The 56,262-nt window shown below is 70.9% G+C and carries 46 protein-coding genes and 3 pseudogenes (1 of these 49 only partly in view); 27 read left to right on the top strand and 22 right to left on the bottom strand.

Features of this window, described 5'->3' with window-relative positions; translation table 11 throughout:
* From BLR05_RS21510 to BLR05_RS21525, 4 genes and pseudogenes are all read left to right on the top strand, one after another.
* Nucleotides 1-334, top strand: a 334-nt coding sequence (locus BLR05_RS21510) for a transposase (RefSeq protein WP_143015873.1), incomplete at its 5' end; no start/stop codon positions are given.
* A pseudogene (locus BLR05_RS27775) lies at nt 250-549 on the top strand (transposase); the annotation flags it as partial. The gene BLR05_RS21510 and the pseudogene BLR05_RS27775, both read left to right, overlap by 85 nt.
* 131 nt (nt 550-680) lie before the next feature.
* Nucleotides 681-971, top strand: a pseudogene (locus BLR05_RS21520) (putative inorganic carbon transporter subunit DabA); the annotation flags it as partial.
* Between the two features lie 67 nt (nt 972-1,038).
* A complete protein-coding gene (locus BLR05_RS21525) occupies nt 1,039-1,467 on the top strand; it encodes a DUF2721 domain-containing protein (protein WP_013596305.1) in 429 nt (142 codons plus the stop codon).
* A gap of 127 nt (nt 1,468-1,594) precedes the next feature.
* On the opposite strand, the gene BLR05_RS21530 is transcribed toward BLR05_RS21525, so the two are convergent.
* A complete protein-coding gene (locus BLR05_RS21530; RefSeq protein ID WP_092838701.1) occupies nt 1,595-2,470 on the bottom strand; it encodes an alpha/beta fold hydrolase in 876 nt (291 codons plus the stop codon).
* Between the two features lie 10 nt (nt 2,471-2,480).
* On the bottom strand, nt 2,481-4,022 hold the full coding sequence (locus BLR05_RS21535; protein ID WP_092838704.1) for a CYTH and CHAD domain-containing protein: 1,542 nt from the start codon (nt 4,020-4,022) through the stop codon (nt 2,481-2,483).
* Between the two features lie 244 nt (nt 4,023-4,266).
* Here BLR05_RS21535 and BLR05_RS21540 point away from each other — a divergent pair, with 244 nt between their 5' ends.
* The 4 genes from BLR05_RS21540 to BLR05_RS21555 all read left to right on the top strand — a co-directional run bounded on the left by BLR05_RS21540 (nt 4,267) and on the right by BLR05_RS21555 (nt 7,608).
* A complete protein-coding gene (locus BLR05_RS21540) occupies nt 4,267-5,178 on the top strand; it encodes a YihY/virulence factor BrkB family protein (RefSeq protein WP_092838707.1) in 912 nt (303 codons plus the stop codon).
* A 50-nt stretch (nt 5,179-5,228) separates the two neighbouring features.
* Nucleotides 5,229-5,651 (top strand): CopG family transcriptional regulator, encoded by a 423-nt coding sequence (locus BLR05_RS21545; RefSeq protein WP_092838710.1) that lies wholly within the window; start codon nt 5,229-5,231, stop codon nt 5,649-5,651.
* A 19-nt stretch (nt 5,652-5,670) separates the two neighbouring features.
* Nucleotides 5,671-6,834 carry an extracellular catalytic domain type 1 short-chain-length polyhydroxyalkanoate depolymerase gene (locus tag BLR05_RS21550; protein ID WP_092838713.1) on the top strand — a complete coding sequence of 388 codons (1,164 nt, stop codon included), beginning with the start codon at nt 5,671-5,673 and terminating at the stop codon, nt 6,832-6,834.
* Nucleotides 6,835-7,197: 363 nt separating this feature from the next.
* Nucleotides 7,198-7,608, top strand: a complete 411-nt coding sequence (locus BLR05_RS21555; protein WP_092838716.1) for a GreA/GreB family elongation factor — start codon at nt 7,198-7,200, stop codon at nt 7,606-7,608.
* Nucleotides 7,609-8,082: 474 nt separating this feature from the next.
* Here the strand turns inward: BLR05_RS21555 and BLR05_RS21560 are convergent, their stop codons facing one another.
* Nucleotides 8,083-10,035, bottom strand: coding sequence for a bifunctional metallophosphatase/5'-nucleotidase (locus tag BLR05_RS21560; RefSeq protein WP_225978980.1), 1,953 nt, complete (start codon nt 10,033-10,035; stop codon nt 8,083-8,085).
* A gap of 136 nt (nt 10,036-10,171) precedes the next feature.
* Here BLR05_RS21560 and BLR05_RS21565 point away from each other — a divergent pair, with 136 nt between their 5' ends.
* The 3 genes from BLR05_RS21565 to BLR05_RS21575 all read left to right on the top strand — a co-directional run bounded on the left by BLR05_RS21565 (nt 10,172) and on the right by BLR05_RS21575 (nt 12,149).
* A complete protein-coding gene (locus BLR05_RS21565; protein WP_092838719.1) occupies nt 10,172-10,888 on the top strand; it encodes an NUDIX hydrolase in 717 nt (238 codons plus the stop codon).
* A 64-nt stretch (nt 10,889-10,952) separates the two neighbouring features.
* Nucleotides 10,953-11,384 (top strand): hypothetical protein, encoded by a 432-nt coding sequence (locus tag BLR05_RS21570; protein ID WP_092838722.1) that lies wholly within the window; start codon nt 10,953-10,955, stop codon nt 11,382-11,384.
* Between the two features lie 129 nt (nt 11,385-11,513).
* Nucleotides 11,514-12,149 carry an NAD(P)H-dependent oxidoreductase gene (locus BLR05_RS21575; RefSeq protein WP_092838725.1) on the top strand — a complete coding sequence of 212 codons (636 nt, stop codon included), beginning with the start codon at nt 11,514-11,516 and terminating at the stop codon, nt 12,147-12,149.
* Nucleotides 12,150-12,164: 15 nt separating this feature from the next.
* Here BLR05_RS21575 and BLR05_RS21580 read toward each other — a convergent pair whose 3' ends face one another.
* The 3 genes and pseudogenes from BLR05_RS21580 to BLR05_RS21590 all read right to left on the bottom strand — a co-directional run bounded on the left by BLR05_RS21580 (nt 12,165) and on the right by BLR05_RS21590 (nt 13,806).
* Complete coding sequence (locus BLR05_RS21580; RefSeq protein ID WP_225978979.1) at nt 12,165-12,410, bottom strand: hypothetical protein; 246 nt, start codon at nt 12,408-12,410, stop codon at nt 12,165-12,167.
* Between the two features lies 1 nt (nt 12,411).
* Nucleotides 12,412-12,876, bottom strand: a pseudogene (locus BLR05_RS27780) (MDR/zinc-dependent alcohol dehydrogenase-like family protein); the annotation flags it as partial.
* A 255-nt stretch (nt 12,877-13,131) separates the two neighbouring features.
* On the bottom strand, nt 13,132-13,806 hold the full coding sequence (locus BLR05_RS21590) for a nucleotidyltransferase family protein (RefSeq protein WP_092838728.1): 675 nt from the start codon (nt 13,804-13,806) through the stop codon (nt 13,132-13,134).
* A 203-nt stretch (nt 13,807-14,009) separates the two neighbouring features.
* On the opposite strand from BLR05_RS21590, the gene BLR05_RS21595 reads away from it, so the two are divergent.
* From BLR05_RS21595 to BLR05_RS21615, 5 genes are all read left to right on the top strand, one after another.
* Nucleotides 14,010-14,669: a (2Fe-2S)-binding protein gene (locus tag BLR05_RS21595; RefSeq protein ID WP_092838731.1), complete on the top strand. Its 660-nt coding sequence runs from the start codon at nt 14,010-14,012 to the stop codon at nt 14,667-14,669.
* The gene (locus BLR05_RS21600; protein ID WP_092838734.1) at nt 14,666-15,748 is read left to right on the top strand and encodes an FAD binding domain-containing protein; all 1,083 of its coding nucleotides are present in this window, start codon (nt 14,666-14,668) and stop codon (nt 15,746-15,748) included. Before BLR05_RS21595 ends, BLR05_RS21600 begins: the two co-directional genes overlap by 4 nt.
* Nucleotides 15,745-18,132, top strand: a complete 2,388-nt coding sequence (locus tag BLR05_RS21605; RefSeq protein ID WP_092838737.1) for a xanthine dehydrogenase family protein molybdopterin-binding subunit — start codon at nt 15,745-15,747, stop codon at nt 18,130-18,132. The genes BLR05_RS21600 and BLR05_RS21605 overlap by 4 nt, the downstream gene beginning before the upstream one ends.
* Complete coding sequence (locus tag BLR05_RS21610) at nt 18,129-19,211, top strand: XdhC family protein (protein WP_092838740.1); 1,083 nt, start codon at nt 18,129-18,131, stop codon at nt 19,209-19,211. The genes BLR05_RS21605 and BLR05_RS21610 overlap by 4 nt, the downstream gene beginning before the upstream one ends.
* Before the next feature lie 124 nt (nt 19,212-19,335).
* A complete protein-coding gene (locus tag BLR05_RS21615) occupies nt 19,336-20,811 on the top strand; it encodes an iron-containing redox enzyme family protein (protein WP_225978978.1) in 1,476 nt (491 codons plus the stop codon).
* Nucleotides 20,812-20,905: 94 nt separating this feature from the next.
* Here the strand turns inward: BLR05_RS21615 and BLR05_RS21620 are convergent, their stop codons facing one another.
* The 8 genes from BLR05_RS21620 to BLR05_RS21655 form a co-directional block, all read right to left on the bottom strand.
* Entirely contained in the window at nt 20,906-22,810 is a 1,905-nt protein-coding gene (locus tag BLR05_RS21620) for a RecQ family ATP-dependent DNA helicase (RefSeq protein WP_092838746.1), read from the bottom strand.
* Nucleotides 22,811-22,926: 116 nt separating this feature from the next.
* Nucleotides 22,927-24,369 (bottom strand): ABC transporter ATP-binding protein, encoded by a 1,443-nt coding sequence (locus BLR05_RS21625; RefSeq protein ID WP_092838749.1) that lies wholly within the window; start codon nt 24,367-24,369, stop codon nt 22,927-22,929.
* Entirely contained in the window at nt 24,366-25,232 is an 867-nt protein-coding gene (locus BLR05_RS21630) for an ABC transporter permease (protein ID WP_092838752.1), read from the bottom strand. The genes BLR05_RS21625 and BLR05_RS21630 overlap by 4 nt, the downstream gene beginning before the upstream one ends.
* Nucleotides 25,229-26,233, bottom strand: a complete 1,005-nt coding sequence (locus BLR05_RS21635; protein ID WP_092838831.1) for an ABC transporter permease — start codon at nt 26,231-26,233, stop codon at nt 25,229-25,231. The genes BLR05_RS21630 and BLR05_RS21635 overlap by 4 nt, the downstream gene beginning before the upstream one ends.
* Nucleotides 26,230-27,822 carry an ABC transporter substrate-binding protein gene (locus BLR05_RS21640; protein ID WP_167361319.1) on the bottom strand — a complete coding sequence of 531 codons (1,593 nt, stop codon included), beginning with the start codon at nt 27,820-27,822 and terminating at the stop codon, nt 26,230-26,232. The genes BLR05_RS21635 and BLR05_RS21640 overlap by 4 nt, the downstream gene beginning before the upstream one ends.
* 14 nt (nt 27,823-27,836) lie before the next feature.
* Entirely contained in the window at nt 27,837-30,005 is a 2,169-nt protein-coding gene (locus BLR05_RS21645) for a TonB-dependent siderophore receptor (RefSeq protein ID WP_092838837.1), read from the bottom strand.
* Between the two features lie 145 nt (nt 30,006-30,150).
* Entirely contained in the window at nt 30,151-30,552 is a 402-nt protein-coding gene (locus tag BLR05_RS21650) for a hypothetical protein (protein WP_092838755.1), read from the bottom strand.
* Nucleotides 30,553-30,643: 91 nt separating this feature from the next.
* Complete coding sequence (locus tag BLR05_RS21655; protein ID WP_092838758.1) at nt 30,644-32,338, bottom strand: sensor domain-containing diguanylate cyclase; 1,695 nt, start codon at nt 32,336-32,338, stop codon at nt 30,644-30,646.
* A 112-nt stretch (nt 32,339-32,450) separates the two neighbouring features.
* Here BLR05_RS21655 and BLR05_RS21660 point away from each other — a divergent pair, with 112 nt between their 5' ends.
* The 5 genes from BLR05_RS21660 to BLR05_RS21680 all read left to right on the top strand — a co-directional run bounded on the left by BLR05_RS21660 (nt 32,451) and on the right by BLR05_RS21680 (nt 39,549).
* On the top strand, nt 32,451-33,326 hold the full coding sequence (locus BLR05_RS21660) for a plasmid replication/partition related protein (protein WP_092838760.1): 876 nt from the start codon (nt 32,451-32,453) through the stop codon (nt 33,324-33,326).
* Between the two features lie 100 nt (nt 33,327-33,426).
* On the top strand, nt 33,427-36,918 hold the full coding sequence (locus tag BLR05_RS21665) for a response regulator (RefSeq protein WP_208606051.1): 3,492 nt from the start codon (nt 33,427-33,429) through the stop codon (nt 36,916-36,918).
* A complete protein-coding gene (locus tag BLR05_RS21670; RefSeq protein WP_377777272.1) occupies nt 36,903-37,772 on the top strand; it encodes a CheR family methyltransferase in 870 nt (289 codons plus the stop codon). The genes BLR05_RS21665 and BLR05_RS21670 overlap by 16 nt, the downstream gene beginning before the upstream one ends.
* Nucleotides 37,769-38,380: a chemotaxis protein CheB gene (locus tag BLR05_RS21675; RefSeq protein ID WP_092838769.1), complete on the top strand. Its 612-nt coding sequence runs from the start codon at nt 37,769-37,771 to the stop codon at nt 38,378-38,380. Before BLR05_RS21670 ends, BLR05_RS21675 begins: the two co-directional genes overlap by 4 nt.
* Nucleotides 38,377-39,549 carry a hybrid sensor histidine kinase/response regulator gene (locus tag BLR05_RS21680; RefSeq protein WP_092838771.1) on the top strand — a complete coding sequence of 391 codons (1,173 nt, stop codon included), beginning with the start codon at nt 38,377-38,379 and terminating at the stop codon, nt 39,547-39,549. Before BLR05_RS21675 ends, BLR05_RS21680 begins: the two co-directional genes overlap by 4 nt.
* An 85-nt stretch (nt 39,550-39,634) precedes the next feature.
* Here the strand turns inward: BLR05_RS21680 and BLR05_RS21685 are convergent, their stop codons facing one another.
* Both BLR05_RS21685 and BLR05_RS21690 read right to left on the bottom strand, forming a co-directional pair.
* Entirely contained in the window at nt 39,635-40,003 is a 369-nt protein-coding gene (locus tag BLR05_RS21685; RefSeq protein WP_167361321.1) for a response regulator, read from the bottom strand.
* Between the two features lie 89 nt (nt 40,004-40,092).
* Nucleotides 40,093-42,234 (bottom strand): catalase, encoded by a 2,142-nt coding sequence (locus tag BLR05_RS21690; protein WP_092838777.1) that lies wholly within the window; start codon nt 42,232-42,234, stop codon nt 40,093-40,095.
* Nucleotides 42,235-42,490: 256 nt separating this feature from the next.
* Between BLR05_RS21690 and BLR05_RS21695 the strand changes: the two genes are divergently transcribed.
* Complete coding sequence (locus tag BLR05_RS21695) at nt 42,491-43,456, top strand: transglutaminase-like domain-containing protein (protein ID WP_092838780.1); 966 nt, start codon at nt 42,491-42,493, stop codon at nt 43,454-43,456.
* A gap of 580 nt (nt 43,457-44,036) precedes the next feature.
* Nucleotides 44,037-44,636, top strand: a complete 600-nt coding sequence (locus BLR05_RS21700; protein WP_092838783.1) for a hypothetical protein — start codon at nt 44,037-44,039, stop codon at nt 44,634-44,636.
* A gap of 3 nt (nt 44,637-44,639) precedes the next feature.
* Here the strand turns inward: BLR05_RS21700 and alkB are convergent, their stop codons facing one another.
* Nucleotides 44,640-45,308, bottom strand: coding sequence for a DNA oxidative demethylase AlkB (alkB, locus tag BLR05_RS21705; RefSeq protein WP_092838786.1), 669 nt, complete (start codon nt 45,306-45,308; stop codon nt 44,640-44,642).
* A gap of 96 nt (nt 45,309-45,404) precedes the next feature.
* Here alkB and BLR05_RS21710 point away from each other — a divergent pair, with 96 nt between their 5' ends.
* Nucleotides 45,405-46,088: a DsbA family oxidoreductase gene (locus BLR05_RS21710; RefSeq protein WP_092838789.1), complete on the top strand. Its 684-nt coding sequence runs from the start codon at nt 45,405-45,407 to the stop codon at nt 46,086-46,088.
* A gap of 196 nt (nt 46,089-46,284) precedes the next feature.
* Here BLR05_RS21710 and BLR05_RS21715 read toward each other — a convergent pair whose 3' ends face one another.
* The 3 genes from BLR05_RS21715 to BLR05_RS21725 are packed head-to-tail and all read right to left on the bottom strand — an operon-like array spanning nt 46,285 to nt 51,569.
* A complete protein-coding gene (locus tag BLR05_RS21715) occupies nt 46,285-46,791 on the bottom strand; it encodes a CreA family protein (protein ID WP_092838792.1) in 507 nt (168 codons plus the stop codon).
* Nucleotides 46,788-49,373 (bottom strand): cyanophycin synthetase, encoded by a 2,586-nt coding sequence (gene cphA, locus BLR05_RS21720; RefSeq protein WP_092838795.1) that lies wholly within the window; start codon nt 49,371-49,373, stop codon nt 46,788-46,790. The genes BLR05_RS21715 and cphA overlap by 4 nt, the downstream gene beginning before the upstream one ends.
* A gap of 24 nt (nt 49,374-49,397) precedes the next feature.
* The gene (locus tag BLR05_RS21725) at nt 49,398-51,569 is read right to left on the bottom strand and encodes a cyanophycin synthetase (RefSeq protein WP_092838798.1); all 2,172 of its coding nucleotides are present in this window, start codon (nt 51,567-51,569) and stop codon (nt 49,398-49,400) included.
* 221 nt (nt 51,570-51,790) lie between these two features.
* Here BLR05_RS21725 and BLR05_RS21730 point away from each other — a divergent pair, with 221 nt between their 5' ends.
* The 3 genes from BLR05_RS21730 to BLR05_RS21740 all read left to right on the top strand — a co-directional run bounded on the left by BLR05_RS21730 (nt 51,791) and on the right by BLR05_RS21740 (nt 55,238).
* Nucleotides 51,791-54,112 carry a cyanophycin metabolism-associated ABC transporter gene (locus BLR05_RS21730; protein WP_092838801.1) on the top strand — a complete coding sequence of 774 codons (2,322 nt, stop codon included), beginning with the start codon at nt 51,791-51,793 and terminating at the stop codon, nt 54,110-54,112.
* Nucleotides 54,113-54,153: 41 nt separating this feature from the next.
* On the top strand, nt 54,154-54,639 hold the full coding sequence (locus BLR05_RS21735; protein WP_092838840.1) for a cyanophycin metabolism-associated DUF1854 family protein: 486 nt from the start codon (nt 54,154-54,156) through the stop codon (nt 54,637-54,639).
* A gap of 161 nt (nt 54,640-54,800) precedes the next feature.
* Entirely contained in the window at nt 54,801-55,238 is a 438-nt protein-coding gene (locus BLR05_RS21740; RefSeq protein ID WP_092838804.1) for a hypothetical protein, read from the top strand.
* Nucleotides 55,239-55,264: 26 nt separating this feature from the next.
* Here BLR05_RS21740 and BLR05_RS21745 read toward each other — a convergent pair whose 3' ends face one another.
* Both BLR05_RS21745 and BLR05_RS21750 read right to left on the bottom strand, forming a co-directional pair.
* Nucleotides 55,265-55,720 carry an EF-hand domain-containing protein gene (locus BLR05_RS21745; protein WP_092838807.1) on the bottom strand — a complete coding sequence of 152 codons (456 nt, stop codon included), beginning with the start codon at nt 55,718-55,720 and terminating at the stop codon, nt 55,265-55,267.
* Nucleotides 55,717-56,262, bottom strand: the 3' portion of a protein-coding gene (locus tag BLR05_RS21750) for a 5'-nucleotidase (protein ID WP_092838810.1). The gene runs 396 nt beyond the window's last position; 546 of the gene's 942 nt are visible here — the last part of the coding sequence; its start codon lies off the right edge, out of view; it ends in the stop codon at nt 55,717-55,719. The genes BLR05_RS21745 and BLR05_RS21750 overlap by 4 nt, the downstream gene beginning before the upstream one ends.

Raw genomic sequence — 56,262 nt, forward strand, 5'->3', positions numbered from 1 at the left:
AGAAGTGACGGACCGCAAAGGAGCCTTGCAGGCGCTGCAGCGCTGCCAACCTGCGCTGGGCAGGGTGCGAAGCCTGCTGTGCGACAGCGGCTACGTGGGCAAGCCGTTCGCCCTGGGCGTGCAAGAGATCCTGGGCGAGCACGTCACCGTTCAGATCGCCAAGCGAAGCGAGTTGCACGCGTTCAAGGTGATGCCTCAGCGCTGGGTGGTGGAGCGCAGCTTTGCCTGGTTGGACAAGAACAGGCGTTTATGGAAGAACTGCGAGAGGTTGCTCAACACCAGCTTGCAGTTCGTCCACTTGGCATTCTTGGCTTTGCTGTGTCGAAGATCGTAAACAGGCTCTTAGGCGTAAGTCGACGTGGTGTCGTCGCGCCAGACCTCAAACGCCGGCTGGTGGTGGGGCGCAAGAGCGACGGACGCAGCGTGTACGACGAAGCGGCGAAGTCGGAACTGGTGGCACTGTGTCGACGGCCGGGCGCCTCGGTGTCGCGCTTGGCGCGTGAGTGCGGCGTCAACGCCAACCAGGTCAGCCGCTGGCTGCGCGAGCATGGCGACAGTGGGCGTGCGCGCAGGGCCGTTGCAAACGTAGCTGCCGCACCTTCGGCATTCGTGGCGGTCTCTATGCCTGCAACGGCGCCGGTTGCGGCCGCAAGCAGCGACAGCATCGCCGCTGTCATGGACATGCATGCAAGACTGGGCACATCGGCGTGTTCGAGGGCAACGGCGGCGACCTGCGCATCGGCCTGTCGCGCCAGTCGCTGCACGACGGCCGGCGCTGGGTGCACGAGCCGCTGCGGCTGACGGTGGTGATCGATGCGCCCGCGGCGGCCATCGAGTCGGTCATCGCCCGGCATGCGGTGCTGCAGCAGTTGCCGGGCAACGGGTGGCTGCACCTGTGGCGCTTCGGGGAGGCGGGGCTGGAGCGGCGCGAGGGCGGACGCTGGTTGCCCGTGGACGCGGGCGGGGCCTGAGTACCCCGGCGATCAGCCAATGGATGACGGGCGCGGCGGCCGGGCTGGTGGACAATCACGTCCACCCATGCTCACCATCCACGCCGACACTTCGCACGTCATCCAGCTCGCGGTGGGGCCTGCCTTTATGCTGGCCGCCATCGGCAGCACGCTGACCGTGCTCACCAACCGCCTGGCCCGCATCAATGACCGCACCATCAAGCGCCGGGACGACCAGGAGCATGCGCCCACCGAGGCCAGCCCGGCGCTGCAGCAGGAGCTGCAGGCGCTCAACCGCCGCGCCAAGGTGGTGAATGCCGCCATCACGGTGGCTGCGGCCTGTGCGATCCTGGTGTGTTTCCTGATCGTCTCGCTCTTCGTGGGCAACGAGCTGGGCATCGCGTTCGACCGGCCGGTGGCCGGCCTTTTCGTGCTGGCCATGCTGGGGCTGGTGGCCACCTACACGCTCATGCTGGTGGAGATCTACCTGGCGCAGCACAGCATCAACCCGACCTGAGTATGCAGGTCCCTCTTTCCCGGGAGTCCTGATGTCCAGGCTGATGACTTTCCTCTCCATGGCCGGCGTGCTGGCCGCGCTGTACTTCGCCTACCGGTATGGCGCCTTCTGACCGGCAGGCAGTGCGTCAGGCCGCGTGCGCGCGCAGCCAGGCCACGGTATCGGCGGTCACCTCGTCGCGGTTGGTTTCGTTCAGGATTTCATGGCGGCCGGCCGGGTAGAGCTTCACGGTCACGTCGGCGATGCCCGCGTCGTGGTAGCGCTGGCCCAGGATCTGCAGCCGCTTGCCGCCGCCGGCAAGCGGATCCGCGTCGCCGGACGCGATCAGAATGGGCAGGTCGCTGCGGATGCCGGCGAGCCGGGCCGGATCAGCGAGGCGTGAGGCGGGCGCCATCAAGGCCGGGAACACGTCGGGGGGAACGTCCCATCCACACCAGGGATTGGCGACGTAGGCATCCACCTCGGCGGCGTCGCGCGAAAGCCATTCGTAGCCCGTGCGGTGCGCGAAGCCCGCGTTGAGCGCTGCCAGACCTGCGGGGGCGCCCGGCGGCGGATTCGCCAGGTCGGCGGCGAACAGGTCCAGCGCGGTCGATCCGGACAGGACCACGCCGGACCACGTGGCCGAGTGGTCGAGGAGGGCCGCCTGCGCGGCGAAGGAGCCCATCGAGTGCGCGAAGAGGAAGAGTGGAAGCTTCCCGTGCCGGGCCCGCAGCAGGGCGCCGAACTGGGCCACGTCGGCGATCAGGCCACCAAAGCCGGCCGCGCCGAAGTCGCCCATGCGCCCGCCTGCGGTGCGCCCGTGGCCGCGGTGGTCCACCGCGTGGACCAGGAACCCGGCAGCGTTCAGCGACCTGGCGAAGCGGTCGTAGCGCTCGCCGTGCTCGGCGAGCCCGTGGGCGATCTGCACTACGCCCGTGGGGTCGCCGGACACGTCGTCCCAGGTGTAGGTCGCCACGGAGATGCCGTCCGCATCGGAAGGGAAGGATGAGGTGGTCGTGCTCATCGTTTCATTCTCACATGGCGGTGGCCTGGCGGAAGCCGCCCTTGCGCACCTCCGGCCCCTCCCCCAGCCGCCGCAGCGCGCGCTCGCACTCCGCCAGAAGGGGCTCGCGCCGCGCTGCCAGCCAGCCGACGGCGAACCAGGCCTTCGGATGCTTCGCCGCGAGCTGGCGGTATTGCGCTTGCGCCACCTGTTCGTCGTTGAGGCGGCCCAGGGCGTCCTGCGCGGGCTCCAGGTGGCGCAGGAAATCCTTGCCGCCGCCCTTGAGCGCCGGCGCGAGGAATTCTGCCAGGTAGCGCAGGCGCTTGATGCGCTTGCGCACGCCGTGGCGGCGTTCTGCCGGCAGGCTGGCGAACGAGGCCGCATCTTCGGAGATGCCGCGGTGCAGCTTGTGCAGGGCCTTGCGCAGCGCGCGCCGGGTGGCGTCCGCGTCCAGCCCGCGTTCCTCGCCGCCGCGCGCCTGCGGCGGCCGGCCTGGCGTGGCAGCGAAGCCCATCAGCGCGATCAGGGTGGACTGGAACGCGGCATCGGCCACGATGTGCTGCGGGGATTCGGTGGGCGTGCCGCTGGTGTCCACGGCGGGCGCCCCGGCCTGGCGGAGCGCTTCGCCGATCTGCTCCAGCACGTGCCCGCCGTCGCGCAGGGCGCCCAGGCGGCGGAAGGCGGAGCGCAGGGGCTCCTGCCACGCAGGATCGAAGCGGCCGGGTGCCAGGCGGTCGAGTTCGCGCAGGGCGGTGCGCAGGCGCCGCAGGCCCACGCGCAGCTGGTGGATGTGCTTCTCGCCGCCGTGGCCGTGCATGATCTCGCTCGCGTTGGCCAGGATATGCTCCAGGCAGTGGGCGATGACGGTCCGCTGCAGGTCCTGTCCTGCGGGGAGGTGCCCCTTCTGCGCGCGCAACGCGGCGGCCTTGGCCGCGGGCCCGGCGGCCCGACCGGCCCGCAGGCGCTCGCCCCGCTCGGCCTTGGAGAGGGTGCTCAGTACCAGCCCGTGCGTGCGGGCCCACTGGATCGCGGCCGCCGCGAGGGCGGGCACGGAACCCTGCTTCAGCTCGAGTTCCAGTTCGCACAGGGGTTCGGACACCTCGCCCGCACCGCCGCTGCGGGCCACCACGCGGCCGACATCCAGCGCCACTTCCATCGCGCCGCCGCCGGGCAGGGGGATGTCGCGCGCCACGCGCTCGAATTCCGTGCCGTAGGTGGCAACAGGCGCGGCCTGGGCGCCCGCCAGCGCCTTGGCGAGCTGCCGCCCGGCGGTGGAGCCGGCGTGCAGGGCCGGGTCGGGACGGGGAATGCCGGCCGGGACGGCGGGCCGCGGCAAGGGCGCGTTGTGCTCCCCGCGCGCCAGCGGCCCATCCCCCAGGGTCTTCACGGTCTGCACCCAGGTCCCGCCTTCGTTGCGCACACGCCATGCGATGCCGTGGCGGGCGAGGTCGCCCTCGGGCGTGTCGAAGTAATGCGCTTCCATGCGGCGTGCAGTGAAGGGGCCCTGCTGCAACGCGGCCTCCACGCCTTCCAGGCGGTGCGCGGGGATCAGGAACTTGAATTCGATTTCCATGGGAGTCTCCTGAAAACGTGCGGATGTTCGCCGGGGGCGGGACGCAGGATTGTCGGACCTGCGCCCGGGCCTCGCCGATCCTGTTTCGGTCAGGCCGGGACCGTGCCCTGACGCGGCGGAGGCATCGCCGATGTTCGCATTGTCCCGGTAGGCCGCGCCGTAGCTGTTGACGCTGTCATGGCTGCATGTGCATCGTTCCCTGGTCCTACAGGGGCTCATGCGCGCGAGGGCTAATTTCTCGCCCATGCCGGAAAAAAATCTCAAGAGTTCATGGGCCCTTGCCAAACAGGCGGCCTCGTCGTGGGTGGATGACTACGCGCCCAGCATGGGCGCAGCGCTGTCGTACTACAGCGTGTTCTCGCTTGCGCCCTTGCTGGTGATCGTCATTTCCATCGCGGGCCTGGTGTTCGGCGAAGAGGCCGCGCGCGGCGAGGTGTTCGCCCAGCTCAGCGGCCTGATGGGGGCGGACGCCGCCGCGGCAGTGGAGGAACTGCTCAACGCCGCCGCCAGGCCGACGACGGGCATCACCTCTGCCGTGATCGGGCTGGGGGTGCTGCTGATCGGCGCCACCACCGTGTTCGGGGAACTGCAGGACGCGCTGGACCGCATCTGGCGGGCACCGGTGCGTGAGGGGGCCACGGGGCTGTGGGGGCTGCTGCGCGCGCGGTTTCTGTCGTTCGGGATGATCCTCGGCATCGCGTTCCTGCTGATGGTTTCGCTCGTCATGAGCGCGGCGGTGTCGGCGCTGGGCAAGTGGTGGGCGCCAGCGTTCGGCGGCTGGGAGGTGCTGGCGCAGGCGATCAACGCGGGAGTGGGCTTTGCGCTTACCACCGTGGTGTTCGCGATGATCTACAAGATCATGCCGCGCGTGAGCGTGCGCTGGCACGACGTCTGGCTGGGCGCCGCGATCACCGCGGTGCTGTTCACAGTGGGCCGGATGCTCATCGGGCTCTACATCGGCAAGACCGCGCTGGCTTCCGGCTTCGGTGCGGCGGGGTCGCTGGCTGTCATTTTCGTGTGGGTGTACTACTCGGCGCAGATCTTCCTGATGGGGGCTGAATTCACATGGGTGTATGCGCGCACCTTCGGATCGATGCGGGAGCGGCGCGGGGGTGGTCCCGAATTGCCCGGAGCGAATACCCACCTGCCAGGATGACTGTAAAAAACATCCATTGACCATCCAGATGGATGGTAATAGGATGGCGCATGACTTCGCTCCAGAATGCCCAGCGCCTGCCCAAGGTAGGTGATTCCGAAAAGATCACCATCAACCTCGGATACGTTGACCTCGGCCACATCGACCTGCTGGTTGCCGAGAGCTTCTATGGCAACCGCACGGACTTCATCCGCACGGCGATCCGCAACCAGCTCGCGGTGCACGCCGAAGCGCTGCGGCAGGTGGTGGCGCGCAAGATGCTGGTGCTGGGCCTGCAGCGTTTCTCGGCAGCCGATCTGGAGGCCGCGCGCGCTGCGGGCGAGCGGCTGCAGATCCGCGTGCTCGGCCTTGCCACGATCGACCCGGACGTCACGCCGGAGCTGGCGCTGGCCACCATCGATTCCCTCACCGTGCTCGGTGCGCTGCAGGCCAGCAGCGCCGTGAAGACCGCGCTGGCCGGGCGCATCCATTGACCCCCCACGAAAGCACCCTGTGAACCCACTATTCCAGCAATTGATGGCCGATGCCACGCGTTCCACGCGCGGCGGCCGGCTCGGCGAAGCCACCGAGGCCATCCAGCGTGCGTTGCGCGGGGTGGGTGCACACGCGCAGGCGGCGGCGGGGTCGCCTCCGGCGTTCCGCGGTGCTCCGGGCCCGTCGGCGGACCCCGTGGTGCTGGATGGACTGGTCCGCGAGGTGCCGGAGCCGAATGCGGCGGATGAGGTCCACGAGGCGCCCCGGCCCATGGGCGCGGCGCCTCGCGAGGCCCGCGGCGAGCGCTGGCAGTCCGGCAGTTTCAGCCACCAGAACCGCACGCTCGCCTACCGGCTCTACCTTCCGCCAGAAGCACCGGGCGACGGAGCACCGCGGCCGATGGTGGTCATGCTGCACGGCTGCACCCAGCATGCCGAGGATTTCGCGGTGGGCACGCGCATGAATGCGCTGGCGCGGGAGCTCGGCGTGGTGGTGCTCTACCCGGAGCAGACGCAGCACGCCAATGCCCAGAAATGCTGGAACTGGTTCAAGCCGCAGCATCAGCGGCGAGGGCGCGGGGAGCCGGCGGTGATCGCCGCGTTGGCCCGTTCGGTCGCCACCACGCACCGCGTGGACCCGGCGAGGGTGTATGTCGCGGGCCTGTCCGCGGGCGGCGCGATGGCGGACGTGGCCGGGCATTGCTACCCGGACGTATTCGCAGCCGTGGGTGTGCATTCCGGCCTGCCGTACGGCTGCGCGGCGGATGTTTCCTCAGCGCTGTCGGCCATGCGCAGCGGCCCGGGTCAGGGACCGGCTGCCGCCGCAGGATCGCGCGGCGTGGCGCTGCCGACCATCGTGTTCCACGGCGATGCGGACAGCACCGTCCACGTCCGCAACGCGGAGGCGCTCGTGGAGGCGCTGCGCCACGGCTCGGGGCAGGGCGCGGGCGCAGCGGCCGCCCCGCGCGTTACCCGGGGCCGGTCCAGCCAGGGCGCGCGGCACACGCGCACCGTCTATACGGATGCGGCCGGCCGCGATTCGCTCGAATACTGGCAACTGCACGGCGCCGGCCATGCCTGGTCGGGCGGCAGCGCCAGCGGCAGCTACACGGACCCGTCGGGCGTGGACGCGAGCGCGGAGATGCTGCGCTTTTTCCTCGCGCATCCGCGCTCTGCGCGCTGACCCGGCGGGTGCTGCCTGCGAAGCCGGCAGATCCCCGGGATACTGGCACGGCCCATGGGGGCTTGGGCGCCGGCGGACCGGAATCGTGCCTACACTGGCAATCATGATCTCCCTGGTTTGCGCCTTCGCCACCCTGGCCGCACTGCTGCACGCAGCGGCCGGCGCGCGAGCGGCCGCCAAGCGGATGCGCCGCCCGCTCCTGCCCGTACCTTCCTGAGCCCGGCGGCCCGCTCCCTCCCCCTCTTCACCGTTCTTCTTGCGCAAACCTCCGCCGCCGGGCTCCTGCCTTGCGCGAACGAACGCGGCCGTCCTCCTGCGCCCGACCGCAGCGACCTGCCGCATCCAACGATGGAGTGCCTTCCCATGCATGCAGTGGTTCAGATTCAGAGCGAGCGCGTGCTCACCGATCTCGATTTCGCGCGCCTGTCGCGCCTCGCGGGCCAGCAGCCCGCGCCCCCGTCCCTGGCGGATCTGCTGGAGAACGCGGACGTCACCAGCTCCCGCGCCGTGGAGCCGGACGTGGTCACGATGTACTCGCGGGTGGAAATCGTGGACACCGCGACCGGTGCCCGCCAGGTGCTGACGATCTGCTATCCGCGGGATGCCGACCTCGCGGCGGGCTTCGTCTCGGTGCTGTCGCCCGTGGGCAGCAGTCTGCTGGGCCTGCGCGTCGGGCAGATTGCCCGGTGGTGCACGCCGCGCGGCGAGGCCTGCGAGGCCACCGTGGCGGTCATACAGCACCAGCCCGAGGCCGAGGGCGATTACCTGCGCTAGGAGCGCCTCGCTCGATCCTTCTGCCGTCGTTTGCGCGGAGTGTCTGCGATGCGACGCCTTGCCGGCCCCGCGCCCCGCGCCCCGCGCCATCGACCATGCCGGCGGGAGGCCTCGTTCGCGGCCGCGGCGGTCCGGCTGCCGATCACGTCCAGAGACGTGAGCGCCACGAATGCCATCCTCCTGCGGGTGGCCGCCAGCATGACTATCGGCGAACACATCCTGCCGCCCTTGCTGGCCCGCTGGAAGGTGTCGCACCCCCAGGGCGCGGTGCAGCTGCAGATCGCGAACACTCCCGGTGCGCTTGCTGCCGGCTGCTGGCACGGATGGGCTGCGCTACCCCGCGACCGCGCGCTGGCGGTGGTGATGCCCCGGAAGCGGTCGCTGGGGCAGGGGGGCGAGGCGTTTTTGCGGATGGCTTCGAAGGAGGCGCTTCAAAAAACGGTGATTCGTAGCTTCCCGGCTCCGGTGCTTCTCTTACCTTGCTCCAAGTCCCTGAAACGTCTTCGTGCTGTACAACTCCCTAGGCAACCGCTTGAGCATCGGCAACCCGGTCGCCCCATCCTTCCCCTGCTTCTCGATGTAGCTGAAAAACACATCCGCATCCAGCACCCCGATATCCAGCCGCCGCGCGGCAGGCACCGCAGCCAGCGTCTTGTACCCATCCCCACCCGTGGCGTTGAAGCTCAGCACGAACAGCTTGTATGTCTTCGTGGCATTCAGCGGCTCCCACGCGCCCGAGGCAGCATTGCGCACTTCGATGCCGGAGACGCGCTGGCCGGCCGCTGCAGCGGCGTTCACGTCGAAGCGCAGGCCGCCGGTGTAGGGGTATGGGCCGGTGGAGCCGCCGGTGCCGAAGACGGCTTCCATGCCGTCTTCCAGCATGGCCTTCACTTCCGTGCCGGTCACGTCCAGGCGGAAGAGCATGTTGCCGAAGGGCAGGACCTGGATGACCTGGGCGGCCGAGACGGTGCCCTGCAGGGGGATGCGCACGCCGCCGCCGCTTTGCAGCGAGATGTCGGCGCCGCCGTAGCGGGCGTTGGCCACGTCGAGGTAGGCCTGGGCGACCAGTTGCTGGATGTCGCCGCCGCGCGCGCTCACGCTGCCTTCGGCGTTGCAGGCGGCGCTGGAGCGGCTGTAGTCGGTGGAGCCGGCGCCGCCGGGCACGCGGCGGGAACACAGTTCCTCGGGCGCCACGGCGACCTGGGTGCGGTTGAACACGGCCACGCGGTCCTTGAAGGGCTGCAGGGTGGCGGTGGCCGCGGTGGAGGGCGGGGTCACGCGCAGGAAGCCGGTGGCGGCCACGCTGGCCTGCAGGGCCTTCGCTTCGGCCTCCGTCGGGGCCTTGCCGCCGATGGTGAAGTTGTCGCCGATGAGCACGTGTGGGGTGCCGGCGCACTGGGTGACGTTGCCGTCGGCGTCGAAGTTCACCTTCAGTTCCCCCACCACCTGGGCGTATTCCCAGGCCTGCACGATGCAGACGGGGCGGCCGTCCTTGTCGGTGGTGCGCGTCGGGTAGGCGCCGCCGGGCGTGCCCACTCCGGTGGTCTTGAGCGCGTCCGGGCCGAGCAGGGTGTGCGAGTCAGCGCCCACCACCACGTCCACGCCCGAGAGTTTGGGCACGATCTGGCGGTCGGCGTCGTAGCCGATGTGGCTCATGAGCACGATCTTGTTGATGCCCTGGCCGCGCAGGCGGTCGATCTCGCGCTGGGCGGCGGTGGCTTCGTCCTCGAAGGTGGTGTCCGGGTCGGGGCTGGAGGAGGCCTTGGTCTTGCCGGCGATGGTGAGGCCGATGATGCCGATCTTCTGGCCACCGCGCTCGACGACGGTGGAGGCCTGGACGGCATCCGGGGCCTTGGCCGCATTGAGTGCGGAGCCGGCGCCGAAGCGCACGTTGGCGCTCAGGGCCGGCGTCTTGCAACTGCCTTTGCGCAGCAGGTCCAGGAAGTTCTTCAGGCCCGTGTCGCCCTTGTCGAATTCGTGGTTGCCGAGGGTGAAGGCGTCGAAGCAGACGGTGTTCATCAGCGCCGCGTCGGCCTCGCCGTCGGCACCCGCGCGGTTGAAGTACAGGGTGCCGGTCAGGGCGTCGCCCGCGTGCAGCTTGAGCACGTTGGTCGAGCGCTTCGAGAGTTCGTCCATGGCGGCGGTGACGCGCGGGAAGCCGCCTGCATCCACGGCCACGGTGGCGGGCGTGGAGCCGCCCGTGGAGAGCTGCAGGGTCCGGGACTTGGACTCCAGCGTGGAGTGGTGGTCGTTGATATGCAGGATGGTGAGCTCCATCGGCTCGCCCTGGAGTACGCCACCCGATCCCCCTCCGCCGCAGGCCGCCACCAGGGCTGCCGCGGCCACCGCTGCGCTCCGCTTCAGAATACGGTGTCCCAGGACGCGGCGCAGTGCGCTTTCCTTGTGTTTCCCCAAGTTGGCCATCATGGCGTTCTCCTTACTGCTCGTGACAAAAGCCCGCATGCTTGCGGCGCGGCGTGACAGAACGATGAATGGGGGAGGGTGGAGCAAGTGATTGGGGGCACACTCCGGGTTTGTTGCGATCCCTTCCTTCTATCCATCCATGGCCGCGCCTGCTTCCGCTTCTTCTTCCGCCGTTACGGATCCCGGTTTTCCCGCCATCCTCTGCACGGTGGACGTGGTGCTGCTGACACTGAAGGGCGGGGTGCTGCACGCCGTGCTGCTGCGGCGGGCCGACGGGCCGCACGCGGGCGGCTGGGCGCTGCCGGGCGGCTTCATCCATGCGCAGGAGGACGCCACGGCGTGGGATGCGGCGGCCCGCGTGCTACGCGAGAAGACGGGCATCGCCAGCCCCTACCTGGAGCAGCTGGCGACCTATTCCGGGGCGCGGCGCGATCCGCGCGGCTGGTCCGTCTCCATCGTCTATTGCGCGCTGGTGCCGGCGGAGCTGCTGCCGGAAGACAGCGAGCGGCTGCAGGTGGCGCCCGTGGGCGCGCTGCCGGCGCTGGCCTTCGACCATGCGGACATGGTGGCGCTGGCGGTGTCGCGGGTGCGGTCCAAGAGCCAGTATTCGTCGCTGCCGGTGTATTTCTGCGGGGAGCGCATGACGCTGCCGCAGTTGCAGGCGGTGTACGAGGCGGTGCTGGGCGAGCCGGTGAACAAGGTGAGCTTCCGCCGCAAGATCGACGAGCTGGGCATGCTGGAGCCGGTGGACGGGCTGATGGAGTCCGGCGCGCCGCACCGGCCGGCGCAGGTGTACCGGCTGCGGGAGGCCTTCCGCCGGTCCCTGTCCGTGGTGCCGCGGGGCCTGAATAGTTGAAACCTGTTCAAGGTTGTCCCGCGGTGGTGCGGGGGCGCGCCGGCCTTCCTAGAATGCGGGCACGATGTCCGCCGGCATGTCCCCGTCCCCTTCCTCCGCGATGCCCTTCCCCGTGCCGGTGCGCACGGAGTGCCCGCCCGGCGCCTGCAATTGCGACCTGCAGGCGATGCTCGCGGCGCCGGACGCGGACCGCCGGGTGCTGCGGCTCACGCGCGACGAAGAGAAGCGCCTGGTGCAGCGCCTGGAGGCCATCGAGAGCCTGGCGGACCTGCGGCGCATCGAGGGCCGGCTGGAGGAGCAACTGGGCATCCGGCTGAGCATCTCGCAGGGGGCGAGCGAGGTGCGCACGCTGCGCGGCATCGCGATCCTGGTGCACGAGCAGCGCGGGCTGTGCCGCAAGACGCGGCAGGCGATCGCCGCGGCCATCCGCCGGGGCATGGAGCGTCGGCCGGAGATCGCCTTCGCGCTGCTGGACGAGGGCGGCCTGTTCGGCTGATGCCGGGTGGCGTGGCCAGGGGCGGCCTTGTACCACGGCATGCAATTCCCCGTGCGAGCACGGCCTCGCGGCGGCTCCTACACTCGGCCGTTCCTGACATTCCCAACCCAACTACCAGGACCCGACACCATGGAATTGCTCGACGTGCTGCAGTGGCGCTATGCCACGAAAAAGATGGACCCCGCCCGCGCCGTGCCGCAGGACAAGGTGGACCGCATCGTGGAGGCGGCCCGGCTGGCGCCCACCTCCAGCGGCCTGCAACCCTTCGAGGTCATCGTGGTGACGAACCCCGACGTGCGCGCCCGCATCCGCGAAGTGGCGTGGAACCAGGCCCAGGTGACGGACGGCTCGCACCTGCTGGTGTTCGCGGCCTGGAACGACTACACGACAGAGCGCATCAACGCGATGTTCGACTACACGAACGAGGTGCGGGGCTTCCGCAACGAAGGCTGGGAGAACTACCGCAACATGCTGCTGGGCTCATACCCGCAGCGCGGCGCGGAGGTGAATTTCCAGCACGCCGCACGGCAGGCCTACATCGGCTTCGGCGCGGCACTGATCGCCGCCGCCGCGGAGCAGGTGGACAGCACGCCCATGGAGGGCTTCCAGCCCGAGGCGGTGGACGAGATCCTGGGCCTGCACGCGCGCGGGCTGCGCAGCGTCACCCTCCTGCCGCTGGGTTATCGCCAGCCCGACGGCGACTGGCTGGTGAACCTGCAGAAGGTGCGCCGTCCGCGCGACCAGTTCGTGACGGAAGTGCGCTGACCGGCTGCCGCGCCGTCAGAACAGGCGGCGCAGCAACGCGATCAGCGCCAGCCCGGCATGTGCTGCCACGGCGCGCAGCGCACGCTCGCGGTGTTCGCGCCAGTGCGCGTTCAGCCCCATCTCGTGCGGGACCTGCGGCACGCGGCCGTGCGACAGGTCCTCCAGCAGGCCTTCGAGCACGTTGATCCGGTCGGCCAGCAGAAGCAGCAGCCAGTGGCGCACGTCGCTCTCGCTGGCGCGGAAGGCCAGCCGGCGCAGCATGCTTGCTGGAGAAGGTGTGGTACGCCTCGGCAACGTTTTCCAGCGCGAAGCGGTGGGTGATGATTTCGTGGAGCTTGAGGCGCCCGGCCTGGATGTGCTCGATGAGCCGGGGCCGGTGGCGCTTCACGCTGGCCTGGCTCATGCGCAGGGTCAGGTCCTTGTTCACGGCATTGCCGATGGGCACGCCATTGAAGGCGGGGCCGTACACGCCGACGATCGACATGGTGCCGCCCTTGCGCACGGAGTTGATGCACCAGTGCAGCACCGTGGCCGCGCCGCCCTGCAGCTTGAGTCGAACGCCCGCGAGGGACTGCGCGAACGAGCCCGCGGCCTCGCAGCCCACGGCATCGATGCACACGTCGGGCCCCAGGCCGTCGGTCATGTGCTTGAGGTGCACGGCCATGCCGGGCACGCTCTTGAAGCCCTCGGTTTCGCAGGGCGCGTACTGGCGCACGAAATCGAAGCGGCACGCGCACGTGCTCGGCCTGGCGCACGAGCGCGTGACGCGCACGATGGCATCGCTGGGATGTTCGATGTCGGGCTCGGCGTTGCGTGTCGCGCGTACGCGGCAGGGGCCGTGGCAGTTCATTGCCAGCATGGAGGGGCTGCCTTTCGCGTGGTCGGTGGCGTGGTCGGCGGTGCGAACGGCAAGCATCCGCGCTCCGGTGCATCTTCCGGAGCGCGTGCGCGGCGGTAATGCAGGACGGGCGTACGCTTGCAGTCACCGGGACGGGGGCGTGTCCTCCGCATCGCCTGACAGATCGGCCGGCGTATCCACGTCGCGCAGGATGCCCGGGTCATCCACCGTCACGGTGCGTGCGGCATCCCAATCGATCCGGTGCGCGGCCGCCTGCGCGCCGCCGGCCTGTGCCAGGGAGGCGAAGTACCGGCGTGGAATGCCGCGCGGATTGCCGGGGCGGCCCTGCCAGACCGGCAGTGCGGGCGCACCAGGATGTCGCACCAGCGCGTCGCGCAGTGCCGCCAGCGTGTCGTCGTGCACCCACGGCATGTCCGCCAGGCCCACCACCACGGCCTGCAGTGCGGGCTGTGCCAGGGCCCAGTGCATGGCGGCCGCGAGGGAGGTGCCCTGGCCTTCGCTGCAGCGCTCGTTCGGCACGGCGTCGAGCCCGAGGCGTGCGCAGAGTTCGATGCCGAAGTCGTCATGAGGGGGCACGACCACGGCGGTCCGCGCGAAGACGCGCGCGAAAGACCCGGCCGCGGCGGCGAGCAGCGGCGTGCCGTCCGGCAGCAGGGCGCGGCGCTTGTCGCTGCCGAAACGCGACGATGCGCCGGCCGCCAGGATGATGCCGGCGACCGCGGATGGGGCCTCTGTACCCGGATGCTCGGCAGAAACGGCGGAGGAAGGTCGCAGACCGGATGGGGGCACGGAAGGCATGGCCGCAGCATACGGCGCGGCATGGCCTTGCGCCGCCAGAGGGGCTGCTGAGGCCCGGCGAAGCGGTACCGGCGAGGCGCTGCATCGCAGGCCGCATGGGTCGTATGGCCGCGCCAGGCCGACCATGGGCGCGCGATCTTCCTACAGGGGCTGCCGGACCTGCCGACGACACTGTTTCGTCCACCGGCCGTGAAGGAAGCGAGATGTCATCCAGCCACCCCACGTCGGTCGCCCGCGCCAGCGGTCCGGCCGACTCCGCCGTGTCGATCCACGCCGTACGCCTGCATGTGAACGGAACGCCACAGCACCTCGATATTCCCTGCTGGGTCACGCTGCTCGACACGCTGCGCGACCTGCTCCAGCTCACCGGCACCAAGAAGGGTTGCGACCACGGGCAGTGCGGTGCCTGCACGGTGCTGGTGGACGGGCAGCGCATTAACAGCTGCCTCACCCTCGCCGTGATGCACGACGGCGCACACATCACCACCGTGGAGGGCCTTGCCGGCCTGCGGAACGGTACAAGGGCTGATGCCGAGGCCGATGCGGGCCCTGCCTTTGCGGATGCGCGGCAGGACAACCATCCACTGCACCCGCTGCAGCAGGCTTTCATCGACCACGACGCATTCCAGTGCGGCTACTGCACGCCGGGGCAGCTGTGCTCCGCCGCAGGCCTGCTGAGCGAAGGTGGCGTGCGCACGGCCGACGACATTCGCGAGCGCATGAGCGGCAACCTGTGCCGTTGTGGCGCGTATCCGCAGATCGTGCAGGCCGTCGCCGAAGTGGCGGGTGTGCCGTTGCGTGGGCCCATGCGGTCGTCCTGGCTGCAGGCCCAGCCGGCGCAGGCTGGGGAGGGTGCGGCATGAGGGGCTTCGACTACGTGGTGGCGTTGGATGACGAGATGGCGCTCGCCACCATGCCGCAGGGCATGCACCACGCGAGCGAACGGGCGCCGCCCGCGAAGTTCATCGCCGGAGGCACCAACCTCATCGACCTGATGAAGGAAAGCGTGATGCGGCCGAGCCGCCTCGTGGACGTGGGCCGCCTGCCCTTCGCTGGCATCGAGGAGGCCGAGGACGGCGGCGTGCGCCTGGGGGCACTGGCCCGCAACGCCGCCACCGCACACCATCCACTCGTGCGCGAGCGCTATCCGATGCTCGCGGCCGCCATCCTCGCCGGGGCCTCGCCGCAGATCCGCAACATGGCCACCAACGGCGGCAACCTGCTGCAGCGCACGCGCTGCCACTACTTCTACGACGTGGCCGTGCCGTGCAACAAGCGCGAGCCGGGCACGGGCTGCCCCGCGCGCAACGGGCTGGCGCGGCAGCTGGCCATCCTGGGCACGAGCGACCATTGCATCGCCACGCACCCGTCCGACATGTGCGTGGCCCTGGCGGCGCTGGAGACCCTGGTGCATGTGCGCTCCCCGCGCGGCGAGCGCACGATTGCCTTCTCGGACTTCCACCGGCTGCCCGGCAGCGAGCCCGACCGCGACACGGTACTGGCGGGCGATGAGCTCATCACCCACATCGCCCTGCCGGCGCAGGGTTTCGCACAGCACGGCGCCTACCTGAAGGTGCGCGACCGTGCCTCGTACGCGTTCGCGCTGGTGTCGGTCGCGGCGGGGCTGGACGTGGGCGAGGACGGCCGCATCCGCACGGCGCGCATCGCCGTGGGCGGCGTGGCTCCCAAGCCCTGGCGCGTGCCGGAGGCCGAGGAAGTGCTGGCGGGCTGCGCGCCGACGGCGCAGGCCTTTGCGCGGGCGGCCGGGCGGCTGCTGCAGGGCGCACGCGGCCATGGCGCACCCGGTGGCCCGGGCGACAACCGCTTCAAGATCGAACTGGCCCGGCGTGCCATCGTGCGCGCGCTGGAGATGGCGCGTGACGGCGAACTCACCAACACCGGCGAACTGGGCGCCGGCCACGACCAGGGCGCGCAACCATGAACGCACCGATGCCGAACGAAGCGGCGGACCGCGCACAGGCGGGGCAGCAGCCCCGCGCCGATGCCGGCACCGGGCCGGTGAAGCTGGGCATGCCGGTCTCGCGTGTGGACGGGCGCCTGAAGGTGACGGGCCAGGCGCGCTATGCGGCCGAGCACCATGCGGAGGGCATGGCCCATGGCGTGGTGGTCAACAGCAGCATCACCCGGGGCCGCATCCTGCGCATGCATCTCGAGCGCGCCCGCGCGGTGCCGGGTGTGCTGGACATCATCACGCACGAGAACCGACCGAAGGTCCGCTCCATGGACCTGTTCTACAAGGACATGACGGCCCCCGGCGGCTCGCCCTTCAAGCCGCTGCTGGACGGCGAGGTGCGCTATAGCGGCCAGCCCGTCGCGCTGGTGGTGGCCTGCACGTTCGAGGCGGCGCGCTGCGCAGCGTCCTTGGTGGAGATCGACTACGAGGTGGAGCGCCACGAGACGCATCTGCTGCGCCACCTGGGCCGCGCGCGCGATCCCAGCCGGATGAAGGCCGGCTATTCGCCGCCCCCGAAGCCGCGCGGCGACGCCGACGGCGCCTTCGAGCGCGCACCGGTGAAGATCGAGGCCGAGTACTACAGCGGCGTGGAACACCACAACCCGATGGAGATGCATGCCTCCACCGTGCTGCGCGCGGAGGACGGACACCTCACCATCTACGACAAGACGCAGAGCCCGCAGAACAGCCGCTGGCTGGTCTCGCGCGTGTTCGGCCTGTGCGAGGACGAGGTCACCGTGCGCAATCCGTTCGTGGGCGGCGCGTTCGGCTCGGGGCTGCGCCCGCAGTACCAGCTGGTGCTGGCCGTGATGGCGGCGCTGCACCTGCAGTGCTCGGTGCGCGTGGTGCTCACGCGCCAGCAGATGTTTACCTTCGGCCACCGGCCAGAGACCTGGCAGCGCCTGAAGCTCGCGGCCGACCGGGACGGCACGCTGCGCGCCATCGTGCACGAGGCGGTCGCGGAGACGTCGCGCATGGAGGACTACGTGGAGGTGGTGGTGAACTGGTCCGGCCAGCTCTACCGCTGCGACAACGTGCGGCTGGGCTATCGCCTCGTGCCGCTGGACCAGTACACGCCCATCGACATGCGCGCGCCCGGCGCGGCGCACGGCGTGCATGCGCTCGAGGTCGCCATGGACGAGTTGGCCTACGCGCTGCGCATGGACCCGCTCGCGCTGCGCCTGAAGAACTACGCCGACCATGATGCGTCGAAAGACCTGCCGTTTTCCACCAAGGAGCTGCGCGCCTGCTATGGCCTGGGCGCGGCCCGCTTCGGCTGGGACGGCCGGCCGATCGAACCCCGCTCGATGCGCGAGGGCCGCGAACTCGTGGGCTGGGGCATGGCCACCGGCACCTGGGATGCGATGCAGATTTTCGCCAAGGTGCGCGCGGTGCTGCGCGCCGACGGTCACCTGGAAGTGAGCAGCGCGGCGTCGGACATCGGCACCGGCACGTACACGGTGATGTCGATGATCGCGGCCGAGGCGATGGGCCTGCCGCTGGAGCGCGTGACGTTCCGCCTGGGCGATTCCACGCTGCCGATGGCGCCGATCGAGGGTGGCTCGTCCCACGTGGCCACCGTCGGCTCGGCGGTGGAGGGTGCCTGCGAGAAGCTGCGCCGCCTGCTGTGGGCGCTGGCGCAGCGCACGCGCGGCTCGGGCTTCGGGCGCACGCTGCTGCGCGACGTGGAGTTCGTGGACGGCCGGCTGCGCCGCCGCGGCGCGCCCGCTCATGATCGCGGCATGGCCCTCACCGACATCCTCGCCGCCCAGGGCCGCTCGCAGGTCGAGGCCCGCTACCTGCTGCTGCCCAATGTGCTGAAGCAGAAGAACTACGTGCGCGCCACGCATTCGGCCGTGTTCTGCGAGGTGAAGGTGGATGAGGAACTGGGCACCGTGCGCGTGACCCGCGTGGTGAGCGCGATCGCGGCGGGCCGCATCCTGAGCGCCAAGACGGCGCACAGCCAGATCACCGGCGGGGTGGTCTGGGGCATCAGCCAGGCCCTGCACGAAGAGACGCAGGCCGACCATGCGCTGGGCCGGTTCATGAACCACAACTACGCCGAGTACCACGTGGCCTCGAATGCCGACACGCCGCCCATCGACGTGATCTTCGTGCAGGAGGATGACCGCATCGTGAGCCGCCTGGGCGCCAAGGGCGTGGGCGAGATCGGCATTGTGGGCGTGGCCGCTGCCGTGTGCAATGCGATCTTCCATGCCACCGGCCTGCGCGTGCGCTCCACACCGATGACGCCCGACAAGGTGATGCGACCCGCGCCCGACGCGCCGCCCCAATCCATGGAACACGTGCCCGCCGGCTTGGCTGCGCAGGCGATGGACGCACCGCAGTGACGCACGAATCCGCACCCGAACTGCGCGTGGCCCGTGCGCTGCATGGCTGGCGCGCTGCCGGCCGCCACGCGGTGCTCGCCACCGTGCTGCGCACCTGGGGCTCGTCGCCGCGGCCCGTGGGCTCGTGGATGGCGCTGCGGGATGACGGCCTGATAGAAGGCTCGGTTTCCGGCGGCTGCATCGAGGACGACCTGCTGCGGCGCTGCCTGCCGGGCGCCGCGCAGTGGGGCGGGCGGGCGCCGGAGCGTGTGCGCTACGGGCTCACCGCCGACGAGGCGCACCGCTTCGGCCTGCCGTGTGGCGGCACCCTGGAGCTGCTGCTCGAATACGACCCCCACGCGCAGTGGCTGCAGCGCCTCGTGCAGTGGCTGCAGGAGCGCCGGGTGGTGTGGCGGCACCTGCGCTGTGCGGACGGCGCGGTGACGCTCTCGACCGAAAGCCTCGCCGCGGCCGCGCAGGGCGCGACCTCGCTGCTCGACCATGGCGACACGCTGGCGCAGCGCCTGGGGCCTTCGCACCGCATGTTGCTGATCGGTGCGGGCGCCCTCACCGAATGCCTCGCATCGATGGCCATGCCCTGCGGCTTCGCGGTGGCCGTCTGTGACCCGCGCGAGGAGCACCGGCAGGGCTGGCGCCTGCCCGGCGTGGAACTCGTCGATGGCATGCCCGACGATGCCGTACTGGCGATGGGCATGGATGCGCGCACCTGCGTCATCGCGCTCACCCACGACCCGAAACTGGACGATCTTGCGCTGCTGGAGGCCCTGCAGGGCGATGCGTTCTACGTCGGTGCCATCGGGTCCGCCGCCACCACGGCAGCGCGCCGGCAGCGGCTGCGCGAGCACTTCGACATCGGCGAGGACGCGCTCGCTTGCCTGCGCGGGCCGATCGGCCTGGCGATCGGCAGCCGCACGCCGCCGGAGATCGCGGTGAGCGTGCTGGCCGAGGTGCTCGCTGCCAAGAACGGGTTGGTGCTGCCCGCCGCATCGCGCATGACCGAGGTCGCACTCATCCATGGCGATGCCGCCCCGGGCGCGGCCTGCGGCTGGACGCCCCACGGAGGTGCTGCGGCTGCCTGACGCGGGCACGGCGCGGGCGCCGATGGGGCCGTAGGAGGGGGCCGACCGGCAGGGGGGCGACGCACCGATGGAGTGCAACCCCATGCTGGGGAACCATGGAGCCATACGCCACCGGTACCCCATCATGAGAACCTCCACGCTGACCGCCCCCGCTTCCGACGCCGCCGTCGCAGGCCGTCCCGCTCCCCGACGAACGCCCGCGCATGCGCGCGTGCGCGCGCCGGAAGGACGCTACCAGCAGCTGCATACCGCGCTGCACCAGGCGGCGCCCACGGCCGAGGCGCGGCGCCAGGGCGCTGCGCTGCTGCGCGAGACGCAGGCCCGTGCGGACCTGCCGCCGGCCACGCTGCCGGAGCGCCCGGAAGACCTGCACGACTGGATGGCCGCGAGCCATGCTGCCGTATCGGCGCAGTACGGCGAATATCTCGCCGCGCGGCGTGCGGGCGAAGGCCGGCGGTACTTTCGCAACCGCGCCCACGCGCTGCACTTCCTGCGGGCCGTGGCACCGACCAAGCTGGTGGACGGCAGCTGGCTCTACGGCGTGCTGCGCCATGCGCGCAACCCGCGCATGGAGGAGCTGGTGCGCACCTACCTGGAAGAGCTGGGCGATGGCGCACCCGACAAGAACCACGTGCTGCTCTACCGCCAGCTGCTGTCGCGCTATGGCCTCTCGCAGGGCCCGGCTCTGCCCGATGCGCTCTACGAGCAGGGTGCGGTGCAACTCGCGCTCGCCTGGAACGCGGATGAGTTCCTGCCCGAAGTCATCGGCTTCAACCTGGGCTACGAACAGTTGCCGCTGCACCTGCTGATCACCTCGTACGAGCTCAACGAACTGGGCATCGATCCGTACTACTTCACACTGCACGTGACGGTGGACAACGCCGACACGGGGCATGCCCGCCAGGCCTGCGATGCCGTTCTGGCGCTGCTGCCGCGCCATGGCGACACGCAGGCCTTCTGGCAGCGCGTGCGCGACGGCGCACGCCTGGGCGACGTGGGCCTGGGCACCACCCGTGTGATCGCGGACTTCGACATCCGAGCCGAAGTGGTGCGCATCTTCCAGGCCAAGTGCGGTGCCGGCCAGGGTATGCATTCGGACTACTGCAAGGTGGCTGGCCGCAGCGTGAACGACTGGCTGTCGGCGCCCGAGGGCATGGATGCCTTCCTGGAGGCGCTGGTGCAGGCGAACTGGATCCAACCCGGCCGCCCGGTGGCTGAAAGCCGCTTCTGGGGCCTGCTGCAGGGGCCGCGCTCGGAAATGTTCGGCGTGTTCTCGCCCTACGAACTGCAGGTGATCCACGACTGGATCCGGGGCGACGAGGCGAGTGCCGACGGCCAGGCGTTCTTCGAACCGGCATCGGCCAACGAAACGCGGCGCCGCCCGACGTTCCGCGCGCTGCAGCGTGCGCGCCGCAGCGACGCCGGCGCCGCGGGGTCTGCCGACGTGCTGGACCCCGACCTGGTGGCCTTCAAGGAACACCTTGGCACGCTGGACGCCGATGCGCAGTTCGAGGCCCTGGTGGCGGCGATGTCGCCGTCTGAGCACTGGACACCGGTGGGCCTGTACGCCACACGCCGCTTCGTGGCATCGCACCCCTGACTCCATGGCCCCGGACCGCTGCAGTCCAGGAGACCGATACGAGAAAGCCGCCACGCTCCCGCGTGGCGGCTTGGCTTCTGGCCGCTCCTGCCGCTCAGGCGCTGCGCAGTGCCAAGGCAGGCTCGACCATCGCTGCCGCCACCTCGGCATCGTTGGCTGCGGGCCGGCGCCGGCGCGCCCTGCGCACGTACTCCGGATGAAAGCAGCGCTCGCTGCCGTCCGGGAAGGCCACGGTGATCGATTCCGATGCGATCGCGCTCACCGTGCCTTCTCCGTAGCGTTTCACGCGCACCGGCATGCCGAGCTCGAACACGGTGCGGGGGGGGGCTGCGGCCAGCACCGCCAGCACGGCAGCGCCTGGAGGCGGAACGACGATGTCGGCCGCTGCCGATGGCTTGGCCGACAGCTTTTTACGGGCCGCAGCCGCCACGGCCGGCGAGCGGGTGGACGGCACGGCGGCGGGCGACGCGGACGACGCCGCGGCATTCGCGATGGCCTGTTGCGCGTCGAGCGCGGCGATTCGACGGCAGTTGTCGCAGGTGCCGCAGCGCTGCGTGTCGCGCGCATGGCCGAAATAGTCCAGCAGCACGTCCCAGCGGCAACTGCCGGTCTGCGCGTAGAACACCATGCGTTCGAGGCCGTCCTGGTCCTGAGTGCGTTTCTGGGCGTAGTCCTCGAGCAGGGCGATCAGTGCATTGTTGTCCATGCCCGCGCGGCGCAGCGCCAGGCGGCCGTCGGCCTTCTGCGTGACGATGCGCCGCCGCCGCAGCAGGCCCAGTGCCACCTGCAGCTTGGGGCGCGGCCGGTCGAGGGATTGCTGCAGCAGGTCCGGCGTCCAGCCCTCGTGCGCGCCGGGCGGGGGCGACTGCAGCGCGGCGTAGAGCGCGTTCAGGTCGTCGGGCGTCGGGTAGCGGCCCGCCAGGAAGAACTGCTGCACGGCCTTGTCCTTGCGCAGGAACAGCAGCGTGCATTCGGCCGGCTGCCCGTCCCGCCCGGCCCGGCCGGATTCCTGGTAGTAAGCGTCCAGCCCGCCGGGCATCTGGTAGTGCACCACGAAGCGCACGTCCTGCTTGTCGATGCCCAGGCCGAAAGCGTTGGTGGCCACCATCACTCGCAGGTCGCCCGCCATGAAGCGGTCCTGCGCCTCGCCGCGCTCCGCGGCAGGCATGCGTCCGTGGTAGAGGCCGGCGGATTCGCCCGCCCCGGCGAGCAAGGCATGCACCGCCTCGGCCGCCTTCACCGTGGCGGCATAGACGATGCCTGACCCTTCGGTGCCCTTCACGATGCGCAGCAGGCGGTCGCGTTTTTCCGCCTCGCTGGCCAGCTGCTCGGCGCGGTAGTGCAGGTTGGGCCGGAAGGTGCCGGTGTCCACCACGCCGGATGCCGGAATGCCCAGCTGGCGGCGGATGTCCTGCGCCACGGGCCCGGCTGCGGTGGCGGTGAGGGCCAGCACCGGGGGCCGGCCCATGCGGGGCAGGGCGTGCGCGATGTCCAGGAAGGCGGGGCGGAAGTCGTGGCCCCACTGGGAAATGCAGTGCGCCTCGTCCACCGCCAGCAGGCCGACGGCGCCGCCGGCTTCCAGCAGTGCCTGGAACTCCGCGTCGGCCAGCCGTTCCGGCGTGGTGAGGATGATACGCGCGCTGCCGTCCGCGACGGCGGCCTCCGCGGCGTGCGCTTCCTCGGCGTTCAGCGCGCTGTGCAGTTGCACCGCCGGCACGCCGCGCTCGCGCAGCGCCTCGCACTGGTCACGCATGAGTGCGATGAGCGGCGACACCACCACCGTGCGGCCCGCGATCAGCAGAGCCGGCAGCTGGTAGCACAGCGACTTGCCGGCACCCGTGGGCATGATGGCCAGCGTGTTCTCGCCGCGCAGCACGCGGGCGATCACGTCGCGCTGGCCCGCGCGCAGGGCGCGCAGGCCGAAGGATTGCTTCAGGGCCGCCTGGATGCGGGCCTGGCTGGGAGGCCGCGAAGCGGCGGCCTGGGTGGTGGAGGGCATGGAGGCGATCCGATCATTGCAGGGCCGGGCACCGGACGCCACGATGGCGTTCCGGCACGCGTCTATGCTCGGGCCCGGGTGCAGCGCCGTGCGTGGGACGCCGCTTACCGCCCGTGTCATCCGGGAGCGTGCGCTGGCGCCTGCGGGGACAGGGCGCCGCCCTGCAGCCGCAGGACGCGGGTGCCGATGGCCTGCGCGAGCGCGTCGTCGTGGGTGACCAGCAGCAGGATCGCGCCCGTCTCCTGCATCGCCCCGGTAAGCAGCGCCAGGGTGTGGCGCTGCGTGAGAGGATCGAGGCGCGAGGTGGGCTCGTCTGCGAAGAGCAGCGCGGGCCGGGCCAGCAGCGCGCGTGCGAGCGCGATGCGCTGCAGCTCGCCGCCCGACACCTCGCCGGGGCGCCGCAGCAGCAGCGCAGGGTCCAGCCCCAGGCGCTGCAGGTGCTCCTCCAGCGCTGCCCACGGTTGCGCGTGGCGGCGGACCACGTCGTGCAGGGCGGTGCCCAGGGCCAACTGCGGCGCGAAGGCGCCCGCGGGATCCTGGTAGAGCTTCTGCAGGGCGGTGGGTGCGAGCGATGGCGCGCGCCGCACGCGGCCCGAATCCGCGCGCACGAGGCCCAGCAGCACGTTGCCCAGCGTGCTCTTGCCCGATCCGCTGTCGCCCTGGACCACCGTGCGCTCGCCGCGGCGCAATTCCAGGTCCACGCCGCGGAACAGCGGGCGGGCCCCGAACCCCTTGCACAGGCCCGTGGCCTGCAGCACCGTATCGCCCCCGCGGGGCGCCTCGGGGCGTGGCCACGCGGACGGGTCCGCATCCAGCAACTGGCGGGTGAACGCATGCCCTGGCGCGGCCAGCACGTTCCGGGCGCGGCCGCTCTCTACGGCCCGGCCGCCCTGGAGCACCATCACCGCGCCGTCCAGCTGGCGGGCCAGGTCCAGGTCGTGCGTGATGACCACCGCACATCCGCCCTCCTGCAGCAGGGCCTGCAGGCCTTCGATGGCGTGCCGGCGCCACGCGGCGTCCAGGCCCTTGGTGGGCTCGTCGGCCAGCAGGATGCGCGCGCCGCCGGCGAGCGCGATCGCCGCAGCCGCGCGCTGCGCCATGCCTCCCGACAGCTGCCACGCATGCTGCCGGGCCGCGGCGCCCAGGCCGGCGGCCTGCAGTTGCGCATCGGCCACCGCCCGGGCACGGCCGGGCGCCAGGCCCCGTACCCGCGCATGCACTTCCGCCAGCTGCGGTGCGACGGGCATGATCGGGCTGAGCGCCTGTGCGGGCTCCTGGGGCAGCAGCGCGAGCGTGCGGCCCCAGAGGGGCCGGCGGGCGGTCCCGTCGGCGGCCCGGCTGGCGCGGCCTGCGATGGCGACGCTTCCGCTGGCGCGCAGGGAGGGCGGCAACTGGCCCATGACGGCCTGCGCCAGCAGCGACTTGCCCGCGCCGCTTTCGCCGACGAGGCACAGCGCCTCTCCGGGATGCAGCGTGAACGAGACGCCCTGCAGCAACGCAAGCCGCCCCGCATGCACGCCGATGTCGGCCACCTGCAGGAGTGCGGCTGCCGCGCTCATGCCGGCTCTCCCGGGCGCGCGACGAGCGCCATGCCCAGTACCAGCCAGACCAGCAGGCCCACGGGGGCCGCGATCAGCCAGGGCGCTTCCTCGTAATGCGGCAGCGCCTCGGTCATCATCAGGCCCAGCTCGGCGGTCGGCGGCTGGATGCCCACGCCGATGAAGCCCAGCGCCGCGAGCGCCAGCACGGCCTGGGCGGCGGTGAAAGGCAGCAGCGTGCCGAGCACGGGCGCGAGCGCCGGCAGCACGTGGCGGCGCAGCAGGTATGCCGGCCCGAAGCCGAGCAGCCGGGAGGCCTGCACCGCGTCGCTGGCCAGCACCGGCCGGCTCGCGGCGCGGCTGACGCGGAAATACTCCACCCACAGCGAGAGTGACAGTCCCAGGTAGAGCGCCCAGTGCTGCCCCGGCGCGAGCGTGGCGAAGAGCAGCACCAGCAGCAGGCCGGGCACCGCCAGCACGGCGTCGGCGAGCAGCACGAGCCAGCGCTCGGCCGCGCCGCCGCTCCAGCTGGCCGCCACGCCCAGCAGTACGCCCGCAAGGGCCGCGCTCGCCGATGCCGCCAGCGAAAGCCCCAGCGATAGCTGCGCAGCATGGGCGAGCCGGGCCACCGTGCTGCGGCCGAACAGGTCCGTGCCCAGCCAGTGCGCGCTGCCGGGCGGCAGGAGGCTGTCCGCGAGCGACTGCCGCGCGGGATCGATGCCCAACAGTGCGGGGCCGAGCGCTGCGAAGGCCGCGAGCAGGCCGAGGATCAGCAATCCCCAGCGGCGGCGCGTGCCGGACGGGGCCCGCACCCTGGCTTGCGCTGCGGGGTCGAAGGTCCCGGGTGGGGTCGCGGAGGATGGTGGCGGCGGCACGGCGGTCATGCACGGGCCTCGGGGGAGCGCCGGGGATCGATCGCCAGGCAGGCGCCGTCCACCAGCAGGTTGAACAGCACGAACAGCAGGCCCATGCACAGTGCGGAACCCTGGATCATTGGTACGTCGCGCCCGAAGACGGCATGCACCAGCGCATGTCCGATGCCGGGCCAGGCGAAGAGCGTTTCCACGACCACCGCCCCCTCCACCAGGAAAACGCCCTGCACGCCCAGGTAGGCCACGACCGGCAGCGCGGCCTGTGGCAGCCCGTGGCGCCACAGCGCCTGCCCGTCGGTGAGGCCCTTGGAGCGGGCGAATGCCAGCGATGGCGACGCCGCGGCCTGCCGCAGGGCGGCGCCGGCGACCCGCGCCAGCCCTGCCGCGAGCCCCAGGCCCAGCGTCAGCGCGGGCAGCAGCAGGCTGGACGCATGGTCGTCGCCCGCCACCGGAAGCATGCCCAGGTGCACGGCCATCGCCAGCATCAGCAGCACGGCGAGCAGGAACGGTGGCATGGCCCGCAGCAGCACCGCCATCGCGGCCACGGCGTGGTCGGTGCGGCCGCCCGGGTGCAGGCCCGACCAGATGCCGGCCGGCAGCCCCAGTGCCATGCCGATGAGCAGGGCCGCGAGCGACAGCTCGACCGTGGCGGCCAGCGGGTGGGTGACCTCGCGCCACACGGGGTCGCCGCTGACGTAGGACGTGCCCAGGTCCAGCCGGGCGATGTCGCCCCACCAGGCCAGCAGCGCCTGCCAGACCGGCCGGTCCAGGCCCAGTTCGCCGCGCACGGCCGCTGCCGCGGCGTTCGATACCAGGTCGTAGCCGTAGCGGCCTGCGGCGATGCGCGTGGCCATGTCGCCGGGCAGCGTGCGGGCCATCGCGAAGCACAGCGTGCCGACGATGAGCGCGAGCGCCACGGCCTGCAGTGCGCGGCGCAGCAGCATGCCGGCCCAGATGCGTTCGGCGGAAGGCGAGGTGGAAGAAGAGGTCACGGGAGACGGTCCGGTGGTCATGCGCGCCACTCCATCGCGGTGAGCCGGTAGGAGCGCTCCAGTGGGTCCAGCCGCACGGGGCCGAGGCGGCGGCTGACGGCCACCGTCTGCCGGTACCACGCGACCGGGATCACGGGCAGCTCGGCCTGCAGCGTCCGCACCACCTGTCGGCGCAGCGCCGCGGCGCGGTCGTCCGGGATGCCGCCGGCCTGCAGCGCGGCCAGGGCACCGGCGACGCGCGCGTCGGACCATCCCATGGCACCCCAGTCCCCGCCGCGAGGGCCGAAATCCTGCGCCAGCGTGCTGGTGGGATCGGGCGTGGTGGCGTAGTTGCGGGCGATCAGCGCGAGCTGCAGGCTGCCGTCGCGGTGGCCGAGCGGGATGTCGCCCGAGTTGCCCACGTCCACCCGCACGGCGATGCCGGCTTCGCGCCACTGGGCCTGCAATGCCGTGGCGATGAGCGGCAGCTCGGGCCGGTCGGGGAAGGTGCGCAGCGCGAGCCGCAGCGGCTGCCCCTGCGCGTCCCGCAGGCCGTCCGCACCGCGCCGCCAGCCCGCTTCGGCCAGCAGCCGCGCCGCGGCCTGGGGATCGCAGGCGAGCGGCTCCAGCCCCTGCGCGTGCCAGGCCCGCAGCGTGGGCGGAAAGAGCTGCGTGGCCGCGAGGCCGGGGTCGCGCAGCAGCGCGCGGGCGATGCCGGCGCGGTCGATGCACAGGCTCAGTGCCCGGCGCACGCGCGCATCGCGCAGGGCCGGCAGCCCGGCGTTGACCTTGATCGACACCGAGCGCGGGAGCGTCACCGATTCCACCCGGACCTCGCCGCCTGCTCCGGCGCGGCGGCGCAGTCGCACGGTGCTGGCCGGATCGAGCCCGTAGGCCAGGTCGGTCTGCCCGGCCTCGGCCATGAGGGCCCGTGTCTCGGCGCGCCCGGCGGAGAGGTAGGCCACGCGGTCGATGGCGGGGCGCGGGCCGCCGTGGCCGTCGAACGCTTCGGCCTCCACGCGCTGGGGCGCAGCGAGCGCGGTGATGCGGTAGGGCCCGCTGCCGACGATGGACCGCACCGCGCCGTCCGGGCCGTAGCTGGCGGGCGCGAGCACCAGCGTGCTGCTGTGCGCCAGCAGCGCGGGCAGGGCGGCATGTGGTGTGGACAGGCGCACGCGCACGGTGGACTCGCCCTCGGCCTCGACGGCCTGGATCGGGGCGCCGCTCAGCAGGGACGGCGGCCTGCGCGCGGCCTCCAGGCAGCGGACCACGGCCTCGGCGCGCACCGGCGTGCCGTCGTGGAAGCGCGCGCCCTGGCGCAGAACGAAGCGCCAGGCGAGGCCGTCGGCCGATGCGCCGAACCGTTCGGCCAGGCCGGGCAGCAGGGTTCCGTCGTCGTCGGCGTCCACCAGCGTCTCGGCGATCTGCAGGCGCGTGAACACATAGCCGCTGACCGCAGGGGCCAGCCCGGCGATCTCCCAGGGCCCGACGATCTGCAGGCGCGGGGGCTCGCCGGCGGCCCGGGCGCGCAGGGCCGGCGCCATGGCGCCCGCGGCGCCGGCCGCCAGCGCCCGCAGGGCGCCGCGGCGCGTGGCGCAGGATGGCGGAGGATGTTCCAGGGAAGGGTGCATGGGGTATGTCGGCCTCAGAACCGGGCCTGCAGGCCCACCGCCACGGTGCGGCCGCTGCCGGGTGTCACCCAGAGCCTGCTCACCGACGTGGCGTAGTAGGTCTTGTCGAACACGTTGTCCACGTCCAGCGTGAGCCGCACGGTGGGTGTGAGGCGCCAGTACGCGACGATTTTCGCCGTGGTGTAGGCGGGCAGCTCGAACGCGGGCGTACCGGCCTGGGCCTCGGACTGCGTGCGGGCTGCGCCCAGCCGCTTGCCCACGTGCGTGACGCCGCCGCCCACGCCGTAGCGCTGGCCGCTGGCGAGCGCATCCTCGTACACCGCCAGCAGGCTGCCGTTCACGCGCGGCACGTTGATGAGGCGGCCGCCGACCTCGAGCAGGTTGTCGCGCACCACGTCCACGTCGTTCAGCACCAGGCTCGCGTTCAGGCGCCAGTGCGTATCGAGCTGCCCGGCCAGGTCGAACTCCAGGCCGCGGCTGCGCACCTTGCCCGCCGTCACCTGGAAGCTGCTGTCCACCGGATCGGTGGTGAGCATGTTGCGCTTCGTGATGTCGAAGAATGCGGCCGTGGCGCCCAGGCGCTGGTCCGCGCTCTCCCATTTCACGCCGACTTCCAGCGCCCGGCCCTTCTCCGGCTCCAGCGCCAGGCCGCCCCGGCCCACGGCGGACGTGAAGCCGCTGTTCGGGCGGAAGGAGGTGCCTGCGTTGGCATACACCGTCCACTGCGCATCCGGCAGCCAGCTCACGCCCACGCGCGGGGAGACGGCCGTCGGGTCCTGCCCGTCGGCAGTGCCGGTGCGGTGGTTGTCGTAGGTCTGCCGGTAGCGGTCGAAGCGCGCGCCGGCCAGCACGCGCCACTGCGGCGCCAGCTGGATCGCGTCCTGCACGTAGAGCGCCGTGTTGCGCTGGCGTTCGGTGAAATCGGTGTTCGGGCCGGGCGTGGGCCGGGGCTGGCCGTACACCGGGCGGAAGATGTCGATCGCGTAGGGCGCAGCAGCCGTGGGGTTGATGCGCAGCATGCGCGCGTCCAGCGTGTAGCGGTAGGTCTCCACGCCCAGCAGCAGTTCGTGGGGCGTGCCGCCCCACTGCAGGTTGCCGATCAGCTCGCCCTGCAGGGACGTGTCGTCGGAAGAGAAATCGCGGTATCGGCGCTGGCGCCGCAGCGTGCCGTCGGCCAGCAGCGCCGAGGCCTCGGTGGAGAACCCGTCCAGCCCCGTGGTGCGGTAGGAGAGCGCGAAGCGGCTGCGCCACTGCGCGTTCCATTCGTGCAGCAGCGACAGCTGGTGGGTGGTGTTCTGCACCGTCACGTCGCCGTCGCCCGGCTCGCCCAGGAAGCGGCTGCGCGGCACGTCGCCGAGCCGGTTGCCGACGGCCACCACGCCCCGGTCCAGCGGTGCGCGGTGCCGCAGGTATTCGCCGCTGTAGTCCAGTACCGTGCCGCCGCCGAGCTTCCAGGTGAAGGCCGGGGCCACCACCTGGCGCTGCGCGCTGACGAAGTCGCGGAAGCTGTCCCGGTCTTCCACCGCCACGTTGAGCCGGTAGGCCAGGTTCTCGCCCAGCGGGCCGGTGCTGTCGAGCGCCGCGCGGCGGTAGGCGTGGCTGCCCGCATAGGCTTCCACCGCGTTGGCGGGCTTCCATTGCGGCCGCTTGGTAACGATGTTGAGGGTGCCGCCGGGCTCGCTGCTGCCGTAGAGCGCGGCGGCGGGGCCCTTCAGGAATTCGATGCGCTCCACGCCCGCCATGTCGCGCGGCGCATTGAAGCCCCGGTTGCCGGAAAAGCCGTTGAGCAGGGTGGCCGAGCCGGTGTTCTCGTTGCCAGGCAGGCCTCGGATGGCGACGTTGTCCCAGAGGCCGCCGAAATTGTTCTGGCGCGAGACACCGCCCACGTAGTCGAGCACGTCGTCCAGGCGCGTGGCCCCCAGATCGTCGATGGCCTGCCGGGTGATGACGCGCACCGACTGGGGCAGCTCGCGCAGCGGCAGGTCGGTCTTGGCGCCCGCGGCCTCCTGGGCCTGGTAGGTGCCGGAGTCGGTGCGGCCGACGACATCGACGGTGGAGAGCTGGGCATCGCCGGAAGGGGCCGGGGCGGGGCCGGATTGCGCGCGCGCGCCTCCGCCCAGGAGGGCCGCGGCCGCCACTGCGAGGGGCAGGGCATTGAAAGAGGGATGACGGAAAAGGGTCATGGAATCGATGGTGCAAAAAGTGGACCGCAGCCCATGCTGGCGCGCCGGGGCGCCGCGCGGCATCGGGCATCCGCGTGGGCGTGGAACCGCGGTCCTGGGGCAGTAAGCAGAAAGAAGAAGCCGGCGGGACAATGCCGCCCCGCACTCAGGCTGCTTCTGCGGCAGGCGCGGCCGCGATGGCCGTGCCTGCGGGGGGGCCGCGCGCCAGGAAGGGCTGCACGGTGCGGCGGCGTCCACGCGCTGCCTCGGTGGCGGTGGCGCCTGGTCCTTCAGGCCAGGGCTGCTGCGCCGGCTGCGGTGCGGTGGCCTGCAGGTGGGCGAAGGCCAGGCAGGCGGTGCATGCCCCGTGGGGCTGCGCCGTGCCTTCTTCGGACGGCGCTTCCGATTGGATGGAGGCGGATGGGCCGTCTTTCGCCGCTGCCACCGCGGCAGGCGCGGCGGCCTGCAGGGCCTGCCGCAGGTGTGCCGCCTCATGCCAGGACCAGCCCAGGCAGGCATTCAGCCACAGAGCCAGCAGCAGGAAGGGTGTGAAGCGGTGCGGTCGCATGGGGGGTTCCGGAGCGCGGAATGATAGCCGCGAGCCGGACTGTATGGCATGGCTCGGCCGCCGGGCCGGTGCCCGTTCGGACCCGGCCGTGTCAGGCGGGGGCCGCGACGCAGACCCGGTCGCGGCCGTCCTGCTTGGCTTGGTAGAGGGCCTTGTCGGCCCGCTCCAGAATCGATGCCAGCGGCTCGCCGCCGCCGTGGCAGAAAGCCAGGCCGATGCTCACCGTGATGTGGCCCACGCCGGGGAAGGGCGCATGGCCCACGGCGAGACGGATCTTCTCCGCCACGAGCCGGCCTTCCTCGCGGTCTCGGGGCTCGGGCATCAGCACGACGAATTCCTCGCCCCCGAACCGGGCGACGAAGTCCGTGGAGCGCATGCAGCCGGTGATGATGCCCGCCAGTTGCCGCAGCACGGAGTCGCCCGTCTGGTGGCCGTGCGTGTCGTTGACGCGCTTGAAGTGGTCCGCATCCACGATCATCAGCGCGAACCGCTGGCCGAGCTCGCGGCACCGCGCCACATGCGCCTGCAGCGCCTCGTCGAATCGGCGGCGGTTGTAGAGCCCGGTGAGCGGATCGCGCACCGCCAGGTTCTCGAGCTCCTGGTTGGCCTGGTGCAGGGCGAGCGTGCGTTCGCGGACCTGGTTCTCCAGCGAGGTGTTGAGGCGCGACAGCTCCTGCTCCCGCTCCAGCAGCGAGGCCGTCATGGACTGGAAGGAACGGTTGAGCTGCGCGACCTCGCGGGTGTCCGCGCCATCGGGATAGCGGGGCTCCCCTTCCCGGCGCTCGATGGCGCGCGCCGCGCGCGCCAGCAGTTCCAGCGGACGGCTGAACCGGGTCGCGAGCCGGTAGGCCACCAGACCGCACAGCAGGGCGGCGCCCAGCCCCAGCAGCGCGAGCTGCCGGCGCAGGGCGCGGGCCGGCGCCAGAGCCTCGTCCGCGGGCTGGCGCACGACGATGCGCCAGCCGAGGTCCGCGCCCGCCACGGGCGGCAGAGCCACCGTGCTGCTCAGGTATTCCGTGCCGTCGGCCCATTGCAGGCGCTCGTAGCGCGCGGACGGGACGGCCTGGTCCGGCAGCCGGGTCTGTCCTGCGAGCCGGAAGGGGTAGAGCACGTTGCCCGACCGGTCGGCGATGAGGACTTCGATACCGCGCCCCGCCGCGCGGTCCACGGCCACCGCTTCCACCGTCTCGGTCACCCAGTACCAATGCGCGTGCGCGCCGATCACGCCGCGCAGCGTGCCGTCGGCATCGACGATGGGCGCGGCGAAGTCGATGAAGCGCAGCGGCTGGTCCAGGCGCCGTTCCGGCAGGCGCTTGGCCAGCAGCACGGCGTCGTGCACGTCGCCCACGAAGACATGGGTGCGGGCCTCGCGGAACCAGGGGCGCTGGTCCACCTTCTCTCCGACGAGGATGCCGCCCGTGGCCTGGAGCACCTGGCCTTCAGGGGAAGTGACGCCGATCCAGGCGTATTCGCTGTGCGCGTCCTTGCGCTGGTCGAGCGCGCGGCGCATGGCGTCGCCGCCCAGGTCACCCTGGGTGAACAGCGGCAGCTTGCGCAGCAGGTCGATCTCGAGCGCGCGCTCGCGCAGGTTGGTGGCGAGCAGGTCGGTGGCGGAGCGGGCCGTGGTGTGCAGCAGGTCCCCCGCGAAGCGCACGAGATCCTTCATGGCGATGCTGCCCAGGTAGAGGCCCACGCTCAGCACGCTCGCGAGCGTCAGCGCCCCGAACCAGAGGGTGAGTTGTCCCCGCAGGCTGGGGGGGCGGATGGGCAGGGCGATCGGAAGCATGGCGCATTGTCGGTCCGCCCGGCAGGGGGGGCCGGCGGCGGCCGTGCGGAATTTCCGGAAGACGCGCATTCACTACAATGCCGCCCCTTTTCGGCCCGCGCGAACCCACCCCATGCCCATCATCGTCAACGAAGAACTCAAGGCCTACATCGACCCGCTCACCCCCGAGGAGCATGCCGCCCTGGAGCGCAGCCTGCTCGCCGAAGGCTGCCGCGATGCGCTCGTGCTCTGGGGCGACGTGCTCGTGGATGGCCACAACCGCTATGGCATCTGCCAGAAGCACGGTCTGCCGTTCAACACCGTCCAGCATCCGCACTTCCGCTCCATGGAGGACGTGCATCTCTGGATGATCGACCAGCACCTGGGCCGGCGCAGCGTCTCGGACTTTCAGCGCGGCGTGCTGGCGCTGCGCAAGCGGGAGATCCTGGCGCAGCGCGTGGCGGCCACCGCCCCCCAGGCCTCCGAGGCCGCAGGGCCCGCGGACGGCTCCGCGCCGTGGGACGGGCCGGCCGATGCCGCGGTCGCGGCGCCGCAGGACACCGTTGCGGCCGTGCCGCTGAAGAGCCGCGAGGCCATCGCCCGCGCGGCACGGCTGAGCAGCAGCCAGGTCGTGATGATCGAAAAGATCCAGAAGCAGGCGGCGCCCGAACTGGTGGCCGCCGTGCGCTCGGGCGCCATCTCCATCAACACCGCGGCGGCCGTGGCCACCCTGCCGGAAGAAGAGCAGCGCGCCGCGGCGGTGGCCGGCAAGGATGAGCTGCGCCATGCCGCGAAGCGCGCGCGCGACGCACGCCGCAAGCCCCGTGCGCACATTCCGCAGGATGGATCGGCACCCGGGGCGGATGCCGGTGAGGGCGAGGCTGCCCAGGCCTCGTCCCCGGCGCACGACGACATCGAGGCACTGCGCCGCCGCGTGGCCGGGCTGGAAGCCGAGAACGAGGCCCTGCGCCAGGAGGTGGCCCGGCTGCGGGCCAGGGCAGGAACGTAAGGCGCCACGCGGGACGGCTGCTCCTTCTTTTGCAGGATATGGCCTACGTGCGCTACGGTGCCCTCGCCCTATGATCCAGGGCTTCCCGTCCTGCACCGCCATGCCCTCCCAACCCATTCCAAACGAAAAAATCCGCCACAGCATGCCGCTCCGGATGCTGGTGGGCTTCGTGCTGGCGGCGCTGGCCACCACCGTCATCGCCGTCTTCACCTACCAGTCCCAGCAGGACCGCGGCGAGTCGGTGCGGCGCATCAACGCGGCCGTCGAGTCGATCGTGCAGATCCAGTACGTGCTGTCGATCCTGAAGGACGCCGAAACCGGACAGCGCGGCTACCTGCTGGCCGGCGAACTCCGCTACCTCGGTCCCTACGAGACCGCGGAAGCCTCGCTCACGACCGAACTGGAGCGGCTGCGCGGACTGGTGGGCGATTCGCCACGGCAGCTGCGCCGCTACGAGCAGCTCGCCCCGCTCGCGCGCCAGAAGATGTCCGAGCTGCACGAGACCATCCAGCTGCGCCTGTCCGGCCAGGCGGAGGCGGCGCTGGCCGTGGTGCGCACGGACCGCGGCCGCGCCACCATGGACGCCATCCGCTCGCTGGTGCGCGAGATGATCACCGCCGAGCGCGAAGAGCTGGAAGAGCGCCGCGCGATGTGGGAAGACTCGGCGCGCTTCGCTGCGTACTTTACCTGGGGCAGCTCGCTGCTGCTGCTGGTGTTCATCCTCGGCGTGGCCGGCATGACGGCCGCGGACCATCGTGCCAAGGCCCGCGAGGCCTGGGTGCGCAGCGGCCTGATGGGCCTGTCCGACGAGATCCGTGGCGACCTGCGGCTGGACGAGCTCGGCCCGCGCGTGCTGGCCTACCTGGCGCGCCGGCTGGGCGCGCGCGTGGGCGCAGCCTATGTCTCGGACGGGCACGGCGCCTTCCGCCGCTTCGGTGCGTATGCGCTCTCCGGCACCGGCCCCGAGCGCATCGCCGCGGGCGAGGGCCTGGTGGGCCAGGTCGCCCAGTCGCTGCAGCCGATGCATGCCCGGCACGTGCCCGCGGCGCACCTGGAGGTGCAGTCCGGCGTGGGGCACAGCACTCCCGCGGAACTCGTGGTGCTGCCGGCCGTGCACAACGGCGTGGTGCAGGCCGTCATCGAACTGGGCTTCTTCCGGCCCGTGCAGCCCATCGACATGGACATGCTGTCGCGCGCCTCCGAGCAGCTCGCCGTCGCCGTGCGCTCGGCCATCGACCGATCGCAGCTCGAGACGCTGCTGGACGAGACGCAGCGCCAGGCGGAAGAGCTGCAGGCCCAGCAGGAAGAGCTGCGCGTGAGCAACGAGGAGCTGGAGCAGCAGAGTCGCGTCCTGCAGGAGTCGCAGGCGCAGATGGAGGCCCAGCAGACCGAGCTCGAGCAGAGCAACGCCCAGCTGGAGGAGCAGACCCAGCAGCTGGAATACCAGAAGCAGCAGCTGCTGCGCGCGCAGGACGCGCTCTCCGACAAGGCCCGCGACCTGGAGCAGGCGAGCCAGTACAAGAGCGAATTCCTCGCCAACATGAGCCACGAGCTGCGCACGCCGCTCAACTCCAGCCTGATTCTGGCCAAGCTGCTGGCCGACAACAAGGGTGGCAACCTCACCGAGGAGCAGGTGCGCTACGCCGAGACCATCCACGGCGCCGGCAACGACCTGCTCACGCTCATCAACGACATCCTCGACCTCGCCAAGATCGAGGCCGGCCAGGCCACGGTGGAGATCGAGGCCGTGAACGTGGCGCGCGCCGTGCAGTCCATCGTGGAGCCCCTGCGGCCGTTGGCCCGCGAGAAGAACCTGGCGTTCAGCGCGGTCGTCGAGCCCGGCGTTCCGGACGTGCTGCGCACCGATGCCCAGCGACTGGGCCAGATCCTGAAGAACCTGCTCTCCAATGCGATCAAGTTCACCGAGCGAGGCGAGGTCGCGCTGCGCGTGGCGGCCCGGCCCGACGGCCGGATGGCGTTCTCGGTGCGCGACACGGGCATCGGCATTCCCGACCACCAGCAGAAGCTGATCTTCGAGGCGTTCCGCCAGGCCGATGGCAGCACCCACCGCAAGTACGGTGGAACGGGGCTGGGGCTGTCGATCTCGCGCGACCTTGCCCAGCTGCTGGGCGGCAGCATCTCGGTGCAGAGCACGTCCGGCCAGGGCAGCGTGTTCACGCTGGTGCTGCCGCTGCAGGCCCCCGAAGGTCCCCAGGCCATCAACCAGGCCGCCTTCCAGGCCCCGGCCCCCGCGCCGCAGCGCGCGGTGGCCACGGCCAGCGCCACGCCGGCCTCCGCCCTGGCGGCGGAGGTGGCCGAGCAGCCGGCCCTCGCCCCCATGCCGGCCCCGCCGCGGCGGCCGGCATCGGCGGTGGCCGACGACCGCGACGCGCTGCAGGCCGGCAAGCGCACCATCCTGGTGGTGGAGGACGACACGCGCTTCGCGCGCATCCTCTACGACCTGGCCCACGAGATGGGCTTCCAGTGCATCGTCACGCACAGCGGCGGCGAAGGCCTCGCGGCCGCCGGCGACTACATGCCCAGCGCCGTGGTGCTGGACATGAACCTGCCCGATTTCTCCGGGCTGGGCGTGCTCGACCAGCTCAAGCGCAATCCCGCGACCCGGCACATTCCGGTGCACGTCGTGTCGGTGGCCGACTATTCGCAGGAGGCCCTGGGCCTGGGCGCCATGGGCTACGCGCTCAAGCCCGTCAAGCGCGACGAGCTCGTGCAGGCGCTGCAGCGCATGGAAGCCAAGTTCACCCAGGCGCTGCGCCGCGTGCTGGTGGTGGAGGACGACGACCGCCAGCGCGAAAGCATGCGCCACCTGCTGGCCAACGGCGACGTGGAGATCGTCGGCGCGGAAACCGCGCAGCGCGCGCTGCAACTGCTGCGCGAGAGCACCTTCGACTGCATGGTCATGGACCTGAACCTGCCGGACCTGAGCGGCTACGAGCTGCTCGAGCAGATGGCCGGGCAGGAGGAGGTCGCCTTCCCGCCGGTGATCGTCTATACCGGCCGGTCGCTCTCGCGCGACGAGGAGCAGCGGCTGCGGCGCTTTTCCAAGTCCATCATCATCAAGGATGCGCGCTCGCCCGAGCGCCTGCTCGACGAGGTCACCCTGTTCCTGCACCAGGTGGAGTCCAGCCTGCCTGCGGAGCGGCAGCAGATGCTGCGGCTGGCGCGCGACCGCGAAGCGACCTTCGAGGGCCGCAGCATCCTGGTGGTGGAGGACGACGTGCGCAACATCTTCGCGCTCTCCAGCGTGCTCGAGCCGACCGGCGCGAAGGTGCAGATCGCGCGCAACGGCCGGGAGGCGCTGGAGGCCCTGGAGCGCTCCCAGTCCGGCGATGCGCCCCAGGTGGACCTGGTGCTCATGGACATCATGATGCCCGAGATGGACGGCTTCACCGCCATGCGCGAGATCCGCAAGCGCCAGGAGTGGCGGCGCCTTCCCATCATCGCCCTCACGGCCAAGGCCATGAAGGACGACCAGGAGAAATGCCTCGCGGCCGGCGCCAACGACTACATCGCCAAGCCGCTGGACGTCGAGAAACTGCTCTCCCTGGTGCGCGTGTGGATGCCCAAGTGAACCCCGAAGACGAAGCCCGGGCGGCGCTGCGGCGCAAGACCTTCGATATCGAGCAGCACCTGCTCGTGGAGGCCATCTACCGCCGCTACCACTACGACTTCCGCGGCTACGCGCAGGCATCGCTCAAGCGCCGCCTGCAGTCGGCGCTCACGCGTTTTTCCTGCCGCACGCTCTCGCAGCTGCAGGACCTGGTGCTGCACGACCCGGAAGTGTTCCCGGCCATGCTCGAATACCTCACCGTCCAGGTGAGCGAGATGTTCCGCGATCCCACCTATTTCCGTGCGCTGCGCGAGACGGTGGTGCCGGTGCTGCGCACCTACCCCTCGCTCAAGATCTGGGTGGCCGGCTGCAGCACGGGGGAAGAGGTGTACTCGCTCGCCATCCTGCTGCGCGAGGAGGGGCTGCTGGAGCGCACGCTGATCTACGCCACCGACATCAACGCCAATGCCCTGCAGAAGGCCGAGGCCGGCGTGTACGCGATCGACCGCGTGCCCTCGTTCACCGAAAACCATGCCCGGTCCGGCGGCAAGGGATCGCTGTCGGAGCACTACACGGCCGCCTACGGCCGCGTGGTGTTCGACAAGAGCCTGCGCCGGCACATCGTGTTCTCCGACCACAGCCTGGCGACCGACAGCGTGTTCGCCGAGGTGCAGCTGGTCTCCTGCCGCAACGTGCTCATCTACTTCGACCGCGAACTGCAGGACCGGGCACTGGGCCTCTTCAGCGAAGCGCTCTGCCGCAAGGGCTTCCTGGGCCTGGGTTCCAAGGAGTCGCTGCGCTTTTCGTCGCACGCGCAGTCCTTCGACGAGCTGGTCGCTCCCGAGCGCATCTACCAGAAGCGGGGGGGCGCATGATCCGTCCCACCGTCGCCCCGCAGGTGCCCGCCCGGCCGTTCGAGGCCATCGTCATCGGCGGCTCCGCCGGCAGCATCGAGGCGCTGTCCGTGCTGTTGCCGGCCCTGGGCCCGGCGCAGCGCATGGCCGTGTTCGTGGCACTGCACCTGCCCCGCGACCGGCGCAGCCTGCTGTGCGAGATCTTCCAGCCGCGCAGCGCGCTGACGCTGCGCGAGGCACAGGACAAGGAGCCGGTGGAAGCAGGCACCGTCTATTTCGCGCCGCCCGACTACCACCTGCTCATCGACGCGGGGCCGTCGCTGGCCCTCTCCGTCGATGAGCCCGTGCATTTCTCGCGTCCGTCGATCGACGTTCTTTTCGAGACCGCCGCGGACGCCTATGCCGGGCGGCTGCTGGCCATCCTGCTCTCCGGCGCCAACCACGACGGTGCCCAGGGCATCGCGGCCGTGCAGGCCGCGGGCGGCACGACCATCGTGCAAGATCCCGAAAGCGCTCCCATGACTTCCATGCCCGAGGCGGCGCTGCAGCTGTGTACGCCCGCCCACGTCCTTTCGCCGCAGCGCATCGCCGACTGGCTGGCCGCGCTGCCACCGGGGAGCCGCGCATGATCGCGCCGCCGCGCATGCCCCCCGCCGCGCCCGTGCCACAGCGCCACGCCGTTCCGGTGAAGTGCCTGCTGGTGGACGACGTGCCGGAGAACCTGATCGCGCTCGAGGCGCTGCTGCGCCGCGACGACGTGCACATCCTGAAGGCGGCCTCGGGCCCCGAGGCGCTGGAGCTGCTGCTGGCCCACACCGACGTGGCGCTGGCGATGCTCGACGTGCAGATGCCCGAGATGAACGGCTTCGAACTGGCCGAGCTCATCCGGGGCAGCGAGCGCACCCGCCACATTCCCCTCATCTTCATGACCGCGGGCTCGCGCGACCAGAACTGGCAGTTCAAGGGCTACGAGAATGGCGCCGTCGATTTCCTCTACAAGCCCATCGACCCGCACATGCTGGTCAACAAGGCCAACGTGTTCTTCGAGCTGCACCGGCAGAAGGTGGCGCTGGCCTGCGAGCTGCAGGACCGCACCCAAGCGCTGAAGCTCAGCGAGATGTTCATGGCCGTGCTCAGCCACGACCTGCGCGGCCCGCTGAGCGCCATCCTCGCCAGCGCCGCCGTGCTGCGCAAGACGCAGGAGCCCGACAAGGTGCTGGCGATGGCCGACAAGGTGCAGACCAGCGCGCAGCGCATGGGCCGCATGATCGAGGACCTGCTGGACGTGACGCGCGTGCGCCAGTTCGGCGGACTGCCGGTGCGGGCGGCGCCGGCCGACCTGGGCGAGCTCGTGCAGCGCACGGCCGCCGAGTGGCGCACCAGCCATCCCGAGCGCGTGATCGAGGTGGTGCAGGAGGGCGACCTCGGCGGCGAGTGGGATGCCGAGCGGCTGTGCCAGGTCGTGTCCAACCTGCTGGGCAATGCCATCCACCACGGCGACCCGCAGCAGCCCGTCCAGGCCGCGCTGGACGGCAGTGCGGCGCACAGCGTCGTGATGACGGTCCGCAACGGCGGGGAGATTCCCCAGGCGCTGATCCCGCAGCTCTTCGATCCTTTCCGCGGGCGAGAGCGCGAGCCCGGCCGCCACCAGGGGCTGGGGCTGGGTCTCTACATCGTCCACCAGATCGTGGAGGGGCACCGGGGCACGATCAGCGTGTGCTCGCACGAGGGGCGCACCGTGTTCCGAGTCGAGCTGCCGCGCGAGGCGCCGCCCTGCACATTGTCTGGACAGGACTGAAGGGGGCAGGGAGTGCCGCCGGGCGCGTACCTGGCAGCGGCTCTGGCGATGGCTGCGTGCCGCGCGCCCAGCCGCAGGCCTTGACTCAGGCCGTGCCGGGTCGCAGCGCACTGCGGATCGACTCCATCAGTGCTTCCAGGTCTTCCAGCTCGAACGGCTTGAGCAGCGCCCGCACGTTCGGGCCGAGGGTGTCCAGCCCGTGGCCGAACTGGTAGCCTGAGCACAGCACGATCCAGCGCTGGGAATCGACCTGCAGCAGCTTGCGGCAGAGGTCCGTGCCGGACATGCCCGGCAGGCTCACGTCGGTCACCACGATGTCGAAGGGCTGCGGCCCGTCCAGCTTCAGGGCTTCCTCCGCCGTGGCGCAGGAAACGACCTCGCGGTCGTCGCCTTCCAGCAGCATGCCGATGGTTTCGCGGAGTTCGGCGTTGTCTTCCACGTACAGGATACGCAGGGGAGTCATGGAGTGGTCTGTCCCTGGGAAGGGTTCGGGGGTGGAAGGTCGGAGGGAGTCGGTGGCGGGAGCCGGCGCGGGGGACTGGATCATGCCAGCATCCGCACCTTGGGCTCGCGCTCCCATTGGCGGGTCGCGGCCGCCTTGATGAAGGCGGAAACGTCGTCGGGGGCCAGCACGCCGGCGTCCGGCTCGATGCCGGCGGCCGCCAGGATGGGCTGGGAGCCCTTGCAGGCGGCGATCGCCTTCAGGTGGCCGAAGGCGTCGCGGAACCAGTCCACCGCCGCGGCCTCGCGGGCGAGCTGTGCGCCGGCCTTGGGAGCCAGTACCGAGGCCACCGCATCGAACACCACCGACGGCGTGCCCGCGAGCTGGCCGTCGGCCGGCAGCCGCGACCCGTCGGACAGCACGGCGCCGCCGACCTTGGGTGCCACGATCTTCACCTGCGCGCCGGCCTTCTCGGCGGCCTTGCGCAGCGCGGCGATCGGCTCCGGTGCCGATCCGTCAGCCACCAGGATGCCGATGCAGCGGCCCTGCAGCGTGGGCTTCATGCGGTCGATGATGCGCAGCGCGGGCGACAGCGGCAGGTCCTGCGCGGGCGCCGCGGCCGGGAAGGGCGCCGGCAGTTCGGGCAGGCCGAGGCCGTCCGCGACGCGCTGGGCCAGGCCCTCGTCCACGTTCAGCAGTTGGGCGACGACGGCGATGCGCACGCGCTCGGTCTCCACCTTCGACAGCTCGAACACCAGCGCCGAGGCCATGTGCGCCTGCTCGATGGCGCTCTGGCTGCGGTAGAACATGCGCGCCTGGCTGTAGTGGTCCGCGAAGCTTTCCGGGCGCAGGCGGCCCTTGGCGCCGTCGTCATCGGCCAGGCGCTCGGTGAAATGCCGGAAGCCCTGGGCCACGGAGGCGCGCGGCGTGTCCTGCTGGAGGCTGCTCGGCTCATAGGCCACGCGGCCCTTGGGCACCTGCATCTGCATGTGGCCGTCGCGCTGCATGTTGTGGAAAGGGCACTTCGGCGCGTTGATCGGGATCTGCACGAAGTTCGGGCTGCCCAGCCGCGACAGCTGCGTGTCCAGGTACGAGAAGAGGCGGCCCTGCAGCAGCGGATCGTTGGAGAAGTCGATGCCCGGCGGCACGTTGGCGGGGCAGAAGGCCACCTGCTCGGTTTCGGCGAAGAAGTTGTCGGGCCAGCGGTTCAGCGTCATGCGGCCGATGGTCTTCAGGGGCACCAGTTCCTCGGGCACCAGCTTGGTCGGGTCGAGGTGGTCGAACGGGAAGCGTGCGGCCTCTTCCTCGGTGAAGAGCTGCACGGCCAGGTCCCATTCGGGAAAGTCGTCCGCCTGGATGGCCTCGAACAGGTCGCGCCGGTGGAAATCGTTGTCGGCGCTCTGCAGCTTCACCGCCTCGTCCCACACGGTGGACTGGAGGCCCAGGCGAGGGCGCCAGTGGAACTTCACGAACGTGCTCTCGCCCTGCGCGTTCAGCAGGCGGAAGGAATGCACGCCGAAGCCTTCGATCGTGCGCAGGCTGCGCGGGATGGTGCGGTCGCTCATCGCCCACATGATCATGTGCAGGCTCTCGGGCATGAGCGAAATGAAATCCCAGAACGTGTCGTGCGCGCTCGCGGCCTGCGGGAACGCGCGGTCGGGCTCCATCTTCACGGCGTGCACGAGGTCGGGGAACTTCATCGCGTCCTGGATGAAGAACACGGGGATGTTGTTGCCGACCAGGTCCCAGTTGCCTTCGTCGGTGTAGAACTTCACGGCGAAGCCGCGCACGTCGCGCGGCGTGTCCACCGAGCCCGCGCCGCCGGCCACCGTGGAGAAGCGGCAGAACACGGGCGTTTGCCTGCCGACTTCGGTGAGGATGCGCGCGGTGGTGTACTTCTCCAGGCTTTCGGTGAGCTCGAACACGCCGTGCGCGGCGCTGCCGCGTGCATGCACGATGCGCTCGGGAATGCGCTCGTGGTCGAAATGCGTGATCTTCTCGCGCAGGATGAAATCCTCGAGCAGGGTGGGCCCGCGCGGCGTGGGGCGCAGCGAGTTCTGGTTGTCCGCGACGGGGATGCCCTGCTGCGTCGTGAGCACCGGGTGGCCGCCGCCGGCCTGCTGCTGCAGTTCCCCGCCCTGGCCGCGGGCGGTGTCGCCGGTGGCCGCCGCGGAGGCGGCTTTCGCCTTGCGGGGCGCTTTCGTGCCTGCGGAGTCGCTCGGGGAGGATGTGTTCTTGGGCATGGGGCGTTCCTTGTGGGAATGTGGGCCGCTGTGCGCGGAAGAGGGCATCTTTTTCCGCCGCGATGGGGCAGGCTGTAGGACAAGCGCGCTTTGGCCGCGGGACGCTGGCGCTGCGATGCGCCTTCCTCCGACACACCGAAGGCCGCAGGATCCGGATACTTGGCTGAACGCGCCCACGGTTTCCGGCTGCTTCGCAATCGATCCGAATGCACCGTGCCTTGCGCGCTCCGATATTCCTTTTGGCCCGGGAACACACATGATCCGAATCAAGCTCCAGGTGGAATTGGAGTACAGCGTTGGCGACGGTCCTGGCGCGGACTTTGTCTTCAACATCCATGCTGCGCACACCGGGGGGCAAAAGGTCCAGGAAGAAAGCATGGAGATCAGCCAGCCGGACGCGGTGCCGCGGCTGCACACCGATCCCGCCACCGGCACGCGCTGCATGCGTCTGCACGCCGCGCCAGGGCCGCTCACCGTCGCCTACGCGGCCACGGTGGACATGCACCACCATGCCGCCGATCCGGCGCGCATTCCCGAAGTGCCGGTGCGCGACCTGCCACCCGAGGCTGTCGGCTACATCCTGCCCAGCCGCTACTGCCAGTCCGACCGCCTCGTCACGCTGGCCATGCGCGAATTCGGCCACCTGTGGCAGGGCTACAGCCGCGTGCAGGCCATCTGCGACTGGGTGCGCGGCCACGTCGCCTTCCGCTCCAACACTTCCAACTCCACCACGTCGGCCATCGACACCTTCGTGGAGCGCGTGGGGGTCTGCCGCGATTTTGCGCACCTCATGATCGCGCTGTGCCGCGCGCTGAACATCCCGGCCCGCATCGCGACCGGCACCGACTACGGCGCCGATCCTGCGCTGGGGCCGCCCGATTTCCACGCCTACGTGGAGGTCTTCCTCGGCGACCGCTGGTACGTGTTCGATCCGTCCGGCACGGCCATCCCCATGGGCATGGTGCGACTGGCGACCGGCCGCGATGCCGCCGACGTGGCCTTCGCCACGATCTTCGGCAGCGTGCAGTCGTCCGCCCCCAAGATCCGGGCCTGGGCGGTGCAGGACCCGGACCGCGGCTTTGAGCTGCCCCATCATTCCTCGCTGGCGCTGTCCACCGATTTCCCGGGCGGCCACGGCGCGCCGCGTGCTCCGGCAAGCCAGGGCCGCAGGGGGCACGTGGGCTCGGGGCGCATGCCCGCACTGCAGGCGGCCGGCGCCTGAAGCGTTTCCCCCGGCGGGTGCCGCCGGGGCCGCAGGTTCGCGCATGCGCCTGCCGGTTCGCATGCCGGCTCCGCTGGCGATGCCCGTGCGATTTCAATGCGCAGGGGGTCAACGCATCCCTTCCGCAGGGCCGGGCGCAGCAGCGCCGCGCCCGCCTTCGTCGAGCGCTCCGATGCCTTCCACGCCCTCTGCCACGTCGCCACGATCGTCCCGCCGCCAGGCTGGGCCCCCGTACCCCGGACCTGCCACGGTGCCAGGCGCGCATGACGCCGCGCGGCCGCAGGATGCCGGGCCGCGGCGGCACGCCCATGCGGGCCCGTTGCTGCCGCGCGCCCGCTCCCTGCCTGCGCATGCGGGGCTGCCCGGAAACGCCGACCGTCCGCCGCGCGCCGCGGGCATGTCCTCCTCCCGTTCCGCATCCCCCGTCCCATCTCCGCGCGGGCCCGGGCTGGAGAGTCCGCAAGGTCCGGCAGGCCCCGGAGGCGCGGGCGCATGGCGCGCGCTGTTTCCACGCGACCTCCCCGGGCTGCAGCCCGTTTGGCGCAACATGGTCCGGCAGGCAGCCCGACTGACAGAAGAGATGCGCGCCCACCCGGTGTGGACCGCCGTCGCTCTGGACACCCTGCGGCAACCCGAACTCGTCGGTGCCATGGCTGCGCAACTGGCCACGGCTTCGCAATGGTTCTCCGCCGGGGCAAACGCGCTGCCAGGGCAGCTCGCGCAGCGCGGAGACCAGGAAACGGCCTGGCGCATCGCACAGGCGTTGGTGCGGCTCGACGGAGCGCAACTGGCCGAGGACCTGATCGGCGAGGTGGTGTACGGCACGCTCCGGCATCTGCAGGACCGCCAACTGGTGGTCCTGCAACTGCTCGCGGGCCTGGGCATGCTGCTGGCCTATTGGCAGAGGATGGCCCGCCAGCGCGACGCCCTGGCAGTGGCGCATGCGCCGGGCCCGCCGCCGGTGCAGTCCGGCACCCCCGCGAGGCCGGTCGCAGGCACCCTCCAGCGATCCCTGAGCGACAGCCGCGCCGCGCTGTCGAACAGCGTGGCTGGCGCGCTGACGCAGGCCGCCCAGGGCGTGATCGAGGGCGAATACGCGGCGGGCGTGGCCCAGTGGATGGCGGACGAGGCCCGCCGGACGGCCAGCCGCTGGTTCGTCCGCAGCCGGAGTTTCAGCTAGGGCTCAGCCCGCCTTGCGGAAGGTGAGGTTCACCCGCTCCACGCCCCATTGCGGGTGCAGCCCGTCCTTCACCGGCTGCACGCCGTGAAAGCGCAGCCGGTCCGGTCCGCCCCACACCACCACATCGCCGTGCTGCAGCGGCACGCGCGCCACCGGGCCGGTGCGCGCGAAGCCGCCCCACAGGAACACCGCCGGGAGCCCGAGCGATACCGACACGATCGGCGCCTGCAGGTCGCGCTCGTCACGGTCCTGGTGCAGCGACAGGCGCGTGCCGGGGGCGTAGCGGTTGACCAGGCAGCTGTCGGGCTCGAAATCCGCGAACCCGGCGTGCGCGGCCGCCTCGCAGGCCAGCCGCCGGAAGGCGTCCGGCATGGCGGGCCAGGCCGCGCCGGAGCCGGGATCGAGCGGGGCGTAGCGGTAGCCGCGGCGGTCGCTCACCCAGCCCAGGCGGCCGCAGGACGTGGTGGCGACCGACATCGCCCGCCCGCCCGGGGTTTCCATGTGCCGCCAGGGGGCGGTACGGGCCACAGCCAGCACCCCCTCGCGCAGGGCCGACACTACCGGCAGCGCGAACCCGCGCAGCAGCGCCGCTCCCGGCCCCAGCGGGATGTCAGAGGCCCCGGCGGGGTCGCCGTCGAAGAGATCGGGAGTCGTGGAGGATGATCGGGGCATGGCATAAGCCACATGGCGCCTTTGCCGCCGTCCTGCAAGGGCTCTCGGGTCCTGCCATGCTCCTGCGCATTCCATGGTTTCCCAAGGAGATACTCCATGTCCGCCGTGCCCCCGCCATCTACCTCCGCCGCCCCGTTGCGCATCGATTTCGTCTCCGACATTTCCTGCCCCTGGTGCGCCATCGGCCTGCAGTCGCTCGGCCGGGCGCTGGACAGGCTCCAGGGCTCCGTGCAGGCAGAGCTGCATTTCCAGCCGTTCGAGCTCAATCCGCAGATGCCGCCCGGGGGGCAGGACATCGGCGAACACCTTGCGGAGAAGTACGGGGCCTCCCCCGAGCAGACCGCGCAGACGCAGCGCGCCATCGCGGAGCGAGGGGTTGCACTGGGCTTCGAGTTCCGCATGGACCGCCGCAGCCGCATCTACAACACCTTCGATGCGCACCAGCTGCTGCACTGGGCGCACGAGACGGCCGGCCCGCAGGCGCAGGAAGCGCTCAAGCGGGCCCTGTTCCATGCCTACTTCACGGAGGGCCGCGACCCCGGCGACCGGGCGCTGCTCGTGCAGCTGGCCGCCGGCGCAGGCCTGGATGCGGCGCGCGCGCAGCAGGTGCTGGAATCCGGCGAGTACGCCGATGCGGTGCGCGAGCGCGAATCCTTCTACCAGCAGCACGGCATCCACTCCGTGCCGGCCGTCATCGTGAACGGGCGGCACCTGATCCAGGGCGGCCAGCCTCCGGAGGTGTTCGAGCAGGCCCTGCGGCAGATCGCCGCGCAGGGGTGAGGCGGCCGGGCGCCGCGCCCGGGCCATTCTTAAGATTGGCCTAAGTCAAGCAGGGCACATTAGAGGTTCGGCAGCCGCTGTCTCTTCTCCCTCCCTCCTTACTCAGGCTGCTGTTTACCCGCTTTGGCGGGTATTTTTTTGCCTGGACGCCATGGCAACGGCCCCGGGCGGAGGCTGCCAGGGGGAAAGTGCGCGCTTACTTGCGCAAGGGGATCGGTGTGGCGCGGTCCACCGGCACGGCCGTGACCGCGTTCTGGGGCGAGCCCTCGATGAGCTTGTCGGAATAGGTGAGATAGACCAGCGTATTGCGCTGCGCATCCACCATGCGCACGATGCGCAGCCGCTTGAAGAGGATGGACATGCGTTCGCTGAACACCTCTTCCTGGGCCTTGAGCGGCTGCGGGAAGGCGATGGGCCCGACCTGGCGGCAGGCGATGGACGCCTCCGCCCTGTCTTCCGCCAGGCCCAGCGTGCCCTTGATGCCGCCCTTGCGGGCTCGGGAGACGTAGCAGGTCACGCCCTGCACGGCGGGGTCATCGTAGGCTTCCACGAGGATGTCGTGGTCGCGGCCGATCCACTGGAAGGCCGTATCGACGGAGCCGATCTTCTGGCCGTCCGCGGCCGCGGCCAGCGCCATGCCGGCGAGCGCGCAGGCCAGCGCGGGCCGGGCGATCCGGCGCAGGAAAGCGGGCACGGCGCTCATGCCGCGGCTCCGCTGCCTTCGGCGCAACGCCGGGCGAGGTGGGTGAGCGCCTCCTCCACCTGGTCCACCAGCACCAGGCACAGGTCGCCCGGCTGCAGCCGGGCGAGTGCGGCGTCGATGGCTGCGAACTCGCCGCGGATCTCGTCGATGTACTTCGTGCGCGAGGCATCGGCCAGGCCCTCGCGCAGCAGCGCCATCACCTCGCCGTCGGCCCGGCCGCGCTGGGCGGCATCCTGGTAGAGGATGACGTCGTCGAAGGCGGCGCCCAGGATCCCGGTCTGCCCGCGGATGTCCTCGTCGCGCCGGTCGCCCGCACCGCTGATCACCACGCTGCGGCGGTTGCCGGGCAGGGCGTCCACGGCCGCCACCAGGGCGCGCATCGCGTCGGGGTTGTGGCCGTAGTCGGCGATCACGGTCGCGCCGCGGAAGTCCATGACGTTGAAGCGGCCGGGGGCGTTGTCGCTGTCGTTGACGAAGCCGGCCAGGCCGCGGCGGATGGTGTCCCACGGCAGGCCGATGCCCCAGGCGGCGGCGATGGAGGCCATCGCGTTCTCGACCTGGAAGCCGATCGCGCCGTTGCGCGTGAGCGGGATGTCGCGCAGGGCGATCTGCTCCCTCCAGGAGTCCTCGGCCGCCACGATGTGGTCGCCGTCCACGTACACCACGCGCTGCCCCCGGGCACGGTGCGTGGCCATGACCGGATGGTGGCGGTCCAGCGCGAAGAAGATGACCTTGCCCGGGCTGCTCGGCGCCATGGCGGCCACGTGCGGGTCGGCGGCGTTGAGCACGGCGTAGCCGTCGGCGGCCACGTTCTGCACGACCACGCGCTTGAGGATGGCCACATCCTGCACGGTGTGGATGAAGTTCATGCCCAGGTGGTCGCCTTCGCCCACGTTGGTGACCACGGCCACCTGGCAGCGGTCGAAGCCCAGGCCTTCGCGCAGCAGGCCGCCGCGCGCGCATTCCAGCACCGCGGCATCGGTCTCGGGGTGGGCGAGCGCATTGCGCGCGCTCCGGGGGCCCGAGCAGTCGCCGCTGTCGATCTGCCGGCCGTTCACGTACACGCCGTCCGTGTTGGTCATCGCGGTGCGCCAGCCATGGGCCGTGAACAGGTGCGCGATCAGGCGCGTGGTGGTGGTCTTGCCGTTGGTGCCGGTGACCGCCACCAGCGGTACGCGGCCGTTCTCTCCGGGCGGGAACAGGGCATCGACCATGGGCACGCTCACGTTGCGCGGGCGGCCGAAGGACGGCGCCAGGTGCATGCGCAGGCCGGGGGCGGCATTGACTTCGACGATGCCCCCGTTCTGCTCTTCCAGAGGACGCAGCATGGTCTCGCAGACCACATCCACGCCGCAGATGTGCAGGCCGATGGTCTGCGCGGCCTCCACGGCGCGTGCGGCCACTTCGGGGTGCACGTCGTCCGTCACGTCGGTGGCGCTGCCGCCCGTGGACAGGTTGGCGTTGTTGCGCAGTACCACGCGCTGGCCCTGGGCCGGCACGGACTCGGGCGTGAGGCCTTCGGATGCGATGCGGGCGATGGCGATGTCGTCCAGGCGCACCTTGGTCAGCGCCGTGCCGTGGCCGCTGCCGCGGCGCGGATCCTGGTTGACGATCTCCACCAGCTCGCGGATGGTGTGGTGGCCGTCGCCCAGCACCTGCGGCGGCTCGCGGCGTGCGGCCGCCACCAGCTGGTTTCCGACCACCAGCAGGCGGAAGTCATGGCCGGGCAGAAAGCGCTCGACCATCACCTCGTCGCTGAAGGCCCGCGCGGTGGCATAGGCTGCCTCCAGCTGGGCGCGCGTGGTGATGTTCACCGTCACGCCCTTGCCCTGGTTGCCGTCCTGGGGCTTGATGACCACGGGCAGGCCGACTTCCCCGGCCACCTTCCACGCATCTTCCAGGTCGGCCACGGGTCGGCCCAGCGGCACGGGAACGCCGGCCGCATGCAGCAGGCGCTTCGTGAGGTCCTTGTCCTGCGCGATGGATTCGGCCACGGCGCTGGTCATGTCCAGTTCCGCGGCCTGGATGCGCCGGGCCCGGGAGCCCCAGCCCAGTTGCACCAGCGAGCCGCTGGTCAGCCGGCGGAAAGGAATGCCCCGGGCCACGGCGGCATCCACGATGGAGCCGGTGGAGGGGCCGATGCGCTCGTCCTCGTCCAGTTCGCGCAACTGGTTGACCACGGCATGCGCGTCGAAGGGGGTGTCGGCCAGCGCAGCCTGCACCAGCCGTTCGGCCTGCTCCATGGCCAGGCGGCCGACGGCTTCCTCGGTGTATTCGACCACGACCTGGTACGTGCCTTCCTCCACCGTGGCATGCGTGCGGCTGAACGTGATGGGGCAGCCGGCCAGGGCCTGCAGCGAGTGCGCGGCGGTCTCTACGACCTCGGCCAGCGAGACGGGCACCGCGGCGCCTTCGGGCCGCAGCGTGCCGATGCGCGGGAAGCGTGCCCGCAGGCGGTCCTCCAGGCCGGGCAGAAGGGTGATGTCGCGCTCGGCGACGTCGCAGTGGACGACGGCCTCCATGGCGGTGCTGCGGGTCCAGATGTTGGGGCCGCGCAGGGCGCGGATTCGGGAGATCTGCATGGAAGTAGTGCTCTCGGGGGCGAATCAGTGCGTGTACTCGAAGGTCTTGATGCCGGCAGCGATCAGGTCGGGCGTGATGTCCAGGGCCCAGGCCGTGGCGATCGCGGCCAGCAGGGCCGCGGTGCCGGGCTGCGTGCTGCCGGCCAGGCTCAGGCTGGCCAGCGAACCCAGCACCCGCTCCTTGGTCCCGGTGGCCAGCACCACGTTTCCGCCCTGCACGAACACGGCACGACCGTCCCTGTCGGCGCGGTGCGCGGCCACCACGGGGTTGTCGGCATGCAGCGCGTAGAACAGCACTTCCCCGTCGCACAGGCGGGCCAGATCCGCCACCTGCGCGTCTTCGGCGTTGAGCACGCCGGCGCCGTCGTCGAGCACCAGGTCGATCTGCGTGCGCATCACCCGGGTCATCTGCGCGGGCTCGAGCACGTCATGGTCGGCGAGCTGTTCCCAGCCCTGCATGTCGGTGACCACGCCGACCAGGCAGCGGTCGTAGGCCAGGCCTTCTTCCAGGATGGAGCGAGCCGTGGTCTGCACCACCGCGGCCTCGGCCAGGCGGTTGGTGAGAAGGCGATGCGCTCCGGCCCAGTCGGCGGTATCGGTGTGCTGCGTGCGGCGGTTGGCCAGGAACATGCCTTCGCTGCTCGCCACGCCGGTGAGCTTGCCCGACAGCTGCAGCAGCCAGCCCACCAGCCGCGCGATGAAGGCGTTGCCCTGCGTGCCGGCGATGCCCACCAGCGGGATGCGGCCCGCGCCCGGGCCCTCGTCGGTGCGCGGGAAGAGGTGGTCCACGATGGCCATGCCCACGGGGCGGGGCGTGCCGCTGGTGGGCTTGAGGTGCATCAGCAGTCCGGGTCCGGCGTTCACCTCGAGGATGGCGCCGCCCTGCTCCTTCATGGGGCGCGAGACGTCCTGCAGGATCATGTCCATGCCGGCGATGTCCAGGCCCACGATCCGGGCGGCCAGCTGGGCGTAGTAGGCGACGTCGGGGTGCACTTCGTCCGTGCAGTCGATGGCCATGTTGCCGTTGCGCTGCAGCAGGATGCTCTGGCCCTGGGCGGGCACGGTGTCGGGCGTGACGCCCTGGCGCTGCAGCTCCAGCTGCACCGCCGGCGCTTCCAGCTTGATCCAGTCGAGCGGGTACTCCTGCTCGGGGCCGCGGCGCGGATCCTGGTTGACCATGTCCACCAGCTCGCGCAGCGTGGAGCGCCCATTGCCCGAGACGCTCACCACCTCGCCGCGGCAGGCCGCCACCACCTTGCCGCCCACCACCAGCAGGCGGTGCTCGGTGCCCTCGATGAAGCGCTCGACGATCACCGCCGAGCCCTCGGGCTCGGCCAGGGCGAAGGCAGCCCGGATCTCGGCCTCGCCGTACAGCTCCAGCGTCACGCCGCGGGCGTGGTTGCCGTCCGAGGGCTTGACGGTGACGGGAAACCCGATGTCCTGCGCCACGTCCCAGGTTTCCTGGGCATTGGCGACCACGCGGCCTTCGGGCACCGGCACGCCGCAGGTGGCCAGCAGGCGCTTGGTGAAGTCCTTGTCCTGCGCGATGCCCTCGGCGATGGCGCTGGTCTGGTCGGTCTCGGCCGTCCAGATGCGGCGCTGCGCGGCGCCGTAGCCCAGCTGCACGAGGTTGCCGTCGTTCAGGCGGATGTGCGGAATGCGGCGCTCGCCGGCCGCGTCCACGATGCTGCCGGTGCTGGGGCCCAGGTAGCTGTCATTGATGCTGGTCTTGATGGCCTGGATGGCGGGCTTGACGTCGAACGGCCGGTCGTTGATGGCGGCCATCAGCAATTGGTGTCCCCAGGCGAGCGCGGTACGCGCCACTTCTTCCTCGGGGCAGCGGAAGACCATGCGGTACACGCCGCGCCGGGAGATCTCGCGCGTCTGCCCGAACTCGGCCGGCATGCCCGCCAGGTTGAGCAACTCGATCACGACATGTTCCAGCACATGGCCCATCCAGGTGCCGCTTTCCAGGCGCTGGATGAACCCGCCGCGCTCTCCCACACCGCAGTGGTGCTCGATCAGGGCCGGCAGCCAGGTGGTCAGGCGTTCGTTGAGGCCGGGGATCTTGTCCGACGGCCAGTCCTCCAGCTCGCCCAGGTCCAGCCAGACCTCGAGGATGGGACGGTAGGTCCAGACGCTGGGGCCGCGCAGGTAGGTGATGCGCAGCAGTTGGATGTCATTGAAAGTCGCCATGGAGTGCAGCGTAAAGGAATCTGCGGCCGCGGGGGACCGGGAAAGCGAAGGAAGGCTGTTGCGATTGTGCGCCGAAGTCGGGACGGGGCGCCCTGTCAGCGCAGGGGGGCGGGCGCGCGTTACATGGCGGTGCCGCTGCCGCCTCCGGGGCATCGGAGAGAGAATGCCTCCCAGCACACAGGCCCGGCACTTGAGCCGGCCTGGTGTGAGTACCCACAAACATGCAACATCACCATCCTGCGGACGCCTCGGGTGTCTTGACGGGCCCCATCTGGGCCGAAATGCGAGCCAGGCTCGCGCCCACGGAAAACGTGCTGGCCACACTGGAGGTTGACCTGAGCGCCGCGCTGCGCTTCGCACCCGGCCTGCTGATGCTCACCACGCAGCGCCTGCTGGTGCAGGAGCCGGGCGGCGGCGCGGGCGAATGGGCCCTGGCGCCCGGCCTGTCGGTGCGGCTGATCGAGCATGGCGGCGTCGGCACGCTGGAGCTGCACGACGACGCGCGGCGCCTGGCGCTGTGGCGCTTCACGCTGGGCCACCACCCCCAGGCGCTGCTGCTGCAGCAGAAGTTCGAGCAGCAGGTCGGGCAGCTGTCGGCCCCCTTGGGCGGGCCGCTGGAGGCCGAGCCGGACGACGGGGCGCATTGCGAGGCCTGCGGCGCGGTGCTGCCGCCCGACGCGGAGGAGTGCCCCGCATGCGCGCGCCAGCAGGCCCCCCAGACGTCCACCTGGGTGCTGCTGCGGCTCTGGCGCTTCGCGCATCCCTACCGGCACCAGCTGCTGCTGGGCTTCCTGCTCACGCTGGCTTCCACGGGTGCCACGCTGGTCGCGCCCTACCTGACGATCCCCATCGTGGACAAGATCCTGATCCCTTTCCAGAACGGGCAGCGGATCGACGCGAGCCTCGTGGGCTTCTATCTCGGCGGCCTGTTGCTGTCGGCCCTGGTGGCCTGGGGCCTGGGCTGGGCGCGCACCTTCGTGCTGGCCAAGGTGTCCGAGCGCATCGGCTCCGACCTGCGCACCACCACCTACAGACACCTGCTGACGCTCTCGCTCGACTACTACGGCAGCAAGCGGACCGGCGACCTGATGGCGCGCATCGGCGCGGAGACGGACCGCATCAACCTCTTCCTGTCGCTCAACGCGCTCGATTTCGCCACGGACGTGCTGATGATCACGATGACCTCGGCCATCCTGTTCTCCATCAATCCCTGGCTGGCGCTGGTCACCCTGGTGCCGCTGCCCTTCATTGCCTGGATGATCCACCTGGTGCGCGACCGCCTGCGCACGGGCTTCGAGAAGATCGACCGCGTCTGGTCCGAGGTGACCAACGTGCTGGCCGACACCATCCCGGGCATCCGCGTGGTCAAGGCCTTCGCCCAGGAAAAGCGAGAGTCCGACCGCTTCGCCCAGGCCAACCTCGTCAACCTGCAGGCCAACGACCGCGTGAACAAGACCTGGTCGCTGTTCACGCCCACGGTGACGCTGCTGACCGAGATCGGCCTGCTGATCGTGTGGGGCTTCGGCATCTGGCTGGTGGCCGGCGGACAGATCACCGTGGGTATCCTGACGGCCTTTATCGCCTACATCGGCCGTTTCTACAGCCGGCTCGACTCGATGAGCCGCATCGTATCGGTCACGCAGAAGGCGGCCGCCGGCGCCAAGCGCATCTTCGACATCCTGGACCACGTCAGCAGCGTGCCCGACCCGGTCCACCCCGTCCAGCTGCAGCAGGTGCAGGGCCGCATCACGCTGGACAACGTCAACTTCCGCTACGGCAGCCGCTCCGTCATCCGGAACCTCGACCTGCAGATACGCCCCGGCGAGATGATCGGCCTCGTGGGCCACAGCGGCTCGGGCAAGAGCACGCTGGTGAACCTCATCAGCCGCTTCTACGATGTGACCGAGGGCTCCATCCAGGTGGACGGGGTGGACGTGCGCCGCCTGCGCGTGGCCGACTACCGGCGCCACATCGGCCTGGTGCTGCAGGAGCCGTTCCTGTTCTTCGGCACGATCGCCGAGAACATCGCCTATGGCAAGCCGGATGCCTCGCGCGAGGAGATCGTCGCGGCGGCCCGCGCGGCCCATGCCCACGAATTCATCCTGCGGCTGCCGCACGGCTACGACTCGCTCGTGGGCGAGCGGGGGCAGGGCCTGTCGGGCGGCGAGCGCCAGCGCATCAGCATCGCGCGCGCCCTGCTCATCGACCCGCGCATCCTCATCCTGGACGAGGCGACCTCGGCCGTCGATACCGAAACCGAGGAGGAGATCCAGAAAGCCTTGGACAACCTCGTGCAGGGCCGCACCACCATCGCGATCGCCCACCGGCTCTCCACGCTGCGCAAGGCCGACCGCCTCGTGGTGATGGACCGCGGAGAGATCGTCGAGGTCGGCCCGCACGACGAGCTCATGGAGAAGCAGGGCGCCTACTGGCGCCTCTACGAAGCCCAGGCACGCCGCGTCGAGGAGGACGCGCAGGCTCCCGGCCTCGTGGAAGTGGACAGCGCGATGCTCCACTCGGCCCATCCCGCGGGGACGCCATGATGGCGGCCACCGCACCCCACTCACCCCCCGGTTCCGCCACGATGAACGCTCCCCACGCTTTACCCGCCTTCGGCCTGCAGCGCGACGCGCACGGCCGGCTGGTGCTCACGCTGGCCGACGGCACGGTGCACGAGGCCGTCACCCCCGTGCGGGCCTTTCCCATCGCCGCTCCGGGCGAGGGCCTGTCGCTCGTGGGCCAGGACGGCCATGAGGCCCTCTGGATCGACCGGCTCGACCGCGTGGATGCGGCCCTGCGCGCGCTCATCGAGGAAGAACTGGCCGTGCGTGAGTTCATGCCCACCATCACGCGGATCACCGCGGTGTCGAGCTTTTCCACCCCGAGCACCTGGGACGTGGACACCGACCGGGGCGCGGCCCGGCTGATCCTGAAGGGCGAGGAGGACATCCGGCGCCTGGGCAGCCGCAACGCGCTGCTGATCGCCGCGGCCGACGGCGTCCAGTTCCGCGTGCCCGACGTGGCTGCGCTGGACAAGGCCTCGCGGCGCCTGCTGGAACGCTTTTTGTAGCCCGTGTAGGCCACTGGCAGGTGGCAAAACTAAGGGAAAACCCTTAAATTGCACCGAAAGGCGAAAAAAGGCCTTAATCCACCCTTTTTTTTGCCGTTATGGATGTACGAGATGGGGTTAGCTCCCCCCGGACGTTTCTCGCCAACCAACGGAAGCCTGCCATGCAAATGCCACCTGTCGATCGATCGCCGCTCTGGCGTCCCCAGGGCGCTGATTTGTATTCCACCGGCGCTTCCGGCGCGGTGCCGGTCAGGCCCGTCAACGGCGTGACCCCGGTGGAGTCCACGGACCGCCTGGGCGAGGGCACCTCCATCCGGGAGCCGGACAAGCCCTCGGACAAGGACCCTTCGAACCGCGACTGGACCGAGGTCAAGAAAAAAGAGAAGGAAGAGGCGGAGAAGGCCAAGGACCCGCCGCCCGAGCCCATCTACAAGCAGTTGCTGGAGTTCATCCAGTCGATGTGGCGCGCGAGCGGCTCTGCCGTGGAGATGGCGCAGGAAATGAACAAGAACAGCCTGCAGGAGCGGATGTCCCAGGAAACCAAGGACCAGCCGCTGACCTACGCCGATCCCAAGGTCAAGCGCACCGGCGGCTCCTGATCCGCCAGCGGCCGTGCTGCCGCGGGCTACTGCTTCCGGGCCGCCGGCGCCGATGCCGCCGGAGCCGGGGAGTCGGCAGATGCGGCCGCCGCGGCGGCCTTCGCCCGGTCGCGCTCCGCGCGGTACTTCACCGTATAGGCGCGCACCTCGTCCAGGGTCACGTAGCCGTCGTGGTTGGTGTCCGCATCGTCGAAGGCGGCCGCCAGGCGCGGGATGACCGCCACCTCCTTGCGGCTGAGCTTGCCGTCGCCATTGAAATCCAGCATGTGGAATTCGCGGATCGCCTTGATCTCGCCCTTGCTGAGCGGCTGGCTGGCCGCGGGCTGGGCCGGCTCGGCGGCAGCGGAGGCCTGCGGGGCCCTGGCCACTGCCTTCGCAGGAGGTGCGTCCGCGGCGGACGCACCAGTGCAGGAGAGGGTGGCCGCCACGCCCAGCGCCAGGGCGGCCATGGAAGGATGCAGTCGGGTTCGAAGTCGCATCATGGTGGGAGCATCGCATCCGCCCGAGGTTCCTCGCGCGGGAGGTTGGTGATGCCGGCGCTCACGTGCCCGGACGGCACGTGCCGCGCCGCGGAGGCCACGTGGCTGCGCTGGTCGTCGAAGAAGAAATCGGGCTCGAACTCCCGCAGGAAGGGGCCTTTTTCCAGCCCGCCGAGGAACATCGCCTCGTCCACGGCGATGCCCCAGTCCAGCAGCGTGCGCACGGCGCGTTCGTGGGCCGGCGCGCTGCGCGCCGTCACCAGCGCGGTGCGGATGCGCATGGTCTCGGACGCGTCGGCCTGCTGCTGCAGCCGGTGCAGCGCCGCCAGCAGCGGCTTGAACGGGCCGCCGGCCAGCGGCAGCGCCGCCTTGGTCACCTCGTGCTCGTGGAAGGCCGGCAGGCCGCCCTGCTGGTAGATGCGCTCGGCCTCGTCGGAGAACAGCACCGCGTCGCCGTCGAAGGCGATGCGCACCTCGTGCGGGTAGCGGTCGCCCGCCGGGGTGGAGTCGGTCATTACCCGCGCCGCGGGAAATCCGATGTTCAG

It is taken from the genome of Paracidovorax cattleyae, assembly GCF_900104515.1.
Classification (GTDB): Bacteria; Pseudomonadota; Gammaproteobacteria; order Burkholderiales; family Burkholderiaceae_C; genus Paracidovorax; species Paracidovorax cattleyae.

What these genes read in the sequence shown, in the direction of transcription:
- BLR05_RS21525 (WP_013596305.1), top strand. Translation starts at nt 1,039, where the DNA reads ATGCTCACCATCCACGCCGACACTTCGCACGTCATCCAGCTCGCGGTG.
- BLR05_RS21530 (WP_092838701.1), bottom strand. Translation starts at nt 2,470, where the DNA reads ATGAGCACGACCACCTCATCCTTCCCTTCCGATGCGGACGGCATCTCC.
- BLR05_RS21535 (WP_092838704.1), bottom strand. Translation starts at nt 4,022, where the DNA reads ATGGAAATCGAATTCAAGTTCCTGATCCCCGCGCACCGCCTGGAAGGC.
- BLR05_RS21540 (WP_092838707.1), top strand. Translation starts at nt 4,267, where the DNA reads ATGCCGGAAAAAAATCTCAAGAGTTCATGGGCCCTTGCCAAACAGGCG.
- BLR05_RS21545 (WP_092838710.1), top strand. Translation starts at nt 5,229, where the DNA reads ATGACTTCGCTCCAGAATGCCCAGCGCCTGCCCAAGGTAGGTGATTCC.
- BLR05_RS21555 (WP_092838716.1), top strand. Translation starts at nt 7,198, where the DNA reads ATGCATGCAGTGGTTCAGATTCAGAGCGAGCGCGTGCTCACCGATCTC.
- BLR05_RS21560 (WP_225978980.1), bottom strand. Translation starts at nt 10,035, where the DNA reads ATGATGGCCAACTTGGGGAAACACAAGGAAAGCGCACTGCGCCGCGTC.
- BLR05_RS21565 (WP_092838719.1), top strand. Translation starts at nt 10,172, where the DNA reads ATGGCCGCGCCTGCTTCCGCTTCTTCTTCCGCCGTTACGGATCCCGGT.
- BLR05_RS21570 (WP_092838722.1), top strand. Translation starts at nt 10,953, where the DNA reads ATGTCCGCCGGCATGTCCCCGTCCCCTTCCTCCGCGATGCCCTTCCCC.
- BLR05_RS21575 (WP_092838725.1), top strand. Translation starts at nt 11,514, where the DNA reads ATGGAATTGCTCGACGTGCTGCAGTGGCGCTATGCCACGAAAAAGATG.
- BLR05_RS21580 (WP_225978979.1), bottom strand. Translation starts at nt 12,410, where the DNA reads ATGCTGCGCCGGCTGGCCTTCCGCGCCAGCGAGAGCGACGTGCGCCAC.
- BLR05_RS21590 (WP_092838728.1), bottom strand. Translation starts at nt 13,806, where the DNA reads ATGCCTTCCGTGCCCCCATCCGGTCTGCGACCTTCCTCCGCCGTTTCT.
- BLR05_RS21595 (WP_092838731.1), top strand. Translation starts at nt 14,010, where the DNA reads ATGTCATCCAGCCACCCCACGTCGGTCGCCCGCGCCAGCGGTCCGGCC.
- BLR05_RS21600 (WP_092838734.1), top strand. Translation starts at nt 14,666, where the DNA reads ATGAGGGGCTTCGACTACGTGGTGGCGTTGGATGACGAGATGGCGCTC.
- BLR05_RS21605 (WP_092838737.1), top strand. Translation starts at nt 15,745, where the DNA reads ATGAACGCACCGATGCCGAACGAAGCGGCGGACCGCGCACAGGCGGGG.
- BLR05_RS21615 (WP_225978978.1), top strand. Translation starts at nt 19,336, where the DNA reads ATGAGAACCTCCACGCTGACCGCCCCCGCTTCCGACGCCGCCGTCGCA.
- BLR05_RS21620 (WP_092838746.1), bottom strand. Translation starts at nt 22,810, where the DNA reads ATGCCCTCCACCACCCAGGCCGCCGCTTCGCGGCCTCCCAGCCAGGCC.
- BLR05_RS21625 (WP_092838749.1), bottom strand. Translation starts at nt 24,369, where the DNA reads ATGAGCGCGGCAGCCGCACTCCTGCAGGTGGCCGACATCGGCGTGCAT.
- BLR05_RS21630 (WP_092838752.1), bottom strand. Translation starts at nt 25,232, where the DNA reads ATGACCGCCGTGCCGCCGCCACCATCCTCCGCGACCCCACCCGGGACC.
- BLR05_RS21635 (WP_092838831.1), bottom strand. Translation starts at nt 26,233, where the DNA reads ATGACCACCGGACCGTCTCCCGTGACCTCTTCTTCCACCTCGCCTTCC.
- BLR05_RS21640 (WP_167361319.1), bottom strand. Translation starts at nt 27,822, where the DNA reads ATGCACCCTTCCCTGGAACATCCTCCGCCATCCTGCGCCACGCGCCGC.
- BLR05_RS21645 (WP_092838837.1), bottom strand. Translation starts at nt 30,005, where the DNA reads ATGACCCTTTTCCGTCATCCCTCTTTCAATGCCCTGCCCCTCGCAGTG.
- BLR05_RS21650 (WP_092838755.1), bottom strand. Translation starts at nt 30,552, where the DNA reads ATGCGACCGCACCGCTTCACACCCTTCCTGCTGCTGGCTCTGTGGCTG.
- BLR05_RS21655 (WP_092838758.1), bottom strand. Translation starts at nt 32,338, where the DNA reads ATGCTTCCGATCGCCCTGCCCATCCGCCCCCCCAGCCTGCGGGGACAA.
- BLR05_RS21660 (WP_092838760.1), top strand. Translation starts at nt 32,451, where the DNA reads ATGCCCATCATCGTCAACGAAGAACTCAAGGCCTACATCGACCCGCTC.
- BLR05_RS21665 (WP_208606051.1), top strand. Translation starts at nt 33,427, where the DNA reads ATGCCCTCCCAACCCATTCCAAACGAAAAAATCCGCCACAGCATGCCG.
- BLR05_RS21675 (WP_092838769.1), top strand. Translation starts at nt 37,769, where the DNA reads ATGATCCGTCCCACCGTCGCCCCGCAGGTGCCCGCCCGGCCGTTCGAG.
- BLR05_RS21680 (WP_092838771.1), top strand. Translation starts at nt 38,377, where the DNA reads ATGATCGCGCCGCCGCGCATGCCCCCCGCCGCGCCCGTGCCACAGCGC.
- BLR05_RS21690 (WP_092838777.1), bottom strand. Translation starts at nt 42,234, where the DNA reads ATGCCCAAGAACACATCCTCCCCGAGCGACTCCGCAGGCACGAAAGCG.
- BLR05_RS21695 (WP_092838780.1), top strand. Translation starts at nt 42,491, where the DNA reads ATGATCCGAATCAAGCTCCAGGTGGAATTGGAGTACAGCGTTGGCGAC.
- BLR05_RS21700 (WP_092838783.1), top strand. Translation starts at nt 44,037, where the DNA reads ATGCGCGCCCACCCGGTGTGGACCGCCGTCGCTCTGGACACCCTGCGG.
- alkB (WP_092838786.1), bottom strand. Translation starts at nt 45,308, where the DNA reads ATGCCCCGATCATCCTCCACGACTCCCGATCTCTTCGACGGCGACCCC.
- BLR05_RS21710 (WP_092838789.1), top strand. Translation starts at nt 45,405, where the DNA reads ATGTCCGCCGTGCCCCCGCCATCTACCTCCGCCGCCCCGTTGCGCATC.
- BLR05_RS21715 (WP_092838792.1), bottom strand. Translation starts at nt 46,791, where the DNA reads ATGAGCGCCGTGCCCGCTTTCCTGCGCCGGATCGCCCGGCCCGCGCTG.
- cphA (WP_092838795.1), bottom strand. Translation starts at nt 49,373, where the DNA reads ATGCAGATCTCCCGAATCCGCGCCCTGCGCGGCCCCAACATCTGGACC.
- BLR05_RS21725 (WP_092838798.1), bottom strand. Translation starts at nt 51,569, where the DNA reads ATGGCGACTTTCAATGACATCCAACTGCTGCGCATCACCTACCTGCGC.
- BLR05_RS21730 (WP_092838801.1), top strand. Translation starts at nt 51,791, where the DNA reads ATGCAACATCACCATCCTGCGGACGCCTCGGGTGTCTTGACGGGCCCC.
- BLR05_RS21735 (WP_092838840.1), top strand. Translation starts at nt 54,154, where the DNA reads ATGAACGCTCCCCACGCTTTACCCGCCTTCGGCCTGCAGCGCGACGCG.
- BLR05_RS21740 (WP_092838804.1), top strand. Translation starts at nt 54,801, where the DNA reads ATGCAAATGCCACCTGTCGATCGATCGCCGCTCTGGCGTCCCCAGGGC.
- BLR05_RS21745 (WP_092838807.1), bottom strand. Translation starts at nt 55,720, where the DNA reads ATGATGCGACTTCGAACCCGACTGCATCCTTCCATGGCCGCCCTGGCG.